The 51738-nt window shown below is 57.1% G+C and carries 44 protein-coding genes; 43 read left to right on the top strand and 1 reads right to left on the bottom strand.

All coding sequences use genetic code 11. The features are described 5' to 3' along the window. Positions 1–683: 683 nt before the first annotated feature. The 33 genes from RI101_00220 (at position 684) to RI101_00060 (ending at position 37194) form a co-directional block, all read left to right on the top strand. A complete protein-coding gene (locus tag RI101_00220; GenBank protein ID MEC4888458.1) occupies positions 684–2531 on the top strand; it encodes an NAD(P)/FAD-dependent oxidoreductase in 1848 nt (615 codons plus the stop codon). 25 nt (positions 2532–2556) lie between these two features. Then, on the top strand, positions 2557–2895 hold the full coding sequence (locus tag RI101_00215) for a hypothetical protein (GenBank protein MEC4888457.1): 339 nt from the start codon (positions 2557–2559) through the stop codon (positions 2893–2895). A gap of 8 nt (positions 2896–2903) precedes the next feature. Continuing rightward, positions 2904–3947, top strand: a complete 1044-nt coding sequence (locus RI101_00210; GenBank protein MEC4888456.1) for a Gfo/Idh/MocA family oxidoreductase — start codon at positions 2904–2906, stop codon at positions 3945–3947. A gap of 25 nt (positions 3948–3972) precedes the next feature. Next, positions 3973–4905, top strand: a complete 933-nt coding sequence (locus RI101_00205; protein MEC4888455.1) for a methyltransferase domain-containing protein — start codon at positions 3973–3975, stop codon at positions 4903–4905. A 54-nt stretch (positions 4906–4959) separates the two neighbouring features. Next, a complete protein-coding gene (locus tag RI101_00200) occupies positions 4960–5616 on the top strand; it encodes a hypothetical protein (GenBank protein ID MEC4888454.1) in 657 nt (218 codons plus the stop codon). 5 nt (positions 5617–5621) lie between these two features. After that, positions 5622–6878 (top strand): glycosyltransferase, encoded by a 1257-nt coding sequence (locus RI101_00195; protein ID MEC4888453.1) that lies wholly within the window; start codon positions 5622–5624, stop codon positions 6876–6878. Between the two features lie 25 nt (positions 6879–6903). Next, entirely contained in the window at positions 6904–8013 is a 1110-nt protein-coding gene (locus tag RI101_00190) for a glycosyltransferase family 1 protein (protein ID MEC4888452.1), read from the top strand. Between the two features lie 223 nt (positions 8014–8236). Continuing rightward, positions 8237–9610 carry a radical SAM protein gene (locus RI101_00185; GenBank protein ID MEC4888451.1) on the top strand — a complete coding sequence of 458 codons (1374 nt, stop codon included), beginning with the start codon at positions 8237–8239 and terminating at the stop codon, positions 9608–9610. Between the two features lie 65 nt (positions 9611–9675). Further along, positions 9676–10647: an NAD-dependent epimerase/dehydratase family protein gene (locus RI101_00180; GenBank protein MEC4888450.1), complete on the top strand. Its 972-nt coding sequence runs from the start codon at positions 9676–9678 to the stop codon at positions 10645–10647. 150 nt (positions 10648–10797) lie between these two features. Then, positions 10798–11832, top strand: a complete 1035-nt coding sequence (locus RI101_00175) for an SDR family NAD(P)-dependent oxidoreductase (protein ID MEC4888449.1) — start codon at positions 10798–10800, stop codon at positions 11830–11832. Positions 11833–11860: 28 nt separating this feature from the next. Further along, the gene (locus tag RI101_00170) at positions 11861–12946 is read left to right on the top strand and encodes a glycosyltransferase (protein MEC4888448.1); all 1086 of its coding nucleotides are present in this window, start codon (positions 11861–11863) and stop codon (positions 12944–12946) included. Next, entirely contained in the window at positions 12906–14783 is a 1878-nt protein-coding gene (gene asnB, locus RI101_00165; protein ID MEC4888447.1) for an asparagine synthase (glutamine-hydrolyzing), read from the top strand. Before RI101_00170 ends, asnB begins: the two co-directional genes overlap by 41 nt. Before the next feature lie 44 nt (positions 14784–14827). Next, a complete protein-coding gene (locus tag RI101_00160; protein ID MEC4888446.1) occupies positions 14828–15949 on the top strand; it encodes a glycosyltransferase family 10 in 1122 nt (373 codons plus the stop codon). Positions 15950–15995: 46 nt separating this feature from the next. Next, entirely contained in the window at positions 15996–17468 is a 1473-nt protein-coding gene (locus RI101_00155) for an oligosaccharide flippase family protein (protein ID MEC4888445.1), read from the top strand. Positions 17469–17517: 49 nt separating this feature from the next. Further along, positions 17518–18609 (top strand): Gfo/Idh/MocA family oxidoreductase, encoded by a 1092-nt coding sequence (locus tag RI101_00150; GenBank protein ID MEC4888444.1) that lies wholly within the window; start codon positions 17518–17520, stop codon positions 18607–18609. A gap of 30 nt (positions 18610–18639) precedes the next feature. Next, a complete protein-coding gene (locus RI101_00145) occupies positions 18640–19698 on the top strand; it encodes a Gfo/Idh/MocA family oxidoreductase (protein ID MEC4888443.1) in 1059 nt (352 codons plus the stop codon). After that, positions 19698–20612, top strand: a complete 915-nt coding sequence (locus tag RI101_00140; GenBank protein MEC4888442.1) for a glycosyltransferase — start codon at positions 19698–19700, stop codon at positions 20610–20612. The genes RI101_00145 and RI101_00140 overlap by 1 nt, the downstream gene beginning before the upstream one ends. Then, positions 20609–21523, top strand: a complete 915-nt coding sequence (locus RI101_00135) for a glycosyltransferase (protein ID MEC4888441.1) — start codon at positions 20609–20611, stop codon at positions 21521–21523. The genes RI101_00140 and RI101_00135 overlap by 4 nt, the downstream gene beginning before the upstream one ends. A gap of 25 nt (positions 21524–21548) precedes the next feature. Beyond that, a complete protein-coding gene (locus RI101_00130; GenBank protein ID MEC4888440.1) occupies positions 21549–22445 on the top strand; it encodes a glycosyltransferase in 897 nt (298 codons plus the stop codon). 32 nt (positions 22446–22477) lie between these two features. Continuing rightward, positions 22478–23353: a glycosyltransferase gene (locus RI101_00125; protein ID MEC4888439.1), complete on the top strand. Its 876-nt coding sequence runs from the start codon at positions 22478–22480 to the stop codon at positions 23351–23353. Further along, positions 23344–24579 (top strand): glycosyltransferase family 1 protein, encoded by a 1236-nt coding sequence (locus RI101_00120; GenBank protein ID MEC4888438.1) that lies wholly within the window; start codon positions 23344–23346, stop codon positions 24577–24579. The genes RI101_00125 and RI101_00120 overlap by 10 nt, the downstream gene beginning before the upstream one ends. Next, entirely contained in the window at positions 24579–25844 is a 1266-nt protein-coding gene (locus RI101_00115; GenBank protein MEC4888437.1) for a glycosyltransferase family 4 protein, read from the top strand. The genes RI101_00120 and RI101_00115 overlap by 1 nt, the downstream gene beginning before the upstream one ends. Then, positions 25822–26946 (top strand): hypothetical protein, encoded by a 1125-nt coding sequence (locus tag RI101_00110; protein ID MEC4888436.1) that lies wholly within the window; start codon positions 25822–25824, stop codon positions 26944–26946. Before RI101_00115 ends, RI101_00110 begins: the two co-directional genes overlap by 23 nt. Before the next feature lie 78 nt (positions 26947–27024). Then, positions 27025–28164 carry a GDSL-type esterase/lipase family protein gene (locus RI101_00105; protein MEC4888435.1) on the top strand — a complete coding sequence of 380 codons (1140 nt, stop codon included), beginning with the start codon at positions 27025–27027 and terminating at the stop codon, positions 28162–28164. A gap of 10 nt (positions 28165–28174) precedes the next feature. Further along, positions 28175–29317: a hypothetical protein gene (locus RI101_00100; GenBank protein ID MEC4888434.1), complete on the top strand. Its 1143-nt coding sequence runs from the start codon at positions 28175–28177 to the stop codon at positions 29315–29317. Between the two features lie 112 nt (positions 29318–29429). Then, positions 29430–29786 (top strand): hypothetical protein, encoded by a 357-nt coding sequence (locus tag RI101_00095; GenBank protein ID MEC4888433.1) that lies wholly within the window; start codon positions 29430–29432, stop codon positions 29784–29786. Beyond that, positions 29770–30849, top strand: coding sequence for an acyltransferase (locus RI101_00090; GenBank protein MEC4888432.1), 1080 nt, complete (start codon positions 29770–29772; stop codon positions 30847–30849). The genes RI101_00095 and RI101_00090 overlap by 17 nt, the downstream gene beginning before the upstream one ends. Positions 30850–30889: 40 nt before the next feature. Next, positions 30890–32095 carry a sialidase family protein gene (locus RI101_00085; GenBank protein ID MEC4888431.1) on the top strand — a complete coding sequence of 402 codons (1206 nt, stop codon included), beginning with the start codon at positions 30890–30892 and terminating at the stop codon, positions 32093–32095. Positions 32096–32275: 180 nt separating this feature from the next. Then, positions 32276–32932, top strand: a complete 657-nt coding sequence (locus RI101_00080; GenBank protein MEC4888430.1) for a polysaccharide deacetylase family protein — start codon at positions 32276–32278, stop codon at positions 32930–32932. Beyond that, complete coding sequence (locus RI101_00075; GenBank protein ID MEC4888429.1) at positions 32932–33969, top strand: methyltransferase domain-containing protein; 1038 nt, start codon at positions 32932–32934, stop codon at positions 33967–33969. Before RI101_00080 ends, RI101_00075 begins: the two co-directional genes overlap by 1 nt. A 13-nt stretch (positions 33970–33982) precedes the next feature. Further along, complete coding sequence (locus tag RI101_00070) at positions 33983–35005, top strand: glycosyltransferase family A protein (GenBank protein MEC4888428.1); 1023 nt, start codon at positions 33983–33985, stop codon at positions 35003–35005. Between the two features lie 33 nt (positions 35006–35038). Next, a complete protein-coding gene (locus tag RI101_00065; GenBank protein MEC4888427.1) occupies positions 35039–35191 on the top strand; it encodes a hypothetical protein in 153 nt (50 codons plus the stop codon). Positions 35192–35238: 47 nt separating this feature from the next. Then, a complete protein-coding gene (locus RI101_00060) occupies positions 35239–37194 on the top strand; it encodes a hypothetical protein (GenBank protein MEC4888426.1) in 1956 nt (651 codons plus the stop codon). A 34-nt stretch (positions 37195–37228) separates the two neighbouring features. On the opposite strand, the gene RI101_00055 is transcribed toward RI101_00060, so the two are convergent. After that, positions 37229–38485, bottom strand: a complete 1257-nt coding sequence (locus tag RI101_00055; protein ID MEC4888425.1) for an acyltransferase — start codon at positions 38483–38485, stop codon at positions 37229–37231. Positions 38486–38809: 324 nt separating this feature from the next. On the opposite strand from RI101_00055, the gene RI101_00050 reads away from it, so the two are divergent. The 10 genes from RI101_00050 to RI101_00005 all read left to right on the top strand — a co-directional run bounded on the left by RI101_00050 (position 38810) and on the right by RI101_00005 (position 51275). After that, positions 38810–39853, top strand: a complete 1044-nt coding sequence (locus tag RI101_00050) for a glycosyltransferase family 2 protein (protein MEC4888424.1) — start codon at positions 38810–38812, stop codon at positions 39851–39853. Positions 39854–39881: 28 nt separating this feature from the next. Beyond that, positions 39882–41165 carry a hypothetical protein gene (locus tag RI101_00045; GenBank protein MEC4888423.1) on the top strand — a complete coding sequence of 428 codons (1284 nt, stop codon included), beginning with the start codon at positions 39882–39884 and terminating at the stop codon, positions 41163–41165. Positions 41166–41240: 75 nt separating this feature from the next. Continuing rightward, positions 41241–42758, top strand: a complete 1518-nt coding sequence (locus RI101_00040) for a phosphotransferase (GenBank protein MEC4888422.1) — start codon at positions 41241–41243, stop codon at positions 42756–42758. Continuing rightward, positions 42755–43999 (top strand): glycosyltransferase family 4 protein, encoded by a 1245-nt coding sequence (locus RI101_00035; protein ID MEC4888421.1) that lies wholly within the window; start codon positions 42755–42757, stop codon positions 43997–43999. The genes RI101_00040 and RI101_00035 overlap by 4 nt, the downstream gene beginning before the upstream one ends. Positions 44000–44009: 10 nt before the next feature. After that, entirely contained in the window at positions 44010–45713 is a 1704-nt protein-coding gene (locus RI101_00030) for a polysaccharide deacetylase family protein (GenBank protein ID MEC4888420.1), read from the top strand. A 13-nt stretch (positions 45714–45726) separates the two neighbouring features. Further along, positions 45727–46611 carry a glycosyltransferase gene (locus RI101_00025; GenBank protein MEC4888419.1) on the top strand — a complete coding sequence of 295 codons (885 nt, stop codon included), beginning with the start codon at positions 45727–45729 and terminating at the stop codon, positions 46609–46611. A 72-nt stretch (positions 46612–46683) separates the two neighbouring features. Then, on the top strand, positions 46684–47415 hold the full coding sequence (locus RI101_00020; protein ID MEC4888418.1) for a methyltransferase domain-containing protein: 732 nt from the start codon (positions 46684–46686) through the stop codon (positions 47413–47415). A 12-nt stretch (positions 47416–47427) separates the two neighbouring features. Continuing rightward, on the top strand, positions 47428–48351 hold the full coding sequence (locus RI101_00015; protein ID MEC4888417.1) for a glycosyltransferase: 924 nt from the start codon (positions 47428–47430) through the stop codon (positions 48349–48351). 110 nt (positions 48352–48461) lie between these two features. Then, entirely contained in the window at positions 48462–50024 is a 1563-nt protein-coding gene (locus RI101_00010) for an oligosaccharide flippase family protein (protein ID MEC4888416.1), read from the top strand. 102 nt (positions 50025–50126) lie between these two features. Further along, positions 50127–51275 carry an acyltransferase gene (locus RI101_00005; GenBank protein MEC4888415.1) on the top strand — a complete coding sequence of 383 codons (1149 nt, stop codon included), beginning with the start codon at positions 50127–50129 and terminating at the stop codon, positions 51273–51275. Positions 51276–51738 lie beyond the last annotated feature (463 nt).

The following is a 51738-nucleotide window of genomic DNA, read 5'->3' as shown; positions in this document are numbered from 1 at the left end:
ATCGGGCCTATCTCGACATGGGGCTCCAAGAAGTGCTGAAGCCGTTGCGGGCGCAGCAGGGCGGGGTGCTGATCGATGTGAAGAGTGTCTTTGACCCGGCAACGGTGCCGGCGGGCATTAGGTATTGGCGGCTCTAGGGGAGTCCGAACCCAGTCTGAGGAGAAAGGCATGTGCGGTTGATGATTCAGTTGGGAGCGCGGTTAATGCTGAGATAGACCCTTCCGCTATGTTCGTCCTTTCTGAGGGTTATCCCATCGGTTTGCACCGGTACTATCGTCGGTGAATTGAGGACCCCAGTTCCCATACCGTAGTCCGGCTTGCAGGTGGGAATGCCAGCACCAGCAGTTTTTAAGATTAAGAATTTAGGGTTTATGAGGGCTCTCAAACGGCGGGCGGACGGCCATTGGCGGTGGGAGCATGATTCCTGTGCCTTCCTCTGCAAAGGAGAAGGGGGGGGGCGGATCAGGTAAGCTACTCAAGAGGTGAGAAGACTCAAGAGGCCATACTTTCGAGGAGTAGGTTGTTCTCAGAAGGGGGATATCGGAATCAGTATCCCGATGATATACATAAAAATAAGCCCCCGTTAGGCCCATGTCGGAGGTGCGTTTGGGCCAGGGAATAGCATGGTGCAACCAGGAAGGCAGGAGTGGCGGTGTGGATTCTCGACTGTATGAGAGCACAATATGAGCAAGACTGATGAAAATGTGGTCATTATCGGTGGCGGGCCGGCTGGTCTGACAGCTGCCTACCAGCTCTGCAAGGCTGGGCGAAAATCGGTTGTCTTGGAAAAGGACTCGATTCTGGGTGGCATCTCCCGGACGGTGAACCATCGTGGCTACCATTTCGACATCGGTGGCCACCGGTTCTTTACCAAGGTTGGGGCGGTAGACAAACTGTGGCGCGAAATTCTGCCCGACGAGGAGTTTCTTCATCGGCCGCGGCTCTCACGGATTTATTACAATAGAAAGTTTTTCTTCTATCCTCTGAAACCGCTGAATGCCTTCTTGGGCCTGGGGGTCTGGAACAGTATCTCGATCGGCTGCAGTTACGTGTGGGCGCAGATTTTCCCCCAGCTGCCGGAAGATAATTTTGAGCAGTGGGTGTCCAATCGGTTTGGCCAGCGCCTGTACCGCACATTTTTCAAGACGTATACCGAGAAAGTGTGGGGGATGCCGGCGCATACGATTGCCGCAGAATGGGCCGCGCAGCGTATTAAAGGGCTCTCCCTCCTGGTCGCGGTGAAAAACGCCTTGCTGAAGCAAAATGGCGCAGGCGAGTCTGTGGTCAAGACGCTGATCGACTCCTTTCATTACCCGAAACGCGGGCCAGGCATGATGTGGGAGGCGGTTGCGGATAAAGTAAAAAAAGAGGGGAGTGAGGTCTTGCTGGAAAGCGAGGCCCGGAAGATCTCGTGGCAGGGCAATCAGGTTGTGAGTGTCGATGTCGATGTGCGTGGCCGCCGAGAGGTGCTTCGTGGGGCACACTACATCAGCAGCATGCCGATCAGGGAATTGATCCAGCGTTTCGATCCGCCGGTTCCCGAGCCCATACGCGATGCGGCCGATCGGCTTCGGTATCGCGATTTTCTCACGGTGGCGCTGATTGTGAACCAAGAGCAGCTCTTTCCTGACAATTGGATCTATATTCATGATGAGCAGGTCAAAGTCGGCCGGATTCAGAATTTTAAAAACTGGAGCCCCGATATGGTTCCCGACCCCAGCAAAACCTGTCTGGGGCTTGAGTACTTCTGCTTCGAGGGCGACGGGTTGTGGTCCATGAGCGATAAGGATTTGATCGAGCTGGCCAAACGAGAAGTCGAACGCATCGGGATCGCGAAAGCGGCGGATGTCGAAGATGGGGCCGTCGTGAGAATGCCCAAGGCCTATCCGGTCTATGACGCGCATTATCGAGACGCCCTGACTACACTTAGAGGGTTTCTCGATCAGTTCGCCAACTTTCAGGTGGTCGGTCGCAACGGCATGCATCGGTACAACAATCAAGACCACTCGATGTTGACGGCGATGCTGGCAGTTGAAAATATCATGGGTGCGCGCCACGATCTGTGGCAGGTCAACGGCGAGCAGGAATACCATGAGGAAACGACAAGCCGGGTTGATGAGGGGAAGGCGCAATTGAAGGCCGTGGAGACTACGCAGCCCTTAGTGCCCCAGCCGGTGGCGGTTTCCGGCACCGAACGTCTCGTGCTTGCGTTTGCCAAAATGGACAAGTTGGCATTTGCCACCGCATTGGGGACGGTCTCGGGCTTGACCCTGACGCTGGCTACCTTGTGGCTGGTGATCAAAGGCGGAGAGCACGTTGGACAAACGCTTCAGCTGTTAGACCAGTTTTTCCCCGGCTATACCGTTACGGGGCTGGGAGCCCTGGTGGGATTTGGGTATGGGTTCGCGACCGGCTTTCTGTGGGGCTGGCTGTATGCCTACCTCCGAAACTTCTCGCTGGGCCTTGTCATTTATCGCGCCAGACGAGAAGCCGAGATGATGTCGTTCCAGAAGTTTTTGGATCACTACTGACCCTGTAGGGTAGAGGAGCCTTCGTATGTCGTCATTTACCCAATCGGAAGATGAAAAGCTGTTCAATGCGATACTTCGTATCAATAGCAAAATGTTCGGACTCGTGCTGGGCCTGTTGGCCGGATCGACCATCTTCATTGCCACCAACTGGCTTGTGCTCAAAGGCGGGCAGATATCCGAGGGAGGGCATGTCCTGATCGGGCCTCATCTGCAGTTGCTGAGCCAGTTTTTCCTCGGCTATTCCGTGTCCTTTGTCGGCAGTCTGATCGGATTTGCGTATGGGTTTGCCTGTGGCACCCTGGCAGGGGCCGCGATCGGCAGTATTTACAATAAACTCGTCCAATACAGAAACCCGAAAGGATGAGCACGCCCATGAAGTTCGGACTGATTGGGGCCGGCTGTATCGGGCAGCTTCGGGCCAAAGCGCTGGCGCAAGCCGAGGGGTGTGCGTTGTCGGCCATTACTGATGTCGATCCGGCGCGCGCGCGCGCCATGGCGCCATCATCGGACGTCAAGATTGCTCAAGATGTCAACGCGATGCTCGCGCTGGCTGATCTGGATGCCGTCATTGTTTCGACTCCCCCGCAGTTTCACGAGGATATCGTCATCAGCGCCCTCAAAGCCGGGAAACATGTCCTCTGCGAAAAACCGCTGGCCAACACGGTAGAGGCTTGCCGGCGCATGGTGGCCGCCTCGAGGGCGAGCGGGCGGGTACTTGCGACCGGATTTAACCATCGGTACTTTCCGCAAATCCAATACCTTAAACAGGCGATCGACTCGGGGCTCATCGGAGAGTTGGATCACGTCCGTGCTTTTGCCGGGCACACCGGCCTTTCAGAATTTCGGAACCCATGGGAATACGACAAGAACGTCATCGGCGGCGGCGCATTGATGGATGTGGGCATTCATATCATCGACCTCACTCGGTATGTGTTGGGTGAGGTTGAAGAGGTCTACGGATTCACGTCGAATCGGGTGTGGAACTTGGGTGCCTCGGAGGACAACGGGATTGCGCTGCTGCGAAATCCCCAGGGGAAATATGCCGTGTTGCAGGCGACCTGGACGGAGTGGAAGGGGTACCGGTTTTTTCTGGAGGCCTACGGGACCAAGGGCATGGTGCGTGCCTACTATGCGCCGATGATGAATCTTCTCATTACGCAGGACAAGCCGGGCGGACGCCGGAAACGGACAGTCCGCCTGTATCCGATGACCATGCTGCGGGAAAAGTTTACCGGCTGGCAGTCGTCGGTTATCCGTATGTTTACACAGGAGTTCACGGATTTTCTTCGTCTGACACGGGGGGAGCCGAGTGCGATCGCGGATGGCCTGGCCGGTTACAGAGCGGTGGAAATCGCGAACGCGGTGTATCGAAGCCATCGGGACCGCAGCGTGATCCGGCTGGCCGAAGATATTTAGGCTCACACGTGCAGAGAGATCTACGATGACCACCATCAATTCCGGCCATGCTGAGTTCAAAATCCAAGATGCGGCGAGTTACAACCAGGTTGCGCAGCAGTTTGACCGGCTGGTAAGCCGGCTGTCCGCTCCGATGGCGGCTCGCCTTGTCGCATCCGCTGAACTCGCGTCGGATCACTGCGTCCTGGACGTCGGTACTGGAACGGGAATTGTCGCATTTCGTGCGGCTGCGGTGATGGGTGCCTTTGGCAAGGTGGTCGGGATTGACTTGTCAGACGGTATGCTAGAGGTCGCGAGGCGAAGCGCGGCAGACCAAGGGGTTGCGGATCGCGTGGAGTTTCGGAAAATGGATGCGGAGTTGTTGGACTGCCCGGACGGTTCGTTCGATAGAGTGCTGTCCCTGTTTGCCCTGCGGCATTTCCCTCATCCCGATGCGGCGTTAAAGGAAATGCATCGGGTACTCCGTCCCGGGGGGCGGCTGGTTGTTGCGGTCGGGAGCAGCGCGCCATGGTTTTCCGGCGTGGGCTTGGTTCATCGGGTAAAGCTCGTGCCGCAGATTGTGCGCCGCTTTCAGGGGAAGCAACTCGTGGCCTGTGAGTTTCTCGATGGATTGGTCGAAGCCTATGTCCCTGCTTCCCAAAGGAACGAAGAAGCTGGCTGGACACATGAACATGGGCGTATGCAGCAATCAGTGCCGGCATTGATTCGAGCCGCCGGGTTCCACGACATTCGCTCGGAATGGCACGGACAGCAGACGGTCGTGGAAACGCCCGAAGAGTTTTGGGATCTGCAAACGACCTTCTCTTCATTGTCAAGAAAACGTCTTGCCGACGCCTCTCCGGAGATTCGGTCGCGTGTCCGGCAGGAATTTGACGCGACGTGCCGTGAGGTGCTGTCTCGCGGAGGGGAATTGGTCTACCCGACCGGGGCCTTGCTGGTGTCCGGTTGTCGTGCATGACATCGTTGCGCTGAACCTCGAAATCGTTGGCCGAATGGCAAGGGGACGGTCGTCATGAACAAGAGAGCGATGCAGCAGCTCGGTATTGCGGCCATCAGCGGCGTGCTGACGGCCGCGGTATTTTTTGCGGTGGACGCCAAAGACTCCACCTTTCGATTGAGCATGGCGACGGCCTATGTCGGATTGGCGCTGATCGGACTCTCGCTCATCATAGGCCCCCTGAATGTGCTGAGAGGGCGTCCCAACCCTGTGAATACGTCCTTGCGCCGAGACATCGGTATTTGGGGCGGCATCGTGGGGCTCGTGCATACGGTGGTGGGCTTGCAAGTTCATATGGCCGGGCGGTTCTGGATTTACTTCCTCTATCCGCGTGAAGAGAGTCACCTGATTCCCTTTCGATACGATCTGTTCGGGTTGGCCAACTACACTGGCCTGGGAGTTGCCCTCGTGCTGGGTCTCTTGCTGAGCTTGTCACGCGATGCAGCGGTGAAGCGTCTTGGGCCTCAGCGATGGAAATGGTGGCAACGATGGAATTATGCCGGATTTGCTCTAATCGTGCTGCACGGGGCGGTGTACCAGTTCCTCGAAAAGAGAATGGCGAGCTTTGTTCTTCTCTTTGCGATGGCAATTCTTCTTGTCGGGGCACTGCAGGCTATGGGCGTTCGGGTAACGAGGCATTCCCTGCAGACGTATGACCATAGTGAGAATTGATAACGATGCAAGACGCTGGCAGGCCAAAGATCCTCGTGCTGTCTCGGAATTATCCGAATGATGTCCTTGACGGTTTAGGGCTCTGGGTGAAGCGTCTTGTGCATCAGTGCGCAGCACAATGCGACTTTTCGGTAATATCGCCTGTGCCGTATGTGCCCCCACTGCCGGTTCCAGAGTACTACCATCGCTTTCGGAAGATTCCGAAGATGTCGGACTCGGATAGTAACATGTCGGTTTTTCATCCGCGTTTCTTGGTTGGCCCAGGCATGCTGTTTCAATGCACAGAGGCGGCCATGTATTACCTGGCCATCAAGTCGCAAGTTGCGAAGCTTCGTGAAGCTTTTCCTTTTGATCTTATTCATGCGCATTTTACTTATCCGGACGGAGTGGTTGCGGCGTTGTTAGGCCGGCGATACGGCGTTCCAGTGGTTATTACCGAGCATGCGTTGTGGCGCCCTCATCGTATGGAGAATTCTCGACTGGTCAGGCGTCAGGCTATCTGGGCGGTTCAGAATAGTACATTTCATATCGCCGTCAGCCGTTCCGTGAAGGCAAGCATCGAGTACTTCACAGGAACTTCTGAACATATCAAAACGATTCCGGTCGGCGTAGATGGAGCGATGTTCAGGCCGTCTTCGAATAGCAGGCCTAACCCGAACCAAATTCTTTATGTCGGGTTTCTGAATCACAATAAAGGCGTCGATGTTTTATTGCGAGCCATGAGCCACCTGTTAAAAGTGAATCCGCAGGCTCAATTGGTGTTGGTCGGAGGAAGCTTTTACAGGAACACGAACCGGCAAGAGCGGCAGTTACGTCAGCTGGCCAAGGAACTCGCTCTCGATGGGTGTGTAAAGTTCGTGGGCTACAAGACCTCTCACGAGGTTGCCAGGTATATGAGGGAAAGCGCGGTTCTTGTCCTGCCGAGCCGTGGTGAGAGTTTCGGCGCGGTGTTAGTGGAGGCGCTTGCGTGCGGCACTCCGGTCATTGCGACTCGATGCGGGGGGCCGGAGGATGTCGTGACCGATGACGTTGGCATGCTTGTGTCGCCAGAGGACGAGCATGAACTTTCTCGGGCGATGGAAACGATGCTGTGTCGCCGAGATCAATTCAAGCCTGAGCGGCTTCGAGCCTATGCGATGGAGCGATTTTCCTGGGAGCGAGTGGCGGCCCAAACGGTTGAACTGTATGGTGAAGCCTTAGGGAGTGCGACTCAACTTCAAGGCGCTGCCTTCAACGGGAGGCGGGCGTCAGTTAGTTGTTAGGATTTCTTTTGGGAGTGACGAGCGTATGGAATTAGCGGTCAACGGACTTCGCCTCGTTGGGAAACGATATGGCGTTGGCCGATATATAGAGTATTTGTTGTCTCATTGGGGTGCGATGTCGCATCCATTTTCTCGAATCGTCGTCTATACACCGGAAGCGATTGATCTCGATCTGGGTAAATATCCCACCATCGAGCATCGAATCGTTCCGACGAGGTTTTCTCATGGCTATTGGGAACAGATTGTGTTGGCAAAGCTTCAACGACAACACGGCCTGCTCTTTTGCCCGAGTTACGTGGCGCCAATACTCAGCCGGGGGAAAATTGTACTGACGCATTTAGGCTCGTATGAAGCGATGCCCTCGGCTTTCCCGCTCGTTGAGCGGTGGAAGAGCCGGCTGCTCTATCAGTTCAGTGCGCAACGGGCGGATGTGATCATTACCGTGTCTGAATCTTCCAAGAGGGATATTGCGAGTTTTTATAAGATTCCACCGGAAAAGATTCGGGTGATCTATTTGGGGGTGGATCCATTGTTTAGGCCGATTCTGGACCGCGATATCATTGCGTCGACCCGTGAGCGGTATTTTGGCCCTGACCGACCGTATATTCTTTTTGTGGGCAAGCTCTCCGCTCGGCGCAACATCCCAGAACTCGTGAGTGCCTTTGCTGAGCTGAAGCGAACACGAGGGATCCCTCATGGCTTGCTGCTGGTCGGACCAGATAGTGTGGGGCACAATGTCTCACGTTTAGCGAAGCAGTATGGCGTGGAAAAGGATGTGATCCATCAAGCGTTCGCATCTCACGAAGATCTCGTGAACATATACAATGCCGCGGGCTTGTTTATCTATCCATCCTCCTATGAGGGATTCGGCATCCCGGTTCTGGAAGCAATGGCCTGCGGAGTGCCGACGATTACCTTGCAGAATTCGTCTTTCCTAGAGTTTGCCGCAGGAACGGCGTATTTGGCGCCGGATGGCAGTAAGGACGAGCTGGTGAAAGCGATGGATGCTGTGTTGGGTTCGGCTGATCTGCAAGCCAAGATGCGGCAGGATGGTCCCCGCCGTGCGCAGGATTTCGGATGGGCCTCGATTGCACGTCAAACCATGGATGTTCTCAGTCGTGTGGGCAAGAGCTGAGAAGGAAGACGTCCATGATCTATCAACTCAGTTGCCGTCCTATTGATGGCGATGATCGAGAGGGCGACCGATGAATCTTGTAATGATGTCGCCTCAAGTAACGGCGAAGACGATGCGGTTTTCTAAGGTCATAATCTTAAATCCTCCAGACCCTCCCGGTTATGTCGCCAATCGTGACTCAATGGGAGGATTCGGGCAGTTATTTCCGATCGGGGCTCCCACCATGCCTCCATTGGATTATCCTTATCTCGTAAGCTATCTGGCTGAGAAGAGCGTGCCGATCGAAGTGCTTGAATCTCAGGGGCTAAGTCTGGCGCAAGAAGATGTGGTGCGGAGGGTCATGGAAATCGCTCGATCGAGCGTGTCCGGACCCGTGCTGGTTGTTGCGCGAGTGTCGGCGCCGGCTTTGGACTGGGAGCTTTCGGTTTGCGGCGCGATAAAGCATGCTGTCCCTGCGGCGTCGATGGCCGTGTATGGACCTGTGGTTCCACACGTGTTGGTGCGCCTTCAGCAGGAGTCGTGGCTGGACTATCTCATTCAAGGCGAGCCTGACGAAACGGTTTATGAAATGGCCACGGGGATGCCCGAAGCGAACATCCTGGGGCTGTCATATCGCGACAAACATGCGTGGGTTGAATCTCACCCGCGGCAGTTCATGAAGAAGCTCGATGATCTTCCATTCCCGAAGTGGGAGTTGCTGCCCTATCGGCGGTATACCCTTCCTAAATCTTCCACGACTGCCGCCGTGCCGTTTTTGCCAATGGTGACGTCGCGGGGGTGTCCGTTCGGATGTCACTATTGTCCCTATCCCGTCTCGCAGGGACTTCCCTGGCGGTATCGTTCGCCGCAGAACGTGGTGGATGAGATTGAGCATCTCGTGAAAGACCTGGGAATTCAGTACATCCTCTTTCGCGATCCGATGTTCTCGATGAAAGAAGGGCGAGTGCGGGAAATCTGCGCCGAGATACAGCGGCGGAATCTCCGGCTGAAGTGGAAATGCGAAACCCGTCCGGATTGCCTGGACGAGGAAACCGTAAAAGCCATGGCGGCTGCAGGGTGCGACGGAATTAATTTCGGCGTGGAAAGCGTTGAAGTCGAAATCCAGTCCGGCGTAGGGCGAAAGCCGATTCCAAAGGAAGAGATCATCGCGATGACGGCAATATGCCGGCAGTACGGCATCAAGACATTTTGCTTCTTCATTATCGGCCTTCCTGGAGATACACGGGAGACGATTTTGAACACGATCGAATTCGCCATTCAGTTGCGGGCCAATTGGGTTCAGTTCACGGCTGCCACCCCCTTTATCGGCACAAAGCTCCGTGAATGGGCCGTGAGCCAGGGGCTCGTTACCTCAACGGAGTATGCCTACATCAATAGCCATGAAGCCACGGTTGGGAATGAAAACCTTTCCAAGCGCGAGGTGGAGAGGCTCCACCATCTCGCCAAGTTCTTCGAGCGCTACTTGATTAATCGATTTGGAATTCTCAAGGACGCGAATCGTCCTGGGATCTTCTATCGGACAGCGCGCGCGGGCGCCGACGTGGTCACAAACGGGATCGCCAGAATGCTGTTTGCGCTGGGGCGGTTGGGGTTGTAACGTCACTCAGTTTCCGGCTGCAAATAGGGTAAGTGGTTGGCTCGCAGAGGGGGAAGCGCGGTCACATGAAAGTTTTGGTTACTGGAGCGACAGGGTTTTTGGGAACACATTTGGTTCCCCGGCTAGTAGCGGAAGGCCATTGCGTTCGCATTCTCATAAGACCCACCTCTCCACAGGCCTATTCTGAAGATTGTCCTGTAGAACGAGTCACGGGTGATGTGACCGACCGAGCAAGCGTCGGTAAGGCGATTCGCGGCTGTGATTGGGTTATCCATGCAGCCGCCAATCTCAGCTATTGGGGGCGAGATCAAGTGTCGTTGGAGCAGGTCAATGTCGAGGGGACGCGGAATGTGGCGCAGTTGTGTCGGCAAGAAGGGGTGAAGCGACTTCTTCACGTGAGTTCCGTGGCGGCGGTCGGCATTCCCGATTCGCCGGATCATCCCGCGAATGAAGAATTTTCATTTAATTTGGACGGCAAGGAGTTGCCCTATCACTTCTCCAAGCGTAAGGCCGAACAAATCGTTCTCGGTGAGGTTGAGCGAGGGCTCGATGCCGTAATCGTCAATCCAGCCTCAATTTTTGGGCCAAACGGCAAGAGCTATCGTGGATCGGATATGTTTCAGAAAGTACGGAGAACGAGAGTTGTCCCCTATTTTACAGGCGGTATATGTGTGGTGCATGTAGAAGATGTCGTAAGCGGGATCCAAGCGGCACTGCGCCGTGGTTCCAGCGGGCAGCGATACATTCTCGGCGGTGACAATATCACGCTGCGGAGTTTGGCGGAGCTAACGGCCGCCGCTATGGGCCTTCGCCGAACGTTTGTGCCTGTTTCGCCATTCGTGACGGCATTGGCCGCGATGATTCTGGAGCCATGGGGGCGCTTGCGAGGACGCCGACCGTATATCACGCACGTCACTCACTACTGTGCGAGTCGGTACCATTATTATAGTTCGGAGAAAGCCGGTCGGACGCTTGAGTATGTTCCGCGAACATTTCGTGCGATTCTCGAGGAGTGCTTGCACATGCATATGTGTTAGCGGTTGTGCCTCGTTACGGGTATTCCGAACAGGGCCGTGAGCGAGCCGAGCGTTTTTCCTGGGAGGCTGTGGCCAGGGAAACGAGGCATATCTTGGATCGCGAGGCCGTTAAAGAAGATCAGGGCTGATATTTCTAAGAGGAGGTAGGTGATGAGTTATTGGAGCAAGAAGCCGGTATTGGTTACAGGCGGCGCGTCTTTTATCGGGAGCCATTTGGTGGACAAGCTGGTGAGCCTGGGCGCGGCGGTGCGGGTTGCCGACGATTTGTCCAGCGGCCGGCTGGAAAACTTGAAGGACAGCATCGGCCGGATCGAGTTTCTGAAAGGGGATCTGCGAGACCGCGATTTCACGAAGAAAAGCATGGAAGGGATGCAGGTGGTCTTCCATCTTGCGGCCTGCCATGGAGGCCGGGGGTTTATCGATACCCACCCTGCAGACTGCGCGTCGAATCTTGTTCTCGACGGGATTGTTTTCGATGAAGCCTGGCGAGCAAAAGTCGACAAGGTGTGCTTCGCCAGTTCGGCTTGTGTATATCCGGTCCAGCGCCAGGTGAAGCCGGTGGCCGGGAATACGGTCTATCTGAAGGAGGAATGGGCGAATCCGTTCAAGGAGGGTTGCGCCAGCTCTGATGGAGAATATGGCTGGGCGAAGCTCATGGGGGAAATGACTCTGCAGGCCTATTGGAAGCAGTATGGACTCAAGTCCGTATCCTGCCGGTTGTTCACGGTGTATGGAGAGCGGGAAAACGAGAGCCATGCCGTCATTGCATTGATCGCGAAGGCGTTTATCAGGATGGATCCGTACGAAATCTGGGGTGATGGACAGCAAGATCGCAACTTTACCTATGTGGGCGATATTGTCGACGGAATGATTCTGGCCGCTGAAAAAGTAGAGGATGCCTCCCCGGTGAATATCGGGACGGCCGAGCATGTGAAGATCATCGATGCGGCAAACATGATGTTTGCCCAAACGGGCTTTACTCCCAAGAAGATTCATTTCGATACAACCAAGCCAGTCGGTGTGTATAGCCGGGCCGCCGACTTGACGAACACACGCGCGGTCCTCAAGTGGGAGCCGGGGATGAAATTCGAAGAAGGACTGCGGCGAACCATCAAGTGGTACTACGAAACCCACTCCGTGCAGGATGTGGCGGCCCGTTTGGGCGTGCTGCTCACTGAACGGTAGATTGGTACAGGCGAGAAACGAAGAGGTCATGACAGGCGGGAGTTCGACAGCGCCGCTGGTGTCGATTATCGTGCCGGTCTTCAACGGCGAAGACTATTTGCGAGAGAGTCTCGACTCGATCCTGGCTCAGACTTATCCCCGAATAGAAATCGTTGTGCTCGATGATGCGTCGACCGACCGGACGCCGGAGATTATCGCGTCGTATGGCGACAGGGTTCGGTATCGCCGGATTCCGGAGAATCGCGGGCAATACGTGAACGATAATGAGGCGATCGCCGCCGCGCACGGTGAGTACATTGCCATCTATCATGCGGACGATGTCTACGACCCGTGTATCGTGGAAAAAGAAGTCGCAGCGCTGGAGCGGTATCCCGAGGCTGGCGCAGCCTTTTGCAAGGATATCTTCATCGATTTGGAGGGGCATGAGGTCGGCAGGCTACAGATACCCAGGGAAGTGCAAGGGGGGCATCCGCTCAGTTACCCGGTCGTTTTCAATGCGCTGTTGACGTACAAAAATCACTTTTTGCGTTGTCCCAGTTGCCTCGTGCGCGCATCGGTGTACCGGGATGTCGGCACCTATCGGCAGGACCAGTTTCATAATACGGCAGATCTGGAAATGTATCTTCGGATCGCCAGGAAATATCCGCTGGTCGTCGTCGATGAGTATCTCTTTCGTTATCGGCGCGGCCATTCCGCCATGTCGTCGAGATACCGGCATCTCCGCCAGAAGGCGGAGAATTTCTTCATGATTATGGACCGCTATCTTGCGGATGGAGGCAAGGCGCTGGCAACGTCCCGTGCCTTGGCCGAGTATGAGGCGCACCGGGCTGAAGATCTGTTGATGGTGTCGGTCAATCATTACATCCTTGACCAGCGCGCAGCGGCACGGAACATGTTGAGGCAGGTGCGGGCCTGCCGGATTCTTGTCGGGCACCAGATCCAGCGTGGGCGGTTGATGTTGTTGTATCTGGCGATGCAGATGCTGGCGCGCATGCCGAGAATCGGATTCATCGCAGAGTGGAGTTATCGGCGCTGGCACTCGGGAGTCGATCAAGCCAAAAGGGGACGGAGCGATGTGCGGCATAGTCGGAGTGGTGTCGTCCGCTCCCGTTGAACGGAAACACATTGAGGTGATGCGCGACTCCATGATCCACCGCGGGCCGGATGCCGCCGGCATCTGGCTGTCACCGGACGCGCTCGTCTGTCTCGGACATCGGCGGCTGGCCATTGTGGATCTCTCTCCGGAGGCCAATCAGCCCTTTGTATCCGGTGACGGACGGTACATCGTCACGTTCAACGGCGAAATCTACAACTATCGGAGCGTCCGTGAAGAGTTGACCGGGCGAGGTGTAGATTTTCGAACCACCTCCGATACGGAAGTGCTGATCGAGGCGTTTCGCTATTGGGGGCAGCAGTGTGTGGACAAGCTATCCGGCATGTTTGCCTTCGCTATTTGGGATCGCACGGAACGACAGCTGTTCTGCGCCCGCGATCGGGTGGGGGAAAAGCCGTTCTACTATGCGGTACTCGACGGATGTTTCATCTTCTCCTCAGAATTGAAAGCGCTGACCCAGTGGCCTGGATTTCGCAAGCGGATTCATTATCCGGCGCTAGTCGATTTCTTGACCTTCGGATTTGTCGCCGATCCCAAGAGCATATGGGAAGGGTGCTATAAACTTCCTCCCGGCCATTGCATGACCGCAGGGTTCCGATCCGGAACCGTCACGCTGGTACAGGCTCCTGCCGCCTATTGGGATGTTGAGTATGCGCCCGATCATTCAGTGGCCCGCTGGGAGCCTAAAATATTAGAAACGCTTCAGTCCGCCAGCAAGGAAATGACCATATCCGATGTGCCGCTCGGCGCGTTTTTAAGCGGCGGCGTCGATTCGTCGTCGGTCATTGCCGCCCTCGGCAAAGCGGGCACCTGTGTGAATACGTATACGATCGGCTTTCAGGAGGATGGTTACGACGAGCGGCCCTGGGCGAAGGCCGTGGCTCAACTCTACGGAACCGTGCATCACGAGCGGACCGTTCAGGCCGAAGATGTGGCGTCCGTGTTCGACCGTCTGTTGTGGCATTACGATGAGCCGTTCAACGACTATTCCTATTTGCCGACCTTCTATCTCTGTCGCGAGGCCAGAAAGTCTATCACGGTCGCGCTGTCAGGCGACGGAGGGGATGAAATGTTCGCGGGCTACGTGAAATATCAGCGGTTGGGCATGCGGCAGGATATTGAGCGGTTCGTTCCTCGGCCGGTGGCACGCCGGCTCTTTCATGGGGCCCATGCACTCGTTCCTGAGGCGAACAGATGGCATCGCACCTTGGCGCAGTACGGCATGGATACGGCCGATATGATGACCGATATGCTGACAACAGGAATGCCGCTGAACAGGCTGCGGTCTGTGGCGCGCGGCCCGCTGGCCCAGGCGCTTAAACACTATGCGCCGGCCGAGACGATTCGCCCGTTGCTCCTCAAGGCTTCTCCCGAACGTGTGGGCCTCATCAATGCGATGCGGTATGTCGATCTGAAAATGACTTTGGCGGGAGATATTTTGGTCAAGGTCGATCGGGCCAGCATGGCGGTCTCTCTGGAGGTGCGGCCTGTGTATCTCCATCGGGACCTCGTGGCCTTGGCGGCCAAGATTCCTCCGCATCTATTGGCTGATCGGCATCAAGCCAAGTCCGTGTTGAAGTCGGCGTTGCGAGCGTGGCTGCCGGATTCCGTGCTCTATCGGCCCAAGCAGGGGTTTGCCATGCCGTTGAAACGATGGATGGATGGCGACCTAGGCCAATTGTTTGGACGCGGTCCAAGCGAGAATCCCGTGGATCATATCCTTGACAGCGCGCAGTTGATGGCCGATCTTCTGGCAGGAGTGTCGCGAGGGGCCGATGGGACCGCCCAGATTCACAGCCTGTATGTCTTGAAACATTGGCTGGCCAAGTGGGCATAAGAGGATAGCGGCCGAGTTGTCCTTTCGAAAGGAATCTCATACCCATGTCGAATAAGGCTACGAACATTATGCTCTACATCGATCCCCCCTCGCATCACTTTTTGCGTGATCGGCTGTTCGAACTTGAGGATGGCCGCCCGAACGGCGATCAAATGAATGCCCCGTACGTCCACTTGAGAGCCCAGCTCGCATCGCAAGGCATTGCGGTGCGCACCGCGGACTATCTGCTTGAGGCGCCTCCCTCGGCGGGCCGCAATGTCTATGTGTCCATGGGGCAACTGGAAAACTATCCGCGAATCGTGAAGCGATCGGATACGGTGGCCAGCGCGTTCTTTGCCATGGAATGTCCGATTGTGGAGCCGTCGTTGTACCGAGGCTTGAACGGCGTACAGTGCGAGTTTAAGCGTATTTATTCCTGGAGCGACAGCGATTCGTTGGCGCCATTTGTCGGGAGCCGGCTCAGGCTGGAATCGATGTGCTGGCCGCAGTCGTTTGACCGGGTTCACGAGGCCGTGTGGGATCAGCCCAGGCATAAGTTCATGGTGATGATCAATTCGAATAAGTTGCCCCGGCTCTATGTGAATGAACTCTATACCGAGCGTCAAAAGGCGGTCGAGTACTTCTCCCGTACGAACGACATCGAGTTATACGGGCCGGGCTGGAATGACCCGTCGAGCCGTGTGGGAAAGACCTGGGTGCCGGCGACCGTGCGCCGGATTCAGCGCGAGATCGTTCGCCGCTGGCATCGGATACGTCCCGATCCATTGCTCGAAGCGGCCCGCCGAGTCTACCGGGGGCGCGCCAATACGAAAGCCGAGGCGCTCAGCCAGTACACGTTTGCGCTCTGCTTCGAAAACATGATTCTCACAGGATGGATCACCGAGAAGATCTTCGATTGCTTCTTTGCCGGCACCGTCCCCATTTATTGGGGCGCGCCGAATATCACCGACCGTATTCCCGCCGAATGTTTCATCGACATGCGGCAATTCTCGAATTATCCGGACCTCCGCGCGTTTCTGAAATCGCTCGACGGCCAGGCCATTCGCGCCTATCGGCAGAATGCGCGGGATTTTCTCAGCTCTCCGCAGTTCAGGCCGTTCAGCAAAGAGGCGTTCGCGGATATCTTCAGAACGATTATTCGCGAAGACACCGGGGTCGCCCTGTAATCTCGCGGGCGCGGTGCCGTCTGGGACCGCATAGGATGGGGAGCCGATGTTTGGAATACTTCTCGGGATAGGCGGGTTGCAAATCCTTGGCATGCTGGTGAACATCGCCAGAACGAAGGTCCTTGCCCTGTGGGTGGGCCCCGAAGGCATTGGTATTATCAGCAGCATCGATCAAACCATTCAGTTCGTGACCCATGTCTGCACGCTCAGCCTTCCCTTTGCCGCGGTGAAGTTTCTTTCCAAAGCCCATAGCGAGGGAGGTGAAGCCTTTCGCGATGGCTATGTCGTATTTTTGAAAGTCCTGCTGTTTCTCAGCACGGTCGGTGCATTGGTGGCCGCCGGCGTCGTATTGTTCCGCGCGGATCTGTTTCCCGCCAAAATTGTTCCGTATCAGACCCTGCTCGTGCTGGGCCTTTTGGGGATTCCCGCCACGGCCTTGGCCGGCTTGTTTCCCAATGTGCTGGCGGCGGCCCAACAGTCTACCGGATCGGCGCGTTTAATCGTGTTCACGGGCATCGCCATGGCGGTGGCCGGCACGCTCGGCCTCCTGGCCGGAGGCATCACCGGGCTCTATGTCGCCAGTGTGTGCACCATCACGGTCTTGGCCGTCGTGGTGGTCGAATATCTTCGGCGCACGTTGGGCTTGTCGATTGCCGACTGCAAGGTGGGCATCGTGGCTGGTTTCCGCCGGATGGGCAATGTCGTGTCCTTCAGCTTTTTATTTTATCTCGGCGCGATCATGTCTACCGGGGCGTTGTTGGTGACGAGGTATGCCGTTCTTGAGACTTATGGCGAGGCCGAGGCGGGGTTTCTCCAGGCTGGCATGGCAGTGGCGCTGCTCATGAGCGCGGTTCTGACGCCGCTCAACGGTTTATTTTTCACTCCGAGGGTGAATCGGGCCGGACCCAAGGAAGAGAAGTTTCACGTTGCCGTGGAGTTTCAAAAGCAGATGGCCATGATTGTGACGGTTGTGTCCATACCCGCGCTCCTGTTCCCGCATGTCTTGCTGGCCCTCGCGTTCTCGCCGAAATTCCTGGTCGCGGCGCAATATATGTTTCTCTTCATGCTGTGGCAAACCTTTACAATGTACGCCGGTATCTATCAGGCGCTCTTGATCGGATTGGATGACATGGTTTCGTTTACAACCCTGTCCTGTCTGGGAAGCATCCTGGCCGCCTGTTCCGCCGTCGTGCTGGTGCCGCAGTACGGAGTGATCGGAGCTGCCTCAGGGTTCGTGGCAGCCAGTGCGTTGGTCACGCTCGGCACCTTTGTCCGGCTTAAGCGTTGGCACGGATTTGTATTGCCCGCCCGGCTGGTATGGCTGATGGGGTATAGCCTGCTGGTGACGGTCGTGCTCGGCGGCATTTTTAGACAGTACGATGGGTGGCAGTATCCCATGCTTTTGTCCAAGGCCGCGGTGGCGCTGGGTGCGCTTGTCGGGTTGTTCTTATTTCTGAGCGCCAAAGATAGGGTTGCCTTGATGAGCTTTTCTCACAAAGTACGGTCAGGCGCGTGGTAATCCCTGATAGGCGGGCGCAGCCTGTCTCATATTCCAGTGGAGGGTTCTGATGGTGCGGCTTGCTGTCATCGGGTTGGGCGCGGTCACGAAAAATATCCATCTCCCGGCCTATCGCCGGCTCAAGGATCGCCTGACCCTCGTAGGCGGGTGCGATGTCGATCCTGCGGCCCGGGCGTCGATGGAACAGAGCGGTGCGTTCCAGGCGATCTATGAGAGCCCGGAAGAGATGCTCGACAAGACGAAGCCCGATATGGTGAGCATCTGCACCCCGCCGTTTCTGCACCACAGCCAATGTCTTGATGCGCTTGCGCGGGGGTGTCACGTGTTTTGCGAAAAACCCCTGGCGGAAAGCCTCACTCATGCCGACGAGATTATCCGGGCCTCGGCCCGCGCGCAACGGTCGGTCGTCGTGAATAGCCAATTCCCGAATATGAAGATGTACCAGGCCGCCAAGAAACGGATCGGTTCACCGGAGTTTGGCCGGCTGCTGTTCTTGCACGCCTGGCAAACGTTCCGGCCCACCGCCGACACGGAAGCCGGGTGGCGCGCCAGCATGAAGCGCCGGTTATGTTTCGAATTCGGCGTGCATGTCTTTGAACTGGTTCGCTACTTTTTTGACGCGACGCCGTCCACCTTGTGGGCGCATATGCCCAGGCCGATCCCCGGCTCCACCACCGAATCGCTCAATATCATGGCGATGGAATTCCCGGATGGCCGGGCCGCCTCCATTCTCCTGGACCGGTTGAGCAAAGGCCCCGAGCGGTATTTGGAGATGCGGCTCGACGGGGAACATGCGGCCATTCATACCTCCATCGGCGGGGAGCTGCGGTTCGAGGTCGGGATGCATACGCGCCAGCGGAAGCCGTTTATGGGGATGCATGTTGTGCAAGGCGGGCAAGCGGTGCTGCAACAGGCTGAACGGGCGACAGTGATCGGTACGGATGGGATGAATCCCTTTGCGTCCGCCACCGCAGTCCAGGTCGGACACTTCCTGTCCGCGATCGAGAAGGGCGTGGCGCCGGCAGGAACTGCGGCGGATCACAAGGCCACTCTGGCCTTGACCCTGGCCGCCTACGATGCGGCGGAGTCCGGACGGGCCATCGCCCTGGCTCCCTATCTGGACGGAACCGTTCCGCGATAGGACGGTGGGATGATCAGAGGGTCCAAGACGATGATGGACGCTGAATCGCAAAAGACGTCGGCTGCCGCGCGCCGCCCACTCAGAGTTGGGATCGTTGGCGCCGGCCTCATGGGCCGGTGGCATGCCCATGCCGCCAAGCAGGCAGGGGGCCAGATTGTCGCGATTGCCGACCGCAATCTCGACGCCGCGACGCGGTTGGCCGGAGCGTGTGGAGGCCGTGACGCCTATGCCGACATCACAGAGTTATTGCGCCGGGTGTCCTGCGATCTGATCCATATCTGCACCCCGCTGGAGACGCATGAACAGATTGCCGGGATTGCGATTGAGGCAGGCAAGCATGTGCTGATCGAGAAACCGGCGGCCCCTGACGCAGCTGGGACGCAACGGTTGATCCAGTTGGCGGCCAGTCGTGGAGTGCTGATCTGCCCGGTTCATCAGTTCGTGTTTCAACGGGGAGTGATCAAGGCCCGGCGGCTGTTAGGCCGCATCGGCCGGGTCCTGCATCTGGACGCGGCGTTTTGCACGGCAGGGGGAGCCGGGCGGCAGGAACGTGAACTCGACTCGATTGTCGCCGAGATTTTGCCCCATCCGCTGTCCCTGGCGCAGGCCTTTCTTCCAGGCGGCATGGTGCCAGATTCATGGCTGCGGATCCGTCCGCAAGCCGGAGAGTTTCGCGCGATGACGGAGGCGGGTGGCGTTACGGTGTCTGTCATGATTAGCCTTCAGGCTCGTCCCACCCAAAGCACCGTGAAGATCTTTGGCGCATCGGGAACCATTCATCTCGATCTCTTTCACGGCTATGCGTTCATCGAGCCTGGGGCAGTGTCGAAAGAAAGAAAAATCCTGCGGCCATTTGATCTGGCCGTCAGGCGCGGGGTCGCGGCTTCGGTGAACCTGGGCAGGAGAGCCTTTATGCGTGAGCCTGCCTATCCTGGCCTGACGGGGCTGGTTGCCGAATTGTACGAAGCGGCACGAACCGGCGGGCGTTCACCCGTCAGCGCGGAGGCGATGCTGAATGTGGCTCGGATCCGCGACCTTCTGATGCAAGGCGAGACCCATAACGGTCGCGCAGCCGTGAGTCATCCATAATGGCAACGTCGTCGGGCGCGGGTGCACAGGTCCTTCCGGAGCTCTCGGTCGTCATCGGGTCGCACAATGCCGAGGCCAGCGTTGCGGCCTGTCTGGATGCCATGCAGCAGCAATGCGCGGAAGGCCGAGCCGAAATCATCGTGGTGGATAATTCGACGGATGGAACCACCGCCATCGTGACGGCCCAGTTTCCCGGTGTGAGGCTCTTGTCCACGGCTCCTGAGCAGTGGGTGCCTGAATTGTGGGAAGCCGGCATTCGGGCAAGCCGGGGGCCTATTATCGCGCTCACCACGGCCCATTGCGTGCCGGATGGCGAGTGGATGGCCGAAATCCTCGCCGCGCATCGCGAGAGCGATGCGGCCGGAATCGGAGGCGCGATCGAGAACGAGGCCTCTTCCGGCATTGTCGATTGGGCGGTCTACTTCTGCCGTTATGCCAAATATATGAAACCCTTTGCGCCCTATTATATTCACGATATTCCCGCCGACAATGCCTCCTACAAACGATGGGCGCTGGATCGTTGCACGGATGTGCGTGTGAGCGGGTTTTGGGAGCCGGACGTCCATGCCAAACTGATCGCGGACGGCTGCCGGTTGCTCATGACGCCGCGCATCGGCGTGCGCCACATGCGTTCGTTCACGTTCAGAGCGTTTATGCGGCAGCGATTCTGGCATGGCCGGCAATTCGGGTCGTCCAATGCGAGGCGGCTGCCTGCCGCGGTGCGGCTGGTGCATATTGTGGCGGCGCCACTGATCCCGTTTCTCATGCTGTCGCGCATCGCACGCCAGGTGTTGCGCCGGAAACGGCATAGGGCACAGCTGCTGCTGGCGATGCCGGTGACGCTGCTATTTCTCGCGAGCTGGGCCGCCGGTGAATGCACGGGCTATGTGGCGCCGACGGGGCCTCGGGCATGAGCGGAGGGGAGCCGTTCAAGAGTCCTCGGCTGTCCGTGATTGTGGCCTGCACGCATACCCACCGGGATCTCATGCCAGTGCTGGCCTCGCTTCGCGCCCAGGAAGGTGCAGAGGCATTGGAAATCATTGTTGCGGACGGGTCGGGCGATCGGGCGGACCGTCATTCGAGGGGGCAGGACGAGGGGATCATGACGCTGCAATTCCCGCAGGGCACGACACTGCCCGTCCTTTGGGGCGCGGGGATCAGACAGTCTCGCGGCGCGCTGATCGCTATTCTCGACGACTGCTCGGTGCCGGACCGTCGGTGGGCCGCTTCCATTCTGGCCGCTCATGAGTCGCCCGATCTGGTCATTGGTGGAGCGGTGGATCCGTCGCCGGAGCGCAGTCTGGTCGATTGGGCCGCGTATTTCTGTGAATATGGCCAGTTCATGTTGCCGCTTCCCGGCGGGAATGTTTCGGAGCTTCCCGGCAATAACATTGCGTTCAAGCGCGCGGCATTGAGCCGGGGAACTGAATTTATCGAGCAGGGATTCTGGAAGACCTATTGGTGCCGGTCGCTGCAAGATGAAGGGGTGCAGCTCCGGTCGGCGCCGTCGATGGTGGTCTATGACAGGAAGTCCTATCGGCTCGTGCCTTTCCTGATCCGGCGCTACCATCATGGCCGCTGTTTTGCCGGCATGAGATGGACGCAGCTCTCGCCGGGCATGCGCTTTCTGTATGCACTGGGAACTCCGGTCTTGCCGGTTCTCTTCATGTGGAGGATGGCCGGGCCGATCATGCGGAAGCGGCGGTATCTCCCTCAATTCATCCGGTCATTGCCCGTTTCAATCGTAGCGGTTGCCAGTTGGTCATGGGGAGAGTGTTGCGGGTATCTGGCAGGACCAGGCCGGAGTGGTGAGTGGATTCGATGACATTTTCACTGGAGCATTCATACCGATGACTAACCGAACCATCTCTGTCGTCATTGCCTGCGTCAACCGGCTGCCGTCGATTCATGAGTGTTTGACTGCCCTGGAGCGGGAACGGAAGGGCTTTCAGGTGGAGATCCTGGTGCTCTGTTGCTGCCAGGATGGCACAGCCGCGCATGTGGCCAAGCATTTCCCGGACGTCACGCTGGTCCATTTTGAGAAACGATTGGGCATTCCGGAATTGCGCGCGATCGGGATGGCCCGCGCGACGGGGGAGATCGTCACGATCATCGAAGACCATTGCATCGTGCAGGACGGATGGTTCCGCGAGATCTTCAAGGCCCATGACAGGGGGTATCAGGCGGTCGGCGGAACGGTGGTTAACGGGAGTGTCGAGCGCTTGATCGATTGGGCCGTGTTCCTCTGCGAGTACAGCGGGGTCATGCCGCCCATCCCGGACGGAGAGGTGTCCGGCATTACCGGCAATAATGTGTCGTACCGCAAGGCGATCCTGGATCGGGTCGATGAGTCGGTGAAGAAGGAATGTTGGGAATTCTTCCTGCACCAGGAACTGAGCAAGCAGGGCGTTACGTTTCTTTCCGCGCCGTCGATCGTGGTCAGCCATAAGAAAGAGTTTGGTTTCTGGTACTTCATGGCTCAGCGCTACTACTATTCACGGTCGTTCGCGGGCATGCGGCGGAAGCGCACGTCGCTTCCCGTCCGGCTGGTGTACTGTTGTGCGTCGCCGCTGCTTCCGGGACTCATGCTGTGGAGAATGACGCGCCAGGTGTTGAACAAACAGCAGCAGGTCGGCACGTTTCTGCGAACACTGCCGTTACAGGCGGCGTTCATGGTGAGTTATGCGGCCGGAGAATTTGTCGGCTATCTCCTGGGATCCGGTGACAGTCTGTTAGAGGTTGAATGAGCCAGTCGCAGACAAGGCGTATCGAGTTCTCTGTGGTTATCGCGTCGGCTCATTCGCGGGCCGGTCTGGAGGCCTGTCTGACTTCGCTACGCGAGCAGGGTGCAGGTGGAGAGATCGAGGTCATCGCAGTCAGTAATTGTTGTGGCGGCGCCGGCCGTTCGATTGAAGCCTCGTTTCCCTTTGTCCGGTTGATCGAGGCGCCTCCGGGCACGACCGTGCCGGCCTTACGCACGATGGGCATCCAGGCCGCATCGGGCAGAATCGTGGCGTTGCTGGAGGACAACAGTATAGTGGCGCCGGCCTGGTGCCGCGCCATCAGGCGGGCTCACGAAGCCGGGCACGAGATCGTCGGCGGAGCGGTGGAGCGGGTGGGCAGGCATCGGGCCCTGGATTGGGCCGTGTACTTCTATGAATATGGAAAATATATGCTGCCCTGCATAGAAGGCGCGAGCCCGACCCTCTCCGGGAACAACGTGTCCTATGCGCGGACGGTGTTGGAACAGATTCAAGATGAGTATCGCGATGGGTTTTTTGAGGCCTTTCTCCATGAGCGGCTGCGCGGCCGGGGGCATAGGCTGCATTTGGCTCCCGATGCCGTGGTCTATCACAATCTGAACTATCGGGCAGGCACTGTCCTCCGGCAGACCTTTCATCATGGCCGCCACTATGCCGGGAGACGGATGGCTGCGGCTGCGGTCCTGACGAGGCTGGGGTATGCGGCCGGCTCGATGCTGCTTCCTGTCATCCTCCCGTTGCGCATCGCGCGGGTGGTTCTTCGGCGGGGGCGGCATCTGCGGGAATTGACGGCCGCCATGCCTTATCTGGTGCTGTTCATGACGAGTTGGGCCTGTGGGGAGCTGATGGGCTATTTGTGCGGAGAAGGGGAGAGTGTGCGGCAATGGGCATAGCGCCATCCGGATCGTCAGGCGCGGGGACTTCTGCGCGAAAGGTGCGCATCGGCGTGGATGCCTGCTGCTGGTCGAACCGCCGGGGGTTCGGACGGTTTACCAGGGAATTGCTGACGGCGCTGGTGGCGGCCGATCGGGAGCGCGAGTACATCTTCTTTGTGGATGGAGATACGGCCCGTGCGAGCGAGTTTCCCCCAGGCGTCCGGCTGGTCGTGGCATCGACAGACGTCTCTCCGACCGTCGCCGCCGCCGCCTCGGGGAACCGCTCGCTCAAGGATTTATGGGCGTTGACCCGCGTGGTGTCACAGGAGCCGCTCGATCTGTTTTTCTTTCCCGCGGTCTATTCCTATTTTCCGATCCTGAACCGCTGCAAAGTGATCGTGACGATTCACGACATGATTGCGGACCATCATCCCGAGCGCGTGTTCCCCAACCGGAAATCGCTTCTGTTTTGGAAGCTCAAGCAGAAGATCGCGCTCTGGCAATCGGACAGGATTCTGACCGTCTCCCACCATGCCAAACTGCAGATTGTGGACTATTGCCGAATCCCTGCGGCGCTGGTCGAAACGACCACTGAAGGTCCAAACGATGCGTTCGTCCGTTTGCCGAGCCTGGACGGGGCCGCCACGATCTTGCGGACATATGGATTGCAGTCCGATGAACCCTTTCTGATCTATGTCGGAGGCATCAGCCCGCACAAAAACTTAGGGGTGTTGGTCGAGGCCTTCCATCAGCTCTTGGCGGACGCTCGCTTTACACAGCACAAGCTCGTGCTGGTGGGCGACTATAAGGGCGACGTGTTTTTCTCCCATTACGCTGCATTACAAGCCAAAATCGACCAGTTGGATCTTGCGGATCGAGTGCTGTTTACCGGGTACGTTCCGGACAGCGAACTCGTGGTCCTATACAATCTGGCACAGGCGTTAGTGCTGCCGTCCCTGGAAGAGGGATTTGGGCTTCCCGCGGTCGAAGCGATGGCCTGCGGGACCCCGGTGATTGCCAGCGACAGGGGATCATTGCCGGAAGTGGTGGGGGAGGCCGGTGTGTTTTTCGATCCGGGACGTCCGGATCAGCTCCTGGCGCATCTTCGCGATGTGTTGGGCAGTGACTCAGCCAGAGACCGGATGAGCCGGGCCGGGCTTGAACGGTCGAAGTTGTTTACGTGGGAGCTGGCGGCGCAGTCCACGAGGGCGCTGTTTGACCGGGTGCTCAACGAGGTTCGGTGATGGGGCCGTCCCTGCGGTTTTGCATGGTCACCACATTCTATCCTCCCTATAGTTTTGGGGGGGACGGCATGTTTGTGTATCGTCTCTCCAACCTGCTGGCTGAGCGGGGCCATTCCGTGGACGTGATTCATTGCCGCGACGCCTATTATGCGCAGCATCCCGCGGAGCCGGCCGGCGAGTGGCCAAGCCATCCCCGCATCACGCTGCACAGCCTCAAAAGCAAAGCCGGCATTCTGTCGCCGCTCCTGACCCAGCAGTTGGGCATTCCCGGTTTGAAGGCCGGAAAGATTAAGCGGATTCTCGGCGAAGGCCGGTTCGACGTGATCCATTACCACAATGTCTCGCTGGTGGGGGGGCCGAAAGTCTTCGAATATGGCCGGGCCATCAAGCTCTACACGACGCATGAGTATTGGCTGCTGTGCCCGACGCATGTGCTGTTTAAGTTCAACCAGGAAGCCTGTGCGAAACCGAGTTGCCTGACCTGCCAGCTGTCCTATCGGCGGCCTCCGCAGCTCTGGCGCTATACGAGCATGCTGGATCGGGCGCTCCGGCATCTCGATGCCGTGATCTCGCCCAGCCAATTCGCGTCCGATGCCCATCGGCATATGGGCGCAACGGTCGAAAAGACCGTGATTCCGATGTTCATCCCCTCACAGCCGGTCAACACCCAGCCCGTTGACTCCCTACCCATGCAGCCAATGAGCGGGGAACGGCCCTATTTCCTCTATGTCGGGCGGTTGGAAAAGCTGAAGGGTCTGCAAGAGGTGATTCCCTTCTTTACACAGCAGGACCGGGCCGATCTTTGGGTGGCAGGGGCCGGTCAGTATGAGGCCGAGCTGAAACGCCTGGCCCAAGACAGTCCGCGCGTGAAGTTTCTTGGCTCCCTGCCGTTTGAGCGGTTGCGGCAATTGTATACCGGTGCGGCGGCGGTGGTCGTGCCGTCGCTCTGCTACGAGACCTTCGGGCAGGTGGTCGCGGAAGCCTTCTCCTTGAAGACGCCTGTGATTGCGCGTGACATCGGCGCCTTGTCGGAGCTGGTGACGATGAGCGGGGGGGGGCTGCTCTATCGGAACAGCCGGGAGCTGGGCGCGGCGATCGAATCGCTGCGCGCGAATCCTGCGCGGAGAGCGGAATTGGGCGCCAGAGGGTACGAGGCCTATCGGCAGGAGTGGACCGCGGAGCAGCATCTCGACCGGTATCTCGCGCTAATTGACCGGATTAGTCGGCAGAAAGGAATTGAGCATGTCTCGCCGAACAAAATTTAATGCGATCATTGCGATTGTTTCATTGGTGTTATCGTTTGCATTGGCTGAGATCGCTTGTCGGCTGCTATTGCCACGACTGGGGTTTGTCGCTCGTGGGTCGGATGATCTGCCAGGATTATGGATTGAACATCCTGTACGTGGCTATACTTATTCTCAGAACTTTACCGGGACGATGAGCAGAGATGACTTTACCATAATCGTGAAGACCAATGAGCAAGGATTGCGAGTCGGAGAGTCTCGAAATCCACTGGATCGGTCTAGGCCAATTGTATTAGCGGTCGGGGATTCTCTAACTGTTGGATGGGGAGTTCAATATGAACAAGCCTGGCCTGCTCAATTGGAACGTAGCCTTAATGCAGGCCAGGCCAATGGATCTGGCCCGTTGGTCGTCAATGCCGGTGTTTCGGGCTACAGCATGCGTCAAATAAGGCAATTTGCCATGAGCGAGTTTGATGAATTGCACCCTCGAGTTCTGATGGTCGGGGTTGCAGTAGCGGCTATCGATAGGCTTCGTGATCCCTATGTTCTGTTCAATGGGATTCTTGTGCGCGAAAGCTCTCTTCCCCACCTTCGCGCAACCACAGAAGGCTATCTATTTTCGCCAATGTATCGGCCATGGATGAAAGGGATGGACTTTTGGTTTGATGAGCATTGTTGTTTCGGCTCCTATCTTTGGAAGGGACTGTATAAAGCGTGGGGGGAGGCCTCCCATGTCGGAGCCGGATTGCCGGTTGCTCAGCCTGAGCCGTCAGCAGTGGCGAATGATGGCCATCTCCAATTATTGCTCGATGAGCTTGAGGTGCTTCGGGTCTTTACGCAAGAAAAAATGGCACGGCTAGTGATCGTGCCAATAGCAGGTCAAGCGGCAGATGGAACATTTTCTGCTGCACAGAAGAAGGTCAACGAGCGTGTGTTGGTTTGGTGCAGAGAAAAGAATGTCATGTGTATAGATATTTTGTCTTTACTCGATGCCGGGTCTGGTGGCGAGCCGATATATCGGTTTAAAAACGATTCGCATTGGAATGCGTTGGCTCATCGCGTCGCGGCGGAAGAGATGGCGAAACGGTTTCCCCGCGATACTGTGCCGGTGAGGAATCCGTAAAGAAGAGGGGGCCGCATATTTTGAGCGATGCCGGAGGTGTGAGAGGTGGGATTGATGGAGCGTGAGGACGGGCAAGACATGCGGACGCGCTTCGCGGCATGGCCGATGTGGAAGCGGGCCGTGGCCCTTGCCATTCCTGCTGTCGTCGTCTTGACCTTGGGGGAAGTTGCCGGCCGGTTGCTGGAGCAATACGCGGGGTACATGCCCCGCCGGGCGGTCGGCTATATTGTGGGCAATCCATTTTTGCGGACAGCACTGCCTCCAGGCTTGCAGTTTCAGTCCGGCCCCTTTCGCGTCGAAGTCAACAGTTTGGGGTTTCGCGGCCCCGAGATTGCCATGCCGAAACCGAAAGGCGTCTTTCGCATCTTCGCGTTAGGCGAGTCCACCACGTTTGGCTGGAAGGGGGTGCGGTCGCACGACGAGGCCTGGCCGGCGCTGCTGGAAGCGAAATTGCGGGCCGCCTATCCGGACCGGACATTTGAGGTTGTGAACGCCGGTGTGCCCGGATATACGTCCATCGAGCAGCGCATTAACTTTATGCTCCGTGTGTCCCATCTGGAGCCGGACGCGATTCTGATCTATCACGGGAACAACGATCTGAATTGGTCATGGGTGCCGGATCTTCAAACCAAACTGATATACGCGCGAGGGGAAAGCATTTCCGCGCCTGGCTGGTATAACCGGATGGTCGATCACTCGTATGTGCTGATGGAAATCCGGTCGCGGATCAACCTTGTCAGTCGGTCTTCCAAAGTCAAGCGGGACGACGTCGATGCGGCCGCACTCAAGATGCTGGAGCAGAATCTGCAAGGCCTCATTGCCGAAGCCCGCCGCGCGAAGGTGCAGGTCGCCATCGGGACCTTTTCTCATGGCCTCGATGAGGCGGGGAAGCCAGAACAGTACAATGCCGACGAAACGGCCCTCGGTGTGCCGGCTGTAGGGCGGTGGTTTGACAATCTGAGTCCGCAGGGGCTTCGCCGAAGCTTCCCGCTCTACAATGACATGGTCCGCAGCCTTGCTCGCGCCGAAGGCCTTCCGTTGGCTGAACCGGCCAAACAGGTTCCCCCCACGCCGGAGTTTCATACGGACTGGTGCCACTTCACCGCCAAGGGAGAGCAGCTCATGGCGCAAATCTGGTTTGATGCCTTGGAGCAGGCGGGCTGGTTCAAGCCGGTTGGTATGGTAGAGGAGAAACCCTTTAATCGAGCAGATCGATGAGGAAAAATTCGTGACGCGAACAGCTCGGCTTGCTCCAGGTCATTGGTCCGTGAACTTGATTTCGACCGTGTGTTTCGCAGGCAGTGTGGCCAGCGCATTGTTGGCGTGCGATATCCTCCTAGAATTTCTGCGGCCTCCGACGAACGGGGCTCTTGCTTTTCCACGGGAGACAGGCAAGTTTATATTCTTGGGAGGTGTCGCGGTTTTGTCGGGCCTGGTGTTGTTGCTGTCCGCCGTGCGTATTCAACGCAATGTTCAGCATCGCACCATCGTCGCATCCTGGTCGATGGGGTATGGGCTGTTGTATGCGGTGCTGGCGCTGTACTTTGGATTTGTGTTTTACCCGCTTCCTCCTCACGGGCGCCACACAGAGATCATCATCTTGGCATTGGTGCTCGCGAGTATGTGGGGTGGCTGGGTTTTGCTGGCCCCGCTTTCGTTGCAGAGATTTCTCAATTCAAGAGTGTTTGGTTTGGCAAAGGTCGCACTGGTTAATGTTGTCGTGCTGGCCTTGTGCGGTGAAGGGATCATGCGCCTGGCAGATCCTTTTCTTGCCAAGGCAGGATTGTTTGGAAATAAGCAGACGCCTGCAGAACTGACCCCGCATATGGAAGTGTTGGGCTCCATTCGCTATTCCAACTCACAAGGATTCAAAGATCGAGAACGGACTATAGAGAATTCCGATCATCATCTTCGTCTCGTGGCGTTAGGGGATTCCTTTGTCTGGGGGAGCGGTGTTCGGTACGAAGAAGGTTTTGTAGCAGTGATGGAGACCTTGTTGCAGCGTGAGGCGCTGAATGCCGAGATTATTAACCTAGGTGTGCCGGGCTGGTCGCCTCCTGAGGAGTTCCATTTACTGCAAGCATACGGCGTGCAGTTTCGGCCAGATGCAGTGCTGCTAAATGTATTTGTCGGAAACGACATCATCCGGCGGCGCGGTGCTCAGGTCGAGCAACCGATCATGATGGTCGCCGGGCAAAGCTATTATGTGCATGCGAACGGGAACTGGGTGCATGACCATGTTGGGCCTGAAAGGTGGTTTCTCTATCATGATGTCAATTACGTGCTGACTGTGGGAGCGTTGCGGGTGAAGCAGGCCTTGGCGGGTACGCCCCCCCCCCCGTACCAGCCAGGAGACCTCTCCCCTCGGTAGAAGCCGGGAATGGTATCTCCAAGAGCTGGAGTCGCGCAGTGAAATATACCTGAAAGAATGGCCGTCGAATATTGAGGCCAGTTGGAGGCATGTGAAAGGAAGTCTTGAACGCATGGCCGGCTATCTGCGGGATCGCCAGATTCCACTTATAGTTATTTTGATCCCAGATCAAATTCAGGTCGATCCATTGCTTCGTGAAGAGTTCATTGCGGCTTTTTCCATTCGCGATGAGCTGTATGACTTTGGGCGGCCGCAGGCGTTGTTTCATGCCTGGTGCGTAGAGCACGATGTTCCTTGTATTGATTTGCGTAAAGACTTTGCACGTCAAGCGAAGCCATCCGACCTCTTCCTTCAAAATGATATGCACTGGTCAGTGGCCGGTCATGCGCTGGCTTCCGAAACCATCTTTGCCAAGCTGCGGCCTGTTGTCATGAGCGCGGCGAAGGATCATCGTGCTGCAGAAAATTAGCCGCTATCGGACCGAGATCATGGGGATGGCGATTTTGTGGGTCGTGCTGTTTCATGCACGCATCGATTTCCCGAGCGCGTTGTTCCTCCCTGTGCAGTTCGTGAAAGATCTTGGCTATGGGGCCGTGGATCTCTTCTTTTTCTTGTCAGGCTTTGGACTGTTTTGCAGCTGGTCCAAGGGGTGTACGGTCCGCGAGTTTTATACGGCCCGGTTGATGCGGATCCTGCCGACCTATTGGATTGCCGTTGCGCTGTATTACGGCATTGAGTGGTTCTCCAACGGCACGGTTTCAATTGTACGGGTGGCCGCCATGGCCACAGGCCTGAATTTTTACCTGTATAACGATAAATTCTTTTGGTTTGTTCCTGCCATCGTTGCGTGCTATCTGCTGTTTCCGTTTCTTGTCCGTTGGATCCGTTTCAATACGGGCACCCGCCATCTCGCAGGAAATGTTCTAGTGGCTCTCTTCGCCACCCTGCTTCTTTCACTGGCCATCACGGCGACCGAATTCAGCTATCTGCTCATCTTTACGCTGCGACTCCCCGTGTTCGTCCTTGGCATATATGCGGGGTATGTGTATGTGCATCAACAGGATCAGCCGTGGTTCGAGAGCGCGAAGGTCAACGGCGTCATTGGCTTGTCGGGTATTGTGTGCCTGAGTCTGGTGCTCTCGTTGACTGTGCCCGACACCAGGTGGCGCTATGGCTTCTGGTGGTATCCGTTTATGTTGTTGGCCTATCCGCTCTGTCTGTTGATCGCATACTTGTATGAGCGGATAGACGAGTATGTGCCCAGCTCGTCGATTCTGAGCAGCGGCAGAGCCTGTGTTCTCTTTTGCGGGAGGTACAGCCTAGAAATATTTCTTCTCCACCTCGTCATTTTCCGAACCTTTCCCGTTATCTTGCAGGAGGCGATGCCGCGAGCGGTCGAGAGCCGGCTCAATACGGGCAGAATCGCCGAATATGGAGCCTATGTGCTCGTCACGCTCTGTCTGGCGCCGATGGTGAACCGGTTTGCGGCGTTATGCGTGGCGCCAATTCCGGCCGCCCGGCGAAATCCTTGACCCGATCAGAGGAAACGGTGCTAGCGTTCAGGAGGCCGATATGATGAAGCCGATGCTCGTTCCTGCCGTGGCATTGCTGGCACTCACGGCTGTGAGTTGCGCGAAGCTCACCCTGGACACCAAGGCGCCGCGACCCTCCTCTCCGCAAATGACCGACGAACGTGAAGGGGTCTGGCAGAACGCCATCGCGGCGAGCGGGAAGACGGTGCATCTCGTCTGGGGGGCCAACTCCGAGCTGTTCTACCGGCAATCGAGCGATGAGGGGGCAACGTGGAGCGAGGATTTGCCGGTGGCCTCTTATGGAGAACTGCATTTGACCGATCCGATCGTTGCGTCGGGCCGCAACGTGTATATCGTCTATCTGCGCAATCTCCACATGGCGAATGATTGGTGTTGTCCCAGGACCCTGGGAGATATCTATGTGCGCCGCTCGGCCGATGGCGGGGTGACGTGGGAGTCCGAACAGCGGCTGACCCGTGGCGCCGGCGCGTTTCGCCTCTCGATGGCTGCGACGGATCGGAGGGTCGATCTGGTCTGGAGCGATTTTCGCAGCGGCAAGTGGGAGATCTACTACCTCCGTTCTCGCGATGCCGGTATGACGTGGGACGCTGAGCGGCGGCTCGTGCCAGCCTGGGACTATGAGACCAATCGGCCGCAAGTGGCGAGCGATGGGGAGTCGATCCACGTTGTCTGGATGGATGACCGGGACAAGCAGCCTCCATGCTATACGATGCGGCAGTGTCCGGAAGTCTATTACCTTCGCTCCACCGATGGGGGGGAGAGCTGGAGTGCTCAGACTCGATTGACGTTCGATCCGCCATTTTCTGGACGGCCGGACATCGCGGCTCTGTCAGGTACGGTCTTGGTGAGCTACGATGAGGACAGCGACGACAACCAATCACACGAGCAGCATCTGCTGCGGTCCCCTGATGGGGGGACGACCTGGGAGCCGAGTATCCGGCTGTCGAACGCGCCTGGTGTGTCCGAGCATAGTTCGTTGATTGCGGCGGATGATGTTGTCCATCTCGCATGGCGCGATCAACGGGAACCTGGCATCGGCGAAGTCTACTACCGGTATTCAAACGATAGGGGCACGACCTGGTCGCCGGAGGAGAATGTGTCGAAGAGCGGCGGCCATGCGGGCATTCCGCTGCTTGCCGCGACGACGCATTATCTGCACGTCATCTGGCTCGACGAGCGAACGGGGAAATTCCAGATCTGGTACGAGAGACGCATATTACGTTGATAATTCACGGAAAAAGAGGGACACTAATCGCTGTTCACCTGGGGCACTGATAGCTAACGTGATCTCTCTAGTGGTCCATAGGTCGCGATGACGTCGTACCGGCTTCCCATTCTCACCTATCATTCCCTGGACTCCAGCGGGTCTGTGATTTCGACCGCGCCGTCTCTTTTCAGGAGGCAGATGGAGTGGCTGTATCGGAAGGGGTTTCAGACGCTGTCTCTGGCCGAAGCGGCAGGTCTCGTGCGGGCCGGGCAGCCTTTCCGGGAGCGGACGTGTGTAGTGACCTTCGACGATGGCTATGAAAATGTGTATCGGGAGGCGTTCCCGGTTCTCCAGGAGTTCGGTTTCACGGCCACGGTCTTCCTGATTACCGGCTATTGCGGCAAGCAGAATTCCTGGCCCGGCCATGTGTCGCCGGTTGGTGAGCAGCCATTGCTCTCGTGGCCACAGATTGAAGACATGGCGCGGCACCGGGTCGAGTTTGGCTCCCATACGGTGACGCATCCTGATTTGGCGGTCGTAACGCGTGGCGAAGCCGAGCGGGAGATGCGGGAGTCGAAACACACGATTCAAGACCGGTTGGGTCGCGAAGTCGAGGTCTTTGCCTATCCCTACGGGCAGTACGCCCCATGGACGGTTGAACTGGCGAGGGAGCATTTCAGCGGAGCCTGCTCGACGGTGCTAGGAAAGGCCTCGTTGCATGACGATCCTATTTTCTTGCCCAGGGTGGATATGTATTACCTCTCTTCGCAGTGGCTCATGGAGTCGCTTGATACGAGAATGATGGATTGGTACTTAGGCGTCAGACGCGCGATGCGGGCAGTGAGGCATCGCTGATGGGACGGACGAGCGGCATGGATCGGCCGGCCATCCAGTTCTGTTGCCCTCTCTGCAAGGGGGCTCTCAGCGAGGAGCCGGCATCGTATGGCTGTCCGGCTTGCGCGAGGCGCTATCCGATCGTGCTGGGCATTCCGGACTTTCGTGTTTTCCCCGATCCCTACATCGAGATCGAAGCCGATCATAAGAAGGGGGCGTTTCTTGCCGAGCGTGCCGATCGCCTCGATTTTCTCGGACTGGTGCGGCTCTATTGGCAGATTACTCCGGAGGTGTCGCCGGATCGGGCGGAGCGGTTTATCGCCCGTACGGCGCTGCTGGTTGAAAAGGGCGAGGCCTGCTTGAAGACGATCGACTCTTCGGTAGAGCCGGGACGGCTTGGCGCCGGCACGCGTGTGCTGGAGGTCGGTTGCGCGACGGGGGGATTTCTGGTTGCGGCGAAGCGGCGCTATGCCCGGGTGGTCGGGACGGACATCGCATTCCGGTGGCTGGTGGTGGCGCGGAAGCGGCTGGAGGAGTGCGGGGCGCAGGTTCCGGTCGTATGCTGTTGTGCGGAGTATCTGCCGTTCCCAGATGATTCGCACGATTTGGTCATTGCGGAGGGGGTGCTGGAGCATGTCAGGAGCCAGGAGGAGACCCTTCACGAGTGCCGCCGTGTTCTCTCCTCGGCCGGCGTGGCGTTTTTTGCAACGGCCAACCGTTTTGCCATCGCCCCGGAGCCGCATGTGCATTTGTGGGGGGTCGGGTTTATGCCACGGGCATGGGCGGACCGGTATGTGCAATATTTCCGGGGGATTCCCTATGGGCATATCAGAGTGTTGTCGGTTATGGAGTTGCGGCGTCTCTTGCGCAGGTGCCGGCTGCTGAATTATCGTGCGCTTCTGCCGTCGGTGTCTCCGGAGGAAGTTCGGCAACTCTCCGCTGTCCAGCGCATGCAGGTGGCGGTTTTCAACGCCGTGAAGCGGGTGCCGGGGCTGCGGCTCGTGCTGTATCTCATCGGGCCGTCGTTCAATATTGTCGTGTGTGCGGATGACAAGTAAGCGAGAGGCGCAGATGGAGAGGGCTCAGAAACCGGCGATCAGCGTGATCGTGCCGGTCTACAATGGGGGATGGTGCTTGGCGCAGTGCCTGGAGGGGATCCGGCAGTCATCGTATCAGTACTATGAGCTCATTGTGGTCGATAATGGCTCAACGGACGATTCCGTGGCGATTGCGCAGGCCTATGGCGCAGTGGTGGCGCATTGCCCAGGTCCCAGCGGTCCCGGTGCCGCCCGCAATGTGGGCGTGCATCTGGCCAAGGGGCGGATTCTCTTGTTTGTGGATGCCGATGTCGTGGTGCACGACGATGTCCTCGACCGGGTCGCGGACAGGTTTGGAGCGGATCCGGATCTGGCGGCGGTCTTTGGGTCGTACGATGACCGGCCGGCGGCGCAGAATTTCCTTTCGCAGTATAAAAATCTGCTGCATCATTTTGTGCACCAACAGGCGAAGAGCCAGGCCACTACGTTTTGGGCTGGATGCGGGGCGATCCGCAAAGATGTGTTTGTAAAGGCCGGGGGATTCGATCAGGAGAAATATCCCACGCCATCCATTGAGGATATCGAGCTTGGTGGCCGCCTCCATCGCCAGGGGTATCGGATCTGCCTGGATAAAGCGATTCACGCCACCCATTTGAAGGAGTGGCGCCTGGTGTCGCTCTTACGCGCGGAGATTTGTTATCGTGCCATCCCCTGGTCGAGGCTGATTCTCGAACGGCAGGGCCTGGTGAACGATCTCAATTTGAAAATGTCGCAACGGGCCAGCGCCGGGGTCGCGGGACTTTTTCTGGCGGTGCTGCCAGGGACTCTCGTGGTGCCTTCGTTGGCCTACGGGTGTTTGTTTCTGTTGTGCCTGTTTGTGCTCTTGAATCGCGATCTGTTTGCGTTTTTCCTGCGTCGACGAGGGGTGGTGTTTTCGGCCATGACGATTCCGATGCACGGGTTCTACTTCGTTTACAGCGGGGTCACGTTTGTTCTGATGTGGCTGGCCCATTTATGTTGGGGGCCACGCGGCGCCGTGGCGCCGGGCCGCAAGTAAATCGAGCGGATGAGGGTGGAGCCGGAGCGGGACATGATGCGGATGCCGAAATGGATGGAGTGGAGCCTCGTGGGGCTGTGCCTGGCGTCGTTTCTCATGTATCTGTTGCATGGCCGGGCTGCGGAAAAGTATGGGGGGCTTTATGTGAGGCTCCTTGAAAAACTGACCGTGATTCTGGGCCGTTGATTGATCCTCGTCCATCGAATCGTGATGAATCAATTCAGGACATTGCTATGAGCTTCGTGGCCAATGTGGCGTGTGCTTTCCTGGCGTGTGGGTTGCTCCATAGCTTGAGCCGACGGTTGGCCGCGCGCGCCTGCTCGCATGCGGAGGATCTTTGCCCTGCCGATGCCTGGATGATCTATTTCGTGATCTTTTTTAGCGGGCTGGTGGTGAGTTTTCATGCGGCTGGAGCCGCCGCATTGGCAACGGGATATCCTCTCGTTCATATAGCAACGGTGACCGGAGTTCTTGCAGTGCTGTGGAGTGTTGACCGACTGCTGCTGGGATTACAGCGGGAGACGGGAATGCTTTCCTATGCCGGAGCGTGGCGAGGGATGCATGACGCCTTGCGATCGGTCGATCGGCTTGTCCGATGGAGCGCCCTGGCCGCGGGGAGTATCGGTGTGCTGTTTCTCCTGGAAACGGCCACGAGACCGCCCGAAGGATGGGATGCGATGGTGTATCACCTCCCCTTGGCAATGAAATGGCTCCAGCGAGGATCATTGGCGTTCATCGAGGAGTCCTGGAAGTTTCAGATGCCGTCGAACGGAGAGCTGTTTCCCCTGTTTCTTACGTATTTCGGTAATGAGCGGTTGCTCTCTCTTGCCAATTTGCCATTTGCGGTACTGGCCATGCTTGCGGTTTATAGTCTGGCCTGGCGCGCGCTCGGCTCATTCGAAGGGGCGCTGCTTGCCGCGCTGGGATTCGGCACGATGCCGATCGTGCTTTACAATACGTTCAGTGTCGGGGTGGACATATTTGCGGCCTCGTTTTTCCTTGTTTCAGTCGTTTTTCTGCTGGCTTTGTATCAACAGGAGCCGCAGGCGTGTGAAGCCAGGCTGTTATTAGGGGGCATTGCCGGACTCGCGTTTGGATTGGGGCTTGGAGCAAGGTATATCTATGTTCCGCTGTTTTTGTTGATGACGGGACTCTGTGTCCTGTTGTCGTTGACCGGTCTGGCGCCGCTTCGTGGCGGCAAATGGACACGAGCCGTTCTCACGACGGGGACGTTCGTGGCCGGCAGCCTCCTGCCTTCGGCATTTTGGTATATACGAAATTGGGGGGGCACCGGGAATCCCATGTATCCGTTAGAGTTTTCCGTGGGGGCGCAGGGTATTAAGGTTTCTACGAAGGCGCTTTCAGAGTATTCGCGAATTGTCGTGCCAAGGGTTCAAGACCCAGGCTTCTGTCTCGTTGCCAGCGATCATACGGTGACCCATTGGCTGATGGCGCCATGGGAAGACTGCTGGATTGCCGGGCTGGATCATTATTCTGAAAATTGGGGATTGGGCGCGGTCTTTACGGCGTTTGTGCCTGTGATGTCGATCGCGGCAGTCTTTCTGAGCCTTGCCGCGCTGGTTCGTCGAAGGCAGGTTCAGCCGCTGCATATTCTGCTCTTGGTCGCAGCCGTCTTTCTCGCCTATTGGTGGCTGAAGCTGTTCACGATAGCCCGTTCGATCCTACCCGTGATGGGCATACTCTTTGTGCTTGTGGCGTTCGGCATCGCAACGTTATCGCGCAAGGCACAGCGAGTCGCATATGGTTTGTTTGTATGCGCGATGATCGCCAATGGAGTGTTGCTGGCGGCCAAGCCGATAGAGGCTCTTGGCAGCCGCGTATTTCACCAGAACTGGTCACACAGCCGATACTACAAAATCCCTCAACTCATCGACGAACTGCCGGCCGGAAGCGTGATCCTCAATGCGTCGGATGAAATGAAGAACTATCCGTTGTTTGGCCGGCACTGGCAAAATCGAGTCATCACGGACCGTGCGCTCATCGAGCCGGCCCCTGTCACCGTTATCGGAGATGATTTCCTCAGAAAGTGGGGAGTTGAGTATGTCTATTACGACACCGGTCAGAAATGGACGTTGGGGGACGAGGTGAAGCGCGAGGTGCTTTACGAGCATGTCCGCGATGAGTCAGCTCCGTATGATAGCGAGATCCTCTATCGCATCATCCGATGAGGCAAAGCGCGTCCGCACCTGGTTTCGCCAGCCTTCATTGTGTCCCGGGATTCGTTGTGCCGCCAGTCTTCACGCCTGTTTCGCCTGCCGCCAATAATTTAGCGGATGGCTCTTCGGCAGATTCTTTGTGGTACAGCTCGAGGAATTGATTCGTTCGGCACTGTACTTCCTTAACCCACCACTGATCAAATCGATGGAGCGGGAGCGATGCTCCGATAGAAACGAAAACAGTTATCGCAAAGACCGCGATTAACGTTACGTGAGCATCAAGTTTGCTGTGCGTCAGATGCAGATAGGCATAGCTGGAAATGGAGCATAGGACTAAAGCGTGAACGAGATACAAGGGGAAGCTCATTTGCCCCACGAATTTGAAAAAGCGTCGATTCAGATTGCGGAATACGGTCTTATTCGCCATGGTGGCAAAGATAATAATTATTGATCCCAATGTATGGAAGCCGGTTTGAAACACTCCTTGTCCAATCCCCGGGAGCCAATTAACCCAGGCATAGGCCTTTTCCGGTGCCATAAATCCCAGCAGGTAAAGCCCTGAAGTGATCAGTACGATCGCCGTGGGAGTGGATATTTCTACCGTCTTCCTTGCCAAAGACGACGCCAAGTAGACTCCAACTACGAATGGGAACAGGTGCCGATCGTAGCTGAGGGCCAGCAGAGAAAAGATGATAAATGTATACGAAAAATGACGGTAACGAAGGATTATGGCAATGAAACATGCGAGCATGTACACCAGCATGCTGCCGAAAAACTCGGCCTTCATCGTCCACAAGTTTGTGTTGTAATCGGCTTGTCCGGTGAAAAACGTTGTGAGCCCTTGAAAGAGGGCGGTAACGAAGCTGGGTTGAAAATCCGGGGTCCAAGTACCGCCACCGAATCGTGCCAGCCACAGACTCGAACTAAGCTGTGCCGCCCCCTCAAAATAGTACAGGCCCAGCTTGAACAGACCATAGCTCACAATCGTTGTGACGGTGACAGTGCCCGCCAATCGGGGTAATCGTTTGAGAACGGCCGACAATAAATGCCGCCTGGTTTCGTGGTGGAAGTAAGACCAGCTCAATACGAATCCGGAAAGCGTGAAGAAAAACGCCACGGCGCCGGTTCCATTAAACAGCGCGAAATAGGGCTGTCCGATGAGGCTCTCAGCCGTCCTCGCATGAGGGTCGGTGCCTGTGGTGAGTGGTGAGAACGCCAGGAAGTAGTGCTCGATGAGCACTATGAAGGCCGCGATGCCCCTGCAAGCCTCCAATGGAATTAACCGCGTGGGTTCGTTCTGCACGTTTATCAGCAGCCCTGCTAGATTTATGGATCTGTCTTCAGAATACTCCCGACATTAGTTTACATGGCTTCCTCCACGCAATACCTCCTCTGAGGAGCTATTGCGGGTTGTTCCCGGGGAGTGCGCTGTCAGTTATTGCGATAGGTCGGTCGTTAGGCCGCCTGGAGGGCTCTCCAAACGGGATATATACTGCTAATGTGGTATGGTGAACCGGTCCATTGTGTGCTATATATGCGACACGAAATGTAATTATTCCTTCTATTTGCGCTCGAAATGGCGCGTTGTAGCGGCGCGATCTTCTGAAGACTTCAGGATGGGGTGGGTGTGGGGGGGCAGAAAGGCGATCACGGTAGGCCGCGTGATGGTGAGCCGCATAAGCAGATTGGGATACCAGCCGTGCATTCTGACGGTAATGGACAGTGTACCGTTGTCATTGTAAATTACAATACTCGCGAAGACCTCGATGCCTGTCTCAGTTCGATCCCGCGTGCAGAGGCACGCGAGGTCGTCGTGGTTGATAATCATTCCTCTGATGGAAGCGCAGAGATGGTGCGGGAGAAGTATCCCTGGGCTACTCTCTCTGCCAATCAGGTGAACCGCGGGTACGGTGCCGCAGCTAACCAGGCCATTGCACAGTGCGGGACGGGGTATGTGCTGCTGCTCAATAGCGATACACTGGTGCCATCAGGAGCGGTCGAGTTCTTATGTTGCTATCTTGACCAGCATCCGAAGGCCGGCATCGTTGGCCCGCGTGTAGTCAATGCTGATGGGACGTTACAAGCAACCTGCTATCCTTTCCCGCAGCCGCTCGATACCTTCCTCGAAAACAGCCGGTGGGCCGTTGTCCTAGGACGGCTCATTCGGCGGTATATTCCCGGCATCGGGAGGCTGTATTTGAGGACGTGGTCGCATGATTCCCAACGCATCGTTCCGTGGGTGAAAGGGGCCGCCTTAGCCATTCGATGTGAAGCTTTTCACGCCGTAGGCGGATTTGATGAGTCATTCTTTATGTATTTCGAGGACGCTGATCTGTGCTGCCGCATGAAGAAGGCCGGCTGGGAAGTTCACTTTGCCCCTGTGACGACTATCGTTCACGCGGGCGGACGGAGCACTGAAAAGGTCCGTGCCGATATGGCGGCGCAACTGCTGTGCAGCACCCATTTGTTTTATCAGCGGCATAGCTCTCCCGTAACGACGTTCCTTGTGACCGGCATTATCAACGGTCTCATGCTGGCTCAGTGGATCGGCGGTACGCTTAGACTTATTTGGACGCATGACGTTGAGAAGCGTGAGGTGATTTCCCAAAAGATCGCCGCATGCAAAACAGTGCTTCAGTGGAAGGCCTCAGTCAGAACCCTATCTCAATGACCCTGCTGAATAGGAGCCGCCGTTGTCGATGATGCATCCGGTCCTGGAATCTGTATTTAGCTCATTTGAGCAATCGGACATACGTTGGTGCCTCCTCCGTACTCCTCATAATCTCGGATCACCCAATGGCGGCGATGTCGATGTGCTCGTTGAGCCAGCGGATATGCGCCGCGTCCGTCACATTCTTGGCGCGCTAGGGCTTGTCCAGCTTCGCCCTCAGCGGTATGGCGCACATGCTCATTTTCTTACGTATCATCCGCCAACCGATTGCTGGATTTGGTTGGATCTCGTCACCGAACTCTCCTTCGGCCGCCATAATGCGTTGCAAACCGGTGTGGAGAGCGTTTGCCTGAGCAGGCGTGAATATCATGGGACTGTCCCCACCTTGGCGTCCGACGATGAATTTTGGGTGTTGTTGATGCACTGTATTTTGGATAAAGGAGTGATCGCGTCTCATCATATGCCGAAGTTGAAGGCGTTAGCGGGGGCGGCGCGCACTGACGGACCGGTGGCGCAGGAGATCCGGCCTTTGTGTCCAGCCGGATGGTCGCTTGAGCGAATGGTGGCGTGCGCGGTTCAGGGAGATTGGACGGCTTTGGAAGGGATGGCGGCCTCTCTTACGGCAACATGGGAGCGGCATCATGCGGTTGCCCCATGGAAAATATTAGCCCGTCGAGGCGGCAATTTGATCTCGTATATCCTTCATGCCCGGTCCTATCGAGGGTTAAGTGTCGCGGTGCTTGGGCCGGATGGTGCCGGGAAAACGACTCTGATAAGCAATCTGCAAAGTTCGTTTATTCTTCCGGTTCGGTCCGTCTATATGGGGCTCACTGGAGGGCTCCTGCGGTATATCTCTTATCTTCATCTTCCCGGCCTGGTGCGTATCAGTCGTTTCGCTGTATTTTGGTGCCGGTATCTTCGTGCGCAGTATCACCAAGCACTAGGGAGATTAGTGCTTTATGATCGTTATATCTATGATGCTATGGTGCCTCATCCGGAACGCCTCAACTGGCTGCGCCGTGTCTCACGCTGGATGGATGGTCGTGCGTGTCCCGGGCCTGATCTTGTGCTGATATTGAGTGCGCCCGGTGAAGTTATGCATGCCCGGAAAGGCGAGTACACGCCGGAAATGCTGGAGGAGTGGCGACGCTACTATCTCGCTTTGCAAACCCGCATCTCGGATCTCGAAATCATTGATACCACTCAGGCGAAGGATGCCGTACGCGCCGATGCGCTTGCCCGGATATGGAAACGCTATGTGGTACATTGGGCCAAGAACAGTTCCGCGCCATGCGCAGCCGATCACGTCTGATGCAGGCGGGCCGTCCCGCCTTTGCACGATTCACGGTCGTAGAGCATGCCTGAGCACACTCCAAGGCCTTCATCCATGAATACGAGCGGCGAAGGCTGCCAGTCGGCTCGCGATTTATCTCTACTGGAGCTGCTTCATCCGGACGGATTTGCGTCGCAAGCGCTGGTGCTTGGCAGTGGGTGTCCGTCGTCCTTGGAGCCTGCGTCTCCTCTGGGGACTGGCGACGTTGCCGATTTAATACTTGCCGTTCCCTCGGCCAGCGAATGCCGTACTCCTGGTTGGTTGCGCGGGGCTGTTCAGACCATTAGTCAAAAGCTGCACGAGCAAGGTATTGCCTATATCCTTGTGCCTCCGCGCTTGCGAGCCCAAGTGAGGAAGTTGTTGGCAGACCAGGGCCTGTGCAGCAACCAGGCCCTGATGCACTTGCCAGGCCAAGAGACAAGTCGGTATATCCTGCCTCTTGATCCTATTTCGATTCGATCGTTCTTTTCAAAAGTCCTGCCAGTGTCCCGGTGGGGACGGCTGGCGATCACCTTCGGATTCCAATTCTTCCAAGGGGATCAATTCTTTATGCGCGCCTGGCCGGCAGTCGGTTTGGTCGTCTGTCGTCCTGGCGCTCGCCCCTTGTGTGAATGGCTCTTCAGGCTGGATGGCCAGGCGGACCGATCCGGCAGCGTAATCATTCGCCGCGGCTGGAGAGGCCGTAACGGGGCTGTCATACTGTACCGGTTTATGGAGGGTGAGCAGTCGCCTTCAGCCGTTGGCAAAGTCGGGATGAGCCAGCAATTATTTCGACGGCTCGTCCGTGAGGCGGAATGCCTTGACCGGTTGGGCCCCCACGCGCGCACCGCTGGTGCCCGGGTTCCGGAACGGCTGTCATTGGAGCCAATTCAGAGGTGTCCGGTGTTATTGCAAACCATGATAGAAGGGGAGCCCTTGTCCTCACTGCTCGCCGCGCAGCCGCACCGTCTGCCCGGCATAACGGACGCGCTGGTCTCGTGGCTTGAGCGCTGGAATAGCGCTACCATGGTGACACGGACAGTCGATAGGCCATTCTTGGACGAAGCGCTTCTCAACCGCGCCGCTCTTCTCGCCCCGTTCTTCGAATACGGTGAACAATATCGAAATGAGCTCATGCAGCGCTGTGCGAAAGTGATCGGGGTGCCGAGCCCGCTCGTATCAACGCACAATGATTTGACGATGTGGAACATCATGCTGTCGGAGCCCCGAAGCCTTGGAATTATCGATTGGGAATCCGCTAGAGAATGCGCCTTGCCGTTTGTAGATTTTTTCTACGCGATGACCGATGCCGTGGCTGTGGCGAGGGCTCGCGGAAGCCGGCTCGAGGCCTTCAAGGAATGTTTCGCGGTGGATGGAGCGTGCCAATCGCTGCTTAGTCAATATCTGATGCGTCTCAGACGGGTCGTTCAAGTGCCTGATGAAATGGTGGGCCTCTGTTTTCACGCGTGCTGGCTGCATCATGCCGCCAACGAACAGCGCTCGACGGGCTCTTCCGAGCCCCGTCCCTTTCTACAGCTCGTTCAATGGTTGTCGCAGAACAAGGCGAGTCTCTGCCGGTGGGTTCACGCATGAGCGATAAGCGGTTACGGCTTCTGTGTCTCCTTCCCTTCCCGCCTCGCTTGGACGCCACAGACGGGGGAGGCCGAATCGCCGCGCAGTTGCTTGCTCAGCTGTCGGTGCGCCATCGTATTGCATTGCTCTACCTTCGCGCCCCCGTGGACCCTCCGCTGGATCCAGTGTTGCAGAACCGTTGTGAAGTGGCGCAGGAAGTCATGCGGCCCAATCCAGGATTTTCACTTGCCGCAGGATGGGCGCGAGGTATGTCGCTCCTTCGCGGCTGGCCTTTGTGGGTTGCCGGGTGCTCGGTGTCCGCATTCAGCGCTCAGGTTAAAGCCCTCACCCGAACATGGCGGCCGGATATCGTGCAAATTGAATTCCATGTCATGGGCCAATACCTGTTGGCGCTTGATGGTTGCCCGGCGCCTTGTGTGCTGACGCAGCATGAGCCGGGCACCGCGGCGGCTAGAGACCGGTCGCAATTCAGCCACGGCATTATGCGAGCCATCCGCTATTGGGATATGCTCGCGTGGGAGCGTTTTGAACGTGCCATTCTCAAACGCGTCCAGGCCATCGTCGTGTTTACGGAGCGCGACAGACGTGCGGTGTCAGAAGTGGTGTCGGACACACCCATTACCGTTGTTCCTTTCGGCCCCACGCTTTCGAATCTGCCGGGCACCAGGCTAGGCGAGGAACCGTTGGACCTGCTGTTTGTCGGGAATTTCAAACATCCGCCCAATAGCGATGCCGCCATCCGCCTTGCGAGCGGCATTTTCCCACGAGTGCAGGCACATGTTCCGGCGGCAAGGCTTCATATCGTGGGAGACCAACCGACCGCTTCAATGCGGGAATTCGCATCGGACGCTATCCGGGTCACGGGCCGCGTGCCGGAGGTGATTCCCTATCTCCATCGAGCGGCGGTTGTGGTGGTGCCGCTGCGCATGGGCGGCGGGATGCGGGTCAAAGTCGTAGAAGCGCTTGCCGCCGGTAAGGCGGTGGTGGCGTCGCGGCTGGCTGTTGAGGGGCTCAACGTGGTGCATCAAAGGGATATCGTGTTGGCTGAGACCGATGAGCAATTTGCCGACGCCGTTGTGCAGCTTCTTTCTCATCCGGAAGAACGTGCGGCACTGGCGGATCGCGCCGGGGCGTGGGCGCAACGCAATCTGGGCTGGGATAGATCTATCGCGGCTTATGAAACGCTATATGAGAGCCTGCTGCCGCGCTCCGAGGTGGCTTCTCTGCCGGCGAAGTCCTGAAGGAACTGTGATGACGGAAGTGAGCATCATTATTCTGGCAGGTGGCCACGCCGACCGCTTGCGTGGCTGTTTGGGAAGTTTTTGCCGGCAGACGCAGCCAGCGGAGGATTATGAAGTCGTCGTAGTTTTTTCGGGTTCGAGCGACGATACTGATGATACGCTGTCCGATCTTGCCGTTCCATACAAGCTGTGCGGCGTCCGGGCGAATAGGCGTGGCTTCGGCGTGGCCCTTAATGGCGGTGTGGAAGCGGCGTCTGGGCGCTATTGCCTTTTCCTGGCCGACGATGTCATGGCACACCCCCGTCTGGTAGCCGAGCATCTGAAACGTCAACGCCAAGGTGGAGGAGTGATCGGAATAGGGCAGATTCTTCTGGCGTTGCCGCAGGGCGCCGATGGATTGGCGAGGTATGTGGCCCAGGAGAGGCGGGATCGTTATGCCAAGCTGGACCAAGGGGAATGCCCTTCGTACGCCGACTGCGGCAGCGGCAACCTTTCGCTGCCTCGTGAGGCGATCCTCAAGGCCGGAGGCTTCGCGTTCGACCTATCCGGCAGCGAAAGCATTGAGTTGGCCTATCGTCTCACAGGTGACGGATTAGTTCCTTCCTATATCCCTGAGGCGGTTGTCACGCAGGAATATCAGGGAGGTTTTCGCGAGACTGCCGACCGAATCCAGAGGGCCGGGGCAGCCAGCATCGAACTCTACCGCCGTCATCCCCCCATGCTCTCAACGATGGCGCTAGGAGCGTTTAACAATATGAGCCGTTGCGCGCTCCTGTTGCGCCGCTGTTTGCTGGCTCTCAGCGGCCCCCTTCTCCCGCTTGCGATTATTGGCCCATCTTTGAAGCATCCATCCTGGAAGCTTGCGTGGTATCGCTTTCTCCGGGACTACTGCTATTGGCGAGGGGTCCGCGCGGTTGTGCCACGCGAGATGTGGCGGCGCCTTGTGTTCGGCACGACCATTTTAATGTACCACGCATGCGGACATCCGGGGGAACACGCGAGCCTCTATGTGATCCCGGGAAATCGTTTTGCTCGGCAGATGGCGTGGCTCAAATGGACGGGCCGTCCTGTGCTCAGTTTGGAGGCCTTTCTGCAGTATCATCGGGAGCATCGGTTGCCACCGCCCCGTTCGATCGTTATTACCTTCGACGACGGGTATGCCGATAATCGAGCCATTGCCTATCCGATTCTGCGCCGGCATGGGTTTCCCGCCACGATCTTTGTAGTCACGGAGATGGTGGGAGGCCGGAATATGTGGGATACCGAGGGGCTTCTTCGGGGGCGTCCTCTCTTGAAATGGTCAGATCTGAAGGAAATGACGCATGGCGGTATGTCGGTTGGGTCGCACACGAAGACCCATATTCCTCTTGCTGATGCGCCGTTACCTCAAATTGAAGAAGAGGTCAAGGGCTCCCGTGTGCAGATTGAGCGCGAGCTGGGCGGTCCGATTCTCAGTTTCGCCTATCCCAACGGGAGGCACGACAATACGAGTGAAGCGGCCGTGGAACGGGCAGGCTTCGCAGGAGCCTGCAGCAGTCATCTTGGCGTGAATGATCCTGCCACGCCGCCGTATGTACTGCGGCGCATAGAGATTCGTGGAACGTATTCCCTCATGCGTTTTGCCTTGGCGCTTTGGTTCGGACGCACACATGTTTTGCCTCGCCGCTGGTTCGAGCCCCAGCTAGCCATGGATCATCCGGGACAAAAATGTTAGGCCTCAGGACCGAATGACTTCCGTACGTCTTACCGTCGCTATTGCGACTCTGAACCGCCCTCACGGGCTAGCGCGCTGTCTGGATGCGCTCTTGAGCGGTGAATGCTTGCCCGATGAGGTCATTGTGGTTGATCAAAGCGAAGACGAGAACGCACGGGGCATCGTCGAGCAATGCGGGCAACGCGGTGTCCCGATTCGCTATATCCGTCAAGCACGGCGTGGCCTCTCCGCGTCGCGAAATGAGGCGTTTCTCCACTCACGCTGTCCCATTGTGGCCGCGACCGATGACGATTGTGTGCCTGATCACCGATGGGTATCCGCGGTTAAAAAGACGTTTTCTTCTGAAGCGGCGCCGGACGCGATGACCGGCCGTATTCTGCCGCTAGGGCCAGAGGTGCCTGGTTTCTATGCCGTTTCCAGTCGTGACAGTCCCGTTTCGAGAACATTTCAAAGGAAAGTCGTTCCCTGGCTGATCGGCAGCGGCGGGAATTTTGCGGTGAAACGGGAATGGTTTGACCGCATCGGTGGCCATGATGAGCGCTTGGGCGCAGGATCCCCAGGCATGGCGGCGGAGGATGCCGATTTATTTTATCGGCTGCTGGAGGCGGGAGCGAGGATTCGCTACGAACCGGGAGCAGTCATCTATCATGAGCGGCAGAGCATTGACCGGCGCCGCGCAAGCTATTGGAGCTATGGTTATGGTGCCGGCGCTTTTTGCGGCTTGCGCGTTCGCTGCGGGGATGTGTTTGCCGCCCGTGTGTTCGGCGGCTGGCTAGGCTGGCATATCTGGCATTTGATTCTGGAAAGTGTGCGGCTGCAATGGGGAAAGACGGGCAATGTATTGCTGAGTCTCGGTGGGACCGCGCGCGGGTTTATCTATGGCCTTTTTGTACGCTAGATGACACAGTGACGGATATGTATCGGCGACATTCTTTACCTGTGCGATGAGCCAAGGCACCGGAAGGCGACTATGCAGCCGCACTTTTTAAATAATATTCTTGGAAAGATTCCTGCCGCGCATCGCAAGTATCTGGCTCAGCGGTTTCGTCGTCTCACTCGTCCGGCATGGTGGGCGTCGGTTTGCGGCACTGCGGTGAGCGACGATTTTGGCTACGACCGCGGTACGCCGGTTGATCGGTACTATATCGAGCGGTTCCTGCAACAGCATTGCAGCGATATCCACGGTCACGTCCTGGAAGTAAAAGACAGTCACTACACGGACCGGTTTGGTCTGGCCGTTGACCGACGGGATGTGTTGGATATCGATTCCGCGAATCGTCAGGCGACGATCGTGGCGGATCTGGCCACTGCGGACTCCATTTCCTCCAATACCTTTGATTGTTTCATCCTCTGTCAAACGCTTATGCTGATCTATGAGGTGCGTTCCGCAATTGCGCACGCGTACCGGATTCTCAGGCCGGGCGGGGTGCTACTCGTCACGGTGCCGGCGGTCAGTTCGCTATGCAGTCTACGGGCGGATTACTGGCGGTTTACTGTGGCCTCCTGTTCCGCGCTGTTCGGGGAAGTGTTTGGCTCGGATAACATAACCGTCCGGTCCCATGGGAATGTGGCAGCCGCCGTGGGATTTTTAATGGGATTGGCCTACGATGAAATAGCACAGAAAAAACTTGATGAACACGATGAGAATGTTCCGCTCATCATCTCGGTTCGTGCGGTCAAGCGCCAGGACAGCGCACCGTAGTCATCCGAAAAGATGCCAATCATGCCCATCACCGGTCAAGATCCGCTGCCATCCACCTCATTGATCATCTGTTCCCGGAATAGGCCGAAGCTCCTTATGGAGACGATAGAGTCGGTCCTCCAGGGTGATGAGGTGCCATCTGAGCTTGTGATTGTCGATCAGAGCGATGCAGCGAATCCCGGCCTGGCGGAGCGACAAACCAGCCGCTCCTGCGAGGTTCGGTATGTGCGGACTTATACCGTTGGCCTGAGCCGAGCCCGTAATTGCGGGCTCGCGGCTGCGCGGCACGACATTTTGGCTATCATTGACGACGATATGTACGTGGCGGCGAATTGGTTCGGTTCGTTGATCCGTGCGCTGCTCAATAGCGGCTCGCGCGCGGTCGTGACGGGGCGCGTACTCCCCACGAAAGCCGAAGTCCCGGGCGGGTTCGTTCCAGCGCTGGTCCTGAGCGATGCATCCGCAACGTATGCGGGCCGTATCGGTGCCGATGTGCTGGCAGGAGGCCATATGGCCGCTCATCGCGCCGTCTTCGACGAAGTCGGAGCCTTCGATGAGCGCCTTGGTGCGGGGGCCGATTTCCCGGCTGCTGATGACAATGACCTGGGGTTCCGATTGCTTGAGGCGGGGTTTCGCATTGTGTACGCGCCGGAGGCGGTTGTGTATCATCGCGCGTGGCGTGGCAAGGGGGAGTATCTCGCGATGCGGTGGAATTACGGGAAAGGCAAAGGAGGATTCTACACCAAGTACTGGAGCCTGAAAGATCCGTACATGCTACGACGAATGGTGTGGGACATTGTTCATCGTATCGGCATTTTTCCGTACAGGTTTTGCACGCAACCTCGTCGGGCCTGCGGGGATTGTGTATATGTTGTTGGCATTTTGTATGGAGCCTTCCTGTGGCTGAGGCGAGGAAGGCCGCGAGCGTCAGAATAAGCTGAACGATGGGTGTTGGCACATTGGGCGTGGTTCCGTGCTTGAGTGTCCATGTAGTGGTGAATGGCTCATACGCATAGATTTTAAAAGTGGGATTGGATTAGGTCTGAATGGTGAAGGAGATCGAGAAGGATGTGCTCATCCGGCAGCATATCCTCCGCAGCACCGTCAGCAACTACGGGGCGAAGGTCATCATGCTTGGCACGTGGTTCCTTCTGACGCCGTTCATCCTGCATCAGCTTGGACCGGACGGATACGGTTTATGGGTTGTCGTCGGGTCGGCGACGGCGTATGGCACGCTGCTCAATTTCGGGATTTCAGGCGCCGTCATCAAGTATGTGGCGGAACACCGTGCCAAGGGTGAGAGTCAGCAAGCCGCCAGTCTGGTGGCGACCGCCCTCTGTCTCTATTCAGTCTTAGGGCTGATCGCGATCGCCATTAGCCTCGCCATCGCCCCCCTGTTTCCCCTTGTATTTAATGTTCTGCCAGAACAGCGATCCACGGCGATTTCCCTGGTGCGTCTTATGGGCTTGGGGGTTGGGATCTCCATCCCGTGCGCGACGGCCACGGCGGTTCTCTGGGGGTTGCAACGGTTCGACGCCAGCAACTTCCTCAATGTCGCTGGCACGATACTGACGGCCGCCGGAATCGTCGCCGTGTTGCTCCTTGGAGGAGGCGTGCTGGGTATGGTGGCGGTCAGCATCCTGGTTACCCTTCTGATGCAAGTTCCGACCGTCTGGTTCATTAACCGCCTCGCGCCTGATCTGCGGTTTGGATGGCGAGGCGCCAACCGTGCTTTAGTTCGAACTGTGATGTCGTTTAGCTGGCCGTTATTTGTGATTGATGCAGGCGACCGCCTCCAGAATAAGACGGACGAAATCGTAATCAGCGCCTTTCTGCCTATCAGTGCGGTGGCGCCTTATGCCATCGCGAGAAAGTTAAGCGAAGTGGCGCAGATTTTGACCGATCAGTTCATGCGAGTCCTCTTGCCGCTTGCCTCCAGGTTGAATGCCGAGAATGACCAGGCTCGCATCCGATCGATCTATATCATCGGCACACGTTTAACCCTCACGATATTTTTGCCAGTGGGATGCTCGCTAATCGTGCTGGCTCCGCCTATCCTCACCATGTGGGTTGGCGCCGAGTATGCCGACTATGCGTATCTCGTCACCATCCTGACCGTTGCGAGCCTTATTGATACGAGCCAGTGGCCGGCCGGATCAATCCTCCAAGGGGTGGCACGCCATCGACCACTCGCATTAATCTCGATCGGAGCAGGGATTGCTAATGTCGCCTTGTCGATGGCACTTGTGCGTGCTTTCGGGCTCACGGGCGTTGCAATGGGGACGCTCGTTCCCACGATGGTCGCCTGTCTAGGGTTCATGCTGCCGTACTCGATGCATGCGATAGGAGTTGAGAAAGCTCAGATGATGAGACAGGTGTTCTTGCCCGCCTGGCTGCCGGTTATTCCGATGGGAAGCACGCTGTACCTGTTAGATAAGATTTTTGAACCATCATCGTTGTTTTCGATTATGGCCGTAGCCGGAGCTGGGGTTACGGTCTATGTGGCGACATATATGACTTTTAGCGCCAGCGAAATGGAGCGCCAGACATGCCGGAGTATGGTAGTGAACATAAAGAGCGTTGCCGGATCTTGCTTCAATCGGGCTTAGCGGGACCCGCGAGTGCCTAAAGTGATGGCGCCCCACGGCTTCTAAGTACGCAAGTATAGTCTAAGTAATCGCGTTTCGCACTCAGCTGAAACTTCTATTCTCATGAAACAGATGCCGCAGTTGGACAGTCTTCGATTTTTTGCCGTTCTAGGAGTGATGGTTGCACACAATTGGGACTCTCGTTTGCTGGGAGACGTAGATTGGGCCGGCAATGGCGTGCGCCTGTTTTTTGTCCTGAGCGGTTTCCTTATCACCGGAATTCTTCTGGACTGCAGAAGGCTGGCGGATGATTCACGGCAGTCACCGATGTATTTTATCCGGCAATTTTATGCCAGAAGATCTCTTAGGATATTTCCTATCTACTATATACTCATAGCCGTTCTCGTCGTATTGGGCGTCCAGCCTGCGGACGACATCTGGCCCTGGATGGTCACATTTACAACGAATATCTATATAACGATACACAATGCATGGATAGGGAAGATGGGGCATTTGTGGAGCTTGGCTGTAGAAGAGCAGTTCTATCTCTTGTGGCCCTGGATCGTCTTATTTGCTTCCCGCAAATGGCTGCTTCGAACTCTTTTGTTGATTATACCGTTGAGTTCTGTGTACCGGTTCTACGCCTATCGGCATTTCGAGTTTAATATGGATACGATGGACTTCAAGGCCGCAACGTTTACTGTCGCCCACTTCGATAGTCTCGGCATCGGTGCCTTGCTTGCAATCCTGTGGCATTCGGACGTGCCTCAAGCGACACTGCAACGTTATTTAACGACGATAGTTCTTCCAGTGGCGGGTATGCTCTATACACTGTGCCTGGTGCTCTATCACTATCGGGTCCATCCTGGGATTTTCTTTACAGTCGGAGACCTCTTCGTGGCAGTAATGTGTGCGGCTCTCGTAAGTAGGGCAGGCAGGGGATTTGCCGGGGTCGCGGGAATGGTGTTGGAGTGCTCAGTTTTGCGGTATCTAGGTAAAATTTCTTATGGTTTGTATGTGTATCATGCGTTCATGCCGTTGCTGCTTATTCCGATTTTTGAAATGGTTGGAATTCCGTTGCCGGTGCCTGGGGCCGCGAATTTTGTTTTCTCGACCATGCTCACGCTTGGTGTCGCTTCGCTGTCGTGGCATTTAATAGAGTTGCCCATTAATAGCCTGAAACGATTCTTTCCCTATGATACGGCCGATGCCCTTTGTGCGGCACCTTCCCGGTCCAAGAGTCTGGCGATTCGCAAAACATCTGGTGATTGAGCAGGCCCAGATTGTGTTGAGCCGAGTTTCCATGTGCTGTTCGGCGGTGTAGGCGTGTGAAGGCTGGTAATCTTTTCAGCAAGATGATCGTAGGAATGAGAGAGATGTGCGGAAATGGACGTTGGGGAGCGGTGTCCGATGCGAGATCCTCTTAGAACGAGACGGGGGCGAGGCGGGCCGGCCAGTCAAAGAGATTCTTTGCCGTATTGCCGAACGTTGATGGGGACGGCATTTCTCAAAGGGAGTCTGCGGGTGTTTTGAGCGCAAGAGGCCATCGGGGATTTGGACGTGATTTGTCAACCGGGAAGCCAAAGCCGTCAGTTTTCTTGACGGGCTCTGAGGGGTCTGCCATGGTGAGGCAGGCGTGAACGTGGAGAATGGTATGAAAACAGCGCAGGCGCGTCGAGTGGCGGTAGTGGGGCTGGGGTATGTCGGGTTGCCGATCGCGGTGGCGTTTGGCAAG

This window comes from Nitrospira sp. (genome assembly GCA_035968315.1).
Classification (GTDB): Bacteria; Nitrospirota; Nitrospiria; order Nitrospirales; family Nitrospiraceae; genus Nitrospira_D.
Note: the sequence above shows the minus strand (reverse complement) of the source record. Positions and strands in the feature narration are given on the sequence as shown.

Excerpts from the sequence above, each read along its gene's own strand:
- RI101_00220 (MEC4888458.1), top strand. The coding sequence starts at position 684 with ATGAGCAAGACTGATGAAAATGTGGTCATTATCGGTGGCGGGCCGGCT.
- RI101_00215 (MEC4888457.1), top strand. The coding sequence starts at position 2,557 with ATGTCGTCATTTACCCAATCGGAAGATGAAAAGCTGTTCAATGCGATA.
- RI101_00210 (MEC4888456.1), top strand. The coding sequence starts at position 2,904 with ATGAAGTTCGGACTGATTGGGGCCGGCTGTATCGGGCAGCTTCGGGCC.
- RI101_00205 (MEC4888455.1), top strand. The coding sequence starts at position 3,973 with ATGACCACCATCAATTCCGGCCATGCTGAGTTCAAAATCCAAGATGCG.
- RI101_00200 (MEC4888454.1), top strand. The coding sequence starts at position 4,960 with ATGAACAAGAGAGCGATGCAGCAGCTCGGTATTGCGGCCATCAGCGGC.
- RI101_00195 (MEC4888453.1), top strand. The coding sequence starts at position 5,622 with ATGCAAGACGCTGGCAGGCCAAAGATCCTCGTGCTGTCTCGGAATTAT.
- RI101_00190 (MEC4888452.1), top strand. The coding sequence starts at position 6,904 with ATGGAATTAGCGGTCAACGGACTTCGCCTCGTTGGGAAACGATATGGC.
- RI101_00185 (MEC4888451.1), top strand. The coding sequence starts at position 8,237 with ATGCCTCCATTGGATTATCCTTATCTCGTAAGCTATCTGGCTGAGAAG.
- RI101_00180 (MEC4888450.1), top strand. The coding sequence starts at position 9,676 with ATGAAAGTTTTGGTTACTGGAGCGACAGGGTTTTTGGGAACACATTTG.
- RI101_00175 (MEC4888449.1), top strand. The coding sequence starts at position 10,798 with ATGAGTTATTGGAGCAAGAAGCCGGTATTGGTTACAGGCGGCGCGTCT.
- RI101_00170 (MEC4888448.1), top strand. The coding sequence starts at position 11,861 with ATGACAGGCGGGAGTTCGACAGCGCCGCTGGTGTCGATTATCGTGCCG.
- asnB (MEC4888447.1), top strand. The coding sequence starts at position 12,906 with ATGTGCGGCATAGTCGGAGTGGTGTCGTCCGCTCCCGTTGAACGGAAA.
- RI101_00160 (MEC4888446.1), top strand. The coding sequence starts at position 14,828 with ATGTCGAATAAGGCTACGAACATTATGCTCTACATCGATCCCCCCTCG.
- RI101_00155 (MEC4888445.1), top strand. The coding sequence starts at position 15,996 with ATGTTTGGAATACTTCTCGGGATAGGCGGGTTGCAAATCCTTGGCATG.
- RI101_00150 (MEC4888444.1), top strand. The coding sequence starts at position 17,518 with ATGGTGCGGCTTGCTGTCATCGGGTTGGGCGCGGTCACGAAAAATATC.
- RI101_00145 (MEC4888443.1), top strand. The coding sequence starts at position 18,640 with ATGATGGACGCTGAATCGCAAAAGACGTCGGCTGCCGCGCGCCGCCCA.
- RI101_00140 (MEC4888442.1), top strand. The coding sequence starts at position 19,698 with ATGGCAACGTCGTCGGGCGCGGGTGCACAGGTCCTTCCGGAGCTCTCG.
- RI101_00135 (MEC4888441.1), top strand. The coding sequence starts at position 20,609 with ATGAGCGGAGGGGAGCCGTTCAAGAGTCCTCGGCTGTCCGTGATTGTG.
- RI101_00130 (MEC4888440.1), top strand. The coding sequence starts at position 21,549 with ATGACTAACCGAACCATCTCTGTCGTCATTGCCTGCGTCAACCGGCTG.
- RI101_00120 (MEC4888438.1), top strand. The coding sequence starts at position 23,344 with ATGGGCATAGCGCCATCCGGATCGTCAGGCGCGGGGACTTCTGCGCGA.
- RI101_00115 (MEC4888437.1), top strand. The coding sequence starts at position 24,579 with ATGGGGCCGTCCCTGCGGTTTTGCATGGTCACCACATTCTATCCTCCC.
- RI101_00110 (MEC4888436.1), top strand. The coding sequence starts at position 25,822 with ATGTCTCGCCGAACAAAATTTAATGCGATCATTGCGATTGTTTCATTG.
- RI101_00105 (MEC4888435.1), top strand. The coding sequence starts at position 27,025 with ATGCGGACGCGCTTCGCGGCATGGCCGATGTGGAAGCGGGCCGTGGCC.
- RI101_00095 (MEC4888433.1), top strand. The coding sequence starts at position 29,430 with ATGGCCGGCTATCTGCGGGATCGCCAGATTCCACTTATAGTTATTTTG.
- RI101_00085 (MEC4888431.1), top strand. The coding sequence starts at position 30,890 with ATGATGAAGCCGATGCTCGTTCCTGCCGTGGCATTGCTGGCACTCACG.
- RI101_00080 (MEC4888430.1), top strand. The coding sequence starts at position 32,276 with ATGGAGTGGCTGTATCGGAAGGGGTTTCAGACGCTGTCTCTGGCCGAA.
- RI101_00075 (MEC4888429.1), top strand. The coding sequence starts at position 32,932 with ATGGGACGGACGAGCGGCATGGATCGGCCGGCCATCCAGTTCTGTTGC.
- RI101_00070 (MEC4888428.1), top strand. The coding sequence starts at position 33,983 with ATGGAGAGGGCTCAGAAACCGGCGATCAGCGTGATCGTGCCGGTCTAC.
- RI101_00065 (MEC4888427.1), top strand. The coding sequence starts at position 35,039 with ATGATGCGGATGCCGAAATGGATGGAGTGGAGCCTCGTGGGGCTGTGC.
- RI101_00060 (MEC4888426.1), top strand. The coding sequence starts at position 35,239 with ATGAGCTTCGTGGCCAATGTGGCGTGTGCTTTCCTGGCGTGTGGGTTG.
- RI101_00045 (MEC4888423.1), top strand. The coding sequence starts at position 39,882 with ATGATGCATCCGGTCCTGGAATCTGTATTTAGCTCATTTGAGCAATCG.
- RI101_00040 (MEC4888422.1), top strand. The coding sequence starts at position 41,241 with ATGAATACGAGCGGCGAAGGCTGCCAGTCGGCTCGCGATTTATCTCTA.
- RI101_00035 (MEC4888421.1), top strand. The coding sequence starts at position 42,755 with ATGAGCGATAAGCGGTTACGGCTTCTGTGTCTCCTTCCCTTCCCGCCT.
- RI101_00030 (MEC4888420.1), top strand. The coding sequence starts at position 44,010 with ATGACGGAAGTGAGCATCATTATTCTGGCAGGTGGCCACGCCGACCGC.
- RI101_00025 (MEC4888419.1), top strand. The coding sequence starts at position 45,727 with ATGACTTCCGTACGTCTTACCGTCGCTATTGCGACTCTGAACCGCCCT.
- RI101_00020 (MEC4888418.1), top strand. The coding sequence starts at position 46,684 with ATGCAGCCGCACTTTTTAAATAATATTCTTGGAAAGATTCCTGCCGCG.
- RI101_00015 (MEC4888417.1), top strand. The coding sequence starts at position 47,428 with ATGCCAATCATGCCCATCACCGGTCAAGATCCGCTGCCATCCACCTCA.
- RI101_00010 (MEC4888416.1), top strand. The coding sequence starts at position 48,462 with ATGGTGAAGGAGATCGAGAAGGATGTGCTCATCCGGCAGCATATCCTC.
- RI101_00005 (MEC4888415.1), top strand. The coding sequence starts at position 50,127 with ATGAAACAGATGCCGCAGTTGGACAGTCTTCGATTTTTTGCCGTTCTA.